At 59.8% G+C, this 56,391-nt stretch carries 55 protein-coding genes and 4 pseudogenes (2 of these 59 only partly in view); 20 read left to right on the top strand and 39 right to left on the bottom strand.

Translation table 11 applies throughout. From position 1 onward, the window contains the following. The 6 genes and pseudogenes from HMPREF1261_RS02855 to HMPREF1261_RS12320 all read right to left on the bottom strand — a co-directional run. A protein-coding gene (locus HMPREF1261_RS02855) for a LysE family translocator (RefSeq protein WP_232207992.1) crosses the window boundary here: on the bottom strand, nucleotides 1–161 show its beginning. Its footprint begins 487 nt before the window's first position; 161 of the gene's 648 nt are visible here — the first part of the coding sequence; its start codon is at nucleotides 159–161; its stop codon lies beyond the left edge, outside the window. A gap of 106 nt (nucleotides 162–267) precedes the next feature. Next, on the bottom strand, nucleotides 268–951 hold the full coding sequence (locus HMPREF1261_RS02850) for a LysE family translocator (protein WP_005276246.1): 684 nt from the start codon (nucleotides 949–951) through the stop codon (nucleotides 268–270). Nucleotides 952–1,023: 72 nt separating this feature from the next. Continuing rightward, nucleotides 1,024–1,218: pseudogene (locus HMPREF1261_RS13255) on the bottom strand (integrase core domain-containing protein); the annotation flags it as partial. A gap of 22 nt (nucleotides 1,219–1,240) precedes the next feature. Then, complete coding sequence (locus HMPREF1261_RS13250) at nucleotides 1,241–1,498, bottom strand: hypothetical protein (protein WP_284643540.1); 258 nt, start codon at nucleotides 1,496–1,498, stop codon at nucleotides 1,241–1,243. 71 nt (nucleotides 1,499–1,569) lie between these two features. Then, nucleotides 1,570–1,731 (bottom strand): hypothetical protein, encoded by a 162-nt coding sequence (locus HMPREF1261_RS13245; RefSeq protein WP_369707756.1) that lies wholly within the window; start codon nucleotides 1,729–1,731, stop codon nucleotides 1,570–1,572. Nucleotides 1,732–1,929: 198 nt separating this feature from the next. Then, nucleotides 1,930–2,262, bottom strand: a complete 333-nt coding sequence (locus HMPREF1261_RS12320; protein ID WP_198012716.1) for a transposase — start codon at nucleotides 2,260–2,262, stop codon at nucleotides 1,930–1,932. Between the two features lie 82 nt (nucleotides 2,263–2,344). Here HMPREF1261_RS12320 and HMPREF1261_RS02845 point away from each other — a divergent pair, with 82 nt between their 5' ends. Further along, nucleotides 2,345–3,082: an NAD-dependent epimerase/dehydratase family protein gene (locus HMPREF1261_RS02845; RefSeq protein WP_232018321.1), complete on the top strand. Its 738-nt coding sequence runs from the start codon at nucleotides 2,345–2,347 to the stop codon at nucleotides 3,080–3,082. Between the two features lie 84 nt (nucleotides 3,083–3,166). After that, on the top strand, nucleotides 3,167–4,405 hold the full coding sequence (locus tag HMPREF1261_RS02840) for an IS256-like element IS3506 family transposase (protein ID WP_023029897.1): 1,239 nt from the start codon (nucleotides 3,167–3,169) through the stop codon (nucleotides 4,403–4,405). A 477-nt stretch (nucleotides 4,406–4,882) separates the two neighbouring features. Here the strand turns inward: HMPREF1261_RS02840 and HMPREF1261_RS02835 are convergent, their stop codons facing one another. From HMPREF1261_RS02835 to betA, 5 genes are all read right to left on the bottom strand, one after another. Next, on the bottom strand, nucleotides 4,883–6,775 hold the full coding sequence (locus HMPREF1261_RS02835; RefSeq protein WP_023029896.1) for a cation-translocating P-type ATPase: 1,893 nt from the start codon (nucleotides 6,773–6,775) through the stop codon (nucleotides 4,883–4,885). Next, on the bottom strand, nucleotides 6,772–7,131 hold the full coding sequence (locus tag HMPREF1261_RS02830; RefSeq protein WP_023016478.1) for a helix-turn-helix transcriptional regulator: 360 nt from the start codon (nucleotides 7,129–7,131) through the stop codon (nucleotides 6,772–6,774). The genes HMPREF1261_RS02835 and HMPREF1261_RS02830 overlap by 4 nt, the downstream gene beginning before the upstream one ends. A gap of 113 nt (nucleotides 7,132–7,244) precedes the next feature. Beyond that, the gene (locus HMPREF1261_RS13240; protein ID WP_023028085.1) at nucleotides 7,245–7,454 is read right to left on the bottom strand and encodes a hypothetical protein; all 210 of its coding nucleotides are present in this window, start codon (nucleotides 7,452–7,454) and stop codon (nucleotides 7,245–7,247) included. Nucleotides 7,455–7,707: 253 nt separating this feature from the next. After that, nucleotides 7,708–7,836, bottom strand: coding sequence for a hypothetical protein (locus HMPREF1261_RS02820; RefSeq protein WP_005280591.1), 129 nt, complete (start codon nucleotides 7,834–7,836; stop codon nucleotides 7,708–7,710). Nucleotides 7,837–8,026: 190 nt separating this feature from the next. Continuing rightward, the gene (gene betA / locus HMPREF1261_RS02815; protein ID WP_023029895.1) at nucleotides 8,027–9,802 is read right to left on the bottom strand and encodes a choline dehydrogenase; all 1,776 of its coding nucleotides are present in this window, start codon (nucleotides 9,800–9,802) and stop codon (nucleotides 8,027–8,029) included. A gap of 333 nt (nucleotides 9,803–10,135) precedes the next feature. Here betA and betT point away from each other — a divergent pair, with 333 nt between their 5' ends. Together betT and HMPREF1261_RS02805 are read left to right on the top strand one after the other, a co-directional pair. Next, entirely contained in the window at nucleotides 10,136–12,376 is a 2,241-nt protein-coding gene (betT, locus tag HMPREF1261_RS02810; RefSeq protein WP_005276214.1) for a choline BCCT transporter BetT, read from the top strand. A 45-nt stretch (nucleotides 12,377–12,421) separates the two neighbouring features. Then, complete coding sequence (locus tag HMPREF1261_RS02805; RefSeq protein WP_023029894.1) at nucleotides 12,422–13,999, top strand: aldehyde dehydrogenase family protein; 1,578 nt, start codon at nucleotides 12,422–12,424, stop codon at nucleotides 13,997–13,999. Between the two features lie 67 nt (nucleotides 14,000–14,066). Here HMPREF1261_RS02805 and HMPREF1261_RS02800 read toward each other — a convergent pair whose 3' ends face one another. The 3 genes from HMPREF1261_RS02800 to HMPREF1261_RS02790 are packed head-to-tail and all read right to left on the bottom strand — an operon-like array spanning nucleotide 14,067 to nucleotide 16,091. Beyond that, nucleotides 14,067–14,786, bottom strand: a complete 720-nt coding sequence (locus HMPREF1261_RS02800) for an SDR family oxidoreductase (protein WP_023016473.1) — start codon at nucleotides 14,784–14,786, stop codon at nucleotides 14,067–14,069. Between the two features lie 36 nt (nucleotides 14,787–14,822). Continuing rightward, nucleotides 14,823–15,362 carry an NADPH-dependent FMN reductase gene (locus HMPREF1261_RS02795; RefSeq protein WP_005280576.1) on the bottom strand — a complete coding sequence of 180 codons (540 nt, stop codon included), beginning with the start codon at nucleotides 15,360–15,362 and terminating at the stop codon, nucleotides 14,823–14,825. A 39-nt stretch (nucleotides 15,363–15,401) separates the two neighbouring features. Next, nucleotides 15,402–16,091 carry an alpha-ketoglutarate-dependent dioxygenase AlkB gene (locus HMPREF1261_RS02790; RefSeq protein ID WP_023016472.1) on the bottom strand — a complete coding sequence of 230 codons (690 nt, stop codon included), beginning with the start codon at nucleotides 16,089–16,091 and terminating at the stop codon, nucleotides 15,402–15,404. A gap of 39 nt (nucleotides 16,092–16,130) precedes the next feature. Here HMPREF1261_RS02790 and HMPREF1261_RS02785 point away from each other — a divergent pair, with 39 nt between their 5' ends. Together HMPREF1261_RS02785 and hrpB are read left to right on the top strand one after the other, a co-directional pair. Continuing rightward, a complete protein-coding gene (locus HMPREF1261_RS02785; protein ID WP_023016471.1) occupies nucleotides 16,131–16,796 on the top strand; it encodes a sugar O-acetyltransferase in 666 nt (221 codons plus the stop codon). Further along, nucleotides 16,797–19,067 carry an ATP-dependent helicase HrpB gene (hrpB, locus tag HMPREF1261_RS02780; RefSeq protein WP_023029893.1) on the top strand — a complete coding sequence of 757 codons (2,271 nt, stop codon included), beginning with the start codon at nucleotides 16,797–16,799 and terminating at the stop codon, nucleotides 19,065–19,067. A 1-nt stretch (nucleotide 19,068) separates the two neighbouring features. Here hrpB and HMPREF1261_RS02775 read toward each other — a convergent pair whose 3' ends face one another. Continuing rightward, nucleotides 19,069–19,839: a TSUP family transporter gene (locus tag HMPREF1261_RS02775; RefSeq protein WP_023029892.1), complete on the bottom strand. Its 771-nt coding sequence runs from the start codon at nucleotides 19,837–19,839 to the stop codon at nucleotides 19,069–19,071. Nucleotides 19,840–19,897: 58 nt separating this feature from the next. Here HMPREF1261_RS02775 and HMPREF1261_RS02770 point away from each other — a divergent pair, with 58 nt between their 5' ends. Further along, complete coding sequence (locus HMPREF1261_RS02770; protein WP_023029891.1) at nucleotides 19,898–21,004, top strand: AbrB family transcriptional regulator; 1,107 nt, start codon at nucleotides 19,898–19,900, stop codon at nucleotides 21,002–21,004. Nucleotides 21,005–21,026: 22 nt separating this feature from the next. Here the strand turns inward: HMPREF1261_RS02770 and HMPREF1261_RS02765 are convergent, their stop codons facing one another. Then, entirely contained in the window at nucleotides 21,027–22,697 is a 1,671-nt protein-coding gene (locus HMPREF1261_RS02765; protein WP_023029890.1) for a DUF885 domain-containing protein, read from the bottom strand. A 71-nt stretch (nucleotides 22,698–22,768) separates the two neighbouring features. Next, the gene (locus HMPREF1261_RS02760) at nucleotides 22,769–23,338 is read right to left on the bottom strand and encodes a TIGR00730 family Rossman fold protein (protein ID WP_034658012.1); all 570 of its coding nucleotides are present in this window, start codon (nucleotides 23,336–23,338) and stop codon (nucleotides 22,769–22,771) included. 108 nt (nucleotides 23,339–23,446) lie between these two features. Here HMPREF1261_RS02760 and HMPREF1261_RS02755 point away from each other — a divergent pair, with 108 nt between their 5' ends. Then, nucleotides 23,447–24,580 (top strand): ROK family transcriptional regulator, encoded by a 1,134-nt coding sequence (locus HMPREF1261_RS02755; protein ID WP_023029888.1) that lies wholly within the window; start codon nucleotides 23,447–23,449, stop codon nucleotides 24,578–24,580. Here the strand turns inward: HMPREF1261_RS02755 and HMPREF1261_RS02750 are convergent. The 7 genes from HMPREF1261_RS02750 to HMPREF1261_RS02720 all read right to left on the bottom strand — a co-directional run bounded on the left by HMPREF1261_RS02750 (nucleotide 24,563) and on the right by HMPREF1261_RS02720 (nucleotide 31,304). Next, nucleotides 24,563–25,159: an HAD-IA family hydrolase gene (locus HMPREF1261_RS02750; RefSeq protein ID WP_005280553.1), complete on the bottom strand. Its 597-nt coding sequence runs from the start codon at nucleotides 25,157–25,159 to the stop codon at nucleotides 24,563–24,565. The two genes, HMPREF1261_RS02755 and HMPREF1261_RS02750, sit on opposite strands and share 18 nt — an antisense overlap. A 12-nt stretch (nucleotides 25,160–25,171) precedes the next feature. Next, a complete protein-coding gene (locus HMPREF1261_RS02745) occupies nucleotides 25,172–25,525 on the bottom strand; it encodes a hypothetical protein (protein ID WP_005280551.1) in 354 nt (117 codons plus the stop codon). A 74-nt stretch (nucleotides 25,526–25,599) separates the two neighbouring features. Then, nucleotides 25,600–26,088, bottom strand: coding sequence for a ferritin (locus HMPREF1261_RS02740; RefSeq protein WP_005276181.1), 489 nt, complete (start codon nucleotides 26,086–26,088; stop codon nucleotides 25,600–25,602). Nucleotides 26,089–26,373: 285 nt separating this feature from the next. Beyond that, nucleotides 26,374–27,855: a SulP family inorganic anion transporter gene (locus HMPREF1261_RS02735; protein ID WP_023029887.1), complete on the bottom strand. Its 1,482-nt coding sequence runs from the start codon at nucleotides 27,853–27,855 to the stop codon at nucleotides 26,374–26,376. A gap of 21 nt (nucleotides 27,856–27,876) precedes the next feature. Continuing rightward, the gene (locus HMPREF1261_RS02730; RefSeq protein WP_005276176.1) at nucleotides 27,877–28,389 is read right to left on the bottom strand and encodes a phosphoribosyltransferase; all 513 of its coding nucleotides are present in this window, start codon (nucleotides 28,387–28,389) and stop codon (nucleotides 27,877–27,879) included. Between the two features lie 72 nt (nucleotides 28,390–28,461). After that, nucleotides 28,462–29,865 carry an AMP nucleosidase gene (gene amn / locus HMPREF1261_RS02725; RefSeq protein ID WP_005276174.1) on the bottom strand — a complete coding sequence of 468 codons (1,404 nt, stop codon included), beginning with the start codon at nucleotides 29,863–29,865 and terminating at the stop codon, nucleotides 28,462–28,464. Nucleotides 29,866–30,104: 239 nt separating this feature from the next. Next, nucleotides 30,105–31,304 (bottom strand): IS30 family transposase, encoded by a 1,200-nt coding sequence (locus HMPREF1261_RS02720; RefSeq protein WP_232207963.1) that lies wholly within the window; start codon nucleotides 31,302–31,304, stop codon nucleotides 30,105–30,107. A 724-nt stretch (nucleotides 31,305–32,028) separates the two neighbouring features. On the opposite strand from HMPREF1261_RS02720, the gene HMPREF1261_RS02715 reads away from it, so the two are divergent. Then, complete coding sequence (locus HMPREF1261_RS02715) at nucleotides 32,029–33,042, top strand: triacylglycerol lipase (protein WP_023029886.1); 1,014 nt, start codon at nucleotides 32,029–32,031, stop codon at nucleotides 33,040–33,042. Here HMPREF1261_RS02715 and HMPREF1261_RS02710 read toward each other — a convergent pair whose 3' ends face one another. The 4 genes from HMPREF1261_RS02710 to bioB all read right to left on the bottom strand — a co-directional run bounded on the left by HMPREF1261_RS02710 (nucleotide 33,043) and on the right by bioB (nucleotide 36,561). Beyond that, nucleotides 33,043–33,966, bottom strand: coding sequence for a Sir2 family NAD-dependent protein deacetylase (locus HMPREF1261_RS02710; RefSeq protein WP_023029885.1), 924 nt, complete (start codon nucleotides 33,964–33,966; stop codon nucleotides 33,043–33,045). A 10-nt stretch (nucleotides 33,967–33,976) separates the two neighbouring features. Beyond that, nucleotides 33,977–35,098, bottom strand: coding sequence for an ATP-binding protein (locus tag HMPREF1261_RS02705; protein WP_023028070.1), 1,122 nt, complete (start codon nucleotides 35,096–35,098; stop codon nucleotides 33,977–33,979). A 219-nt stretch (nucleotides 35,099–35,317) separates the two neighbouring features. Further along, entirely contained in the window at nucleotides 35,318–35,581 is a 264-nt protein-coding gene (locus HMPREF1261_RS02700; protein ID WP_023028069.1) for a hypothetical protein, read from the bottom strand. After that, on the bottom strand, nucleotides 35,581–36,561 hold the full coding sequence (bioB, locus tag HMPREF1261_RS02695; RefSeq protein WP_005276160.1) for a biotin synthase BioB: 981 nt from the start codon (nucleotides 36,559–36,561) through the stop codon (nucleotides 35,581–35,583). Before bioB ends, HMPREF1261_RS02700 begins: the two co-directional genes overlap by 1 nt. 77 nt (nucleotides 36,562–36,638) lie before the next feature. On the opposite strand from bioB, the gene HMPREF1261_RS02690 reads away from it, so the two are divergent. Next, the gene (locus HMPREF1261_RS02690) at nucleotides 36,639–37,946 is read left to right on the top strand and encodes a M20/M25/M40 family metallo-hydrolase (protein ID WP_023029883.1); all 1,308 of its coding nucleotides are present in this window, start codon (nucleotides 36,639–36,641) and stop codon (nucleotides 37,944–37,946) included. 14 nt (nucleotides 37,947–37,960) lie between these two features. On the opposite strand, the gene HMPREF1261_RS02685 is transcribed toward HMPREF1261_RS02690, so the two are convergent. From HMPREF1261_RS02685 to HMPREF1261_RS02675, 3 genes are read right to left on the bottom strand one after another with little or no spacing between them, the layout of a single operon-like run. After that, nucleotides 37,961–38,266: a CHY zinc finger protein gene (locus tag HMPREF1261_RS02685; protein WP_023029882.1), complete on the bottom strand. Its 306-nt coding sequence runs from the start codon at nucleotides 38,264–38,266 to the stop codon at nucleotides 37,961–37,963. Beyond that, nucleotides 38,244–39,074 carry a hypothetical protein gene (locus HMPREF1261_RS02680; protein WP_023029881.1) on the bottom strand — a complete coding sequence of 277 codons (831 nt, stop codon included), beginning with the start codon at nucleotides 39,072–39,074 and terminating at the stop codon, nucleotides 38,244–38,246. The genes HMPREF1261_RS02685 and HMPREF1261_RS02680 overlap by 23 nt, the downstream gene beginning before the upstream one ends. Then, nucleotides 39,074–39,415, bottom strand: coding sequence for a hypothetical protein (locus HMPREF1261_RS02675; RefSeq protein WP_023029880.1), 342 nt, complete (start codon nucleotides 39,413–39,415; stop codon nucleotides 39,074–39,076). The genes HMPREF1261_RS02680 and HMPREF1261_RS02675 overlap by 1 nt, the downstream gene beginning before the upstream one ends. A 229-nt stretch (nucleotides 39,416–39,644) precedes the next feature. Here HMPREF1261_RS02675 and HMPREF1261_RS02670 point away from each other — a divergent pair, with 229 nt between their 5' ends. Continuing rightward, entirely contained in the window at nucleotides 39,645–40,778 is a 1,134-nt protein-coding gene (locus HMPREF1261_RS02670) for an HNH endonuclease signature motif containing protein (protein ID WP_232207973.1), read from the top strand. 28 nt (nucleotides 40,779–40,806) lie between these two features. Further along, nucleotides 40,807–41,388 carry an LURP-one-related/scramblase family protein gene (locus HMPREF1261_RS02665; protein ID WP_034657847.1) on the top strand — a complete coding sequence of 194 codons (582 nt, stop codon included), beginning with the start codon at nucleotides 40,807–40,809 and terminating at the stop codon, nucleotides 41,386–41,388. 289 nt (nucleotides 41,389–41,677) lie between these two features. On the opposite strand, the gene HMPREF1261_RS13235 is transcribed toward HMPREF1261_RS02665, so the two are convergent. From HMPREF1261_RS13235 to HMPREF1261_RS02640, 6 genes and pseudogenes are all read right to left on the bottom strand, one after another. Next, nucleotides 41,678–41,899, bottom strand: coding sequence for an integrase core domain-containing protein (locus tag HMPREF1261_RS13235; RefSeq protein ID WP_369707755.1), 222 nt, complete (start codon nucleotides 41,897–41,899; stop codon nucleotides 41,678–41,680). Further along, complete coding sequence (locus tag HMPREF1261_RS13230) at nucleotides 41,860–42,309, bottom strand: DDE-type integrase/transposase/recombinase (RefSeq protein WP_023029876.1); 450 nt, start codon at nucleotides 42,307–42,309, stop codon at nucleotides 41,860–41,862. The genes HMPREF1261_RS13235 and HMPREF1261_RS13230 overlap by 40 nt, the downstream gene beginning before the upstream one ends. Beyond that, entirely contained in the window at nucleotides 42,221–42,478 is a 258-nt protein-coding gene (locus HMPREF1261_RS13225; RefSeq protein WP_369707754.1) for an IS3 family transposase, read from the bottom strand. The genes HMPREF1261_RS13230 and HMPREF1261_RS13225 overlap by 89 nt, the downstream gene beginning before the upstream one ends. A gap of 285 nt (nucleotides 42,479–42,763) precedes the next feature. After that, nucleotides 42,764–42,962, bottom strand: a pseudogene (locus HMPREF1261_RS13220) (hypothetical protein). 73 nt (nucleotides 42,963–43,035) lie between these two features. Further along, nucleotides 43,036–44,517, bottom strand: coding sequence for a multicopper oxidase family protein (locus HMPREF1261_RS02645; RefSeq protein ID WP_023029875.1), 1,482 nt, complete (start codon nucleotides 44,515–44,517; stop codon nucleotides 43,036–43,038). A 71-nt stretch (nucleotides 44,518–44,588) separates the two neighbouring features. Beyond that, nucleotides 44,589–45,164, bottom strand: coding sequence for a CueP family metal-binding protein (locus HMPREF1261_RS02640; protein WP_023016447.1), 576 nt, complete (start codon nucleotides 45,162–45,164; stop codon nucleotides 44,589–44,591). A 404-nt stretch (nucleotides 45,165–45,568) separates the two neighbouring features. On the opposite strand from HMPREF1261_RS02640, the gene HMPREF1261_RS02635 reads away from it, so the two are divergent. From HMPREF1261_RS02635 to HMPREF1261_RS12685, 7 genes and pseudogenes are all read left to right on the top strand, one after another. Then, on the top strand, nucleotides 45,569–46,291 hold the full coding sequence (locus tag HMPREF1261_RS02635) for a response regulator transcription factor (RefSeq protein WP_023029874.1): 723 nt from the start codon (nucleotides 45,569–45,571) through the stop codon (nucleotides 46,289–46,291). Beyond that, a complete protein-coding gene (locus tag HMPREF1261_RS02630) occupies nucleotides 46,288–47,415 on the top strand; it encodes a cell wall metabolism sensor histidine kinase WalK (RefSeq protein WP_023029873.1) in 1,128 nt (375 codons plus the stop codon). Before HMPREF1261_RS02635 ends, HMPREF1261_RS02630 begins: the two co-directional genes overlap by 4 nt. A gap of 114 nt (nucleotides 47,416–47,529) precedes the next feature. Next, nucleotides 47,530–47,856, top strand: coding sequence for a heavy-metal-associated domain-containing protein (locus HMPREF1261_RS02625; RefSeq protein WP_023029872.1), 327 nt, complete (start codon nucleotides 47,530–47,532; stop codon nucleotides 47,854–47,856). Nucleotides 47,857–47,907: 51 nt separating this feature from the next. Further along, the gene (locus tag HMPREF1261_RS02620) at nucleotides 47,908–50,142 is read left to right on the top strand and encodes a copper-translocating P-type ATPase (RefSeq protein WP_023029871.1); all 2,235 of its coding nucleotides are present in this window, start codon (nucleotides 47,908–47,910) and stop codon (nucleotides 50,140–50,142) included. Between the two features lie 47 nt (nucleotides 50,143–50,189). Further along, nucleotides 50,190–50,804, top strand: coding sequence for a YdhK family protein (locus tag HMPREF1261_RS02615; protein WP_023029870.1), 615 nt, complete (start codon nucleotides 50,190–50,192; stop codon nucleotides 50,802–50,804). Between the two features lie 267 nt (nucleotides 50,805–51,071). Beyond that, a pseudogene (locus HMPREF1261_RS12300) lies at nucleotides 51,072–51,781 on the top strand (IS6 family transposase). A 65-nt stretch (nucleotides 51,782–51,846) separates the two neighbouring features. After that, entirely contained in the window at nucleotides 51,847–51,969 is a 123-nt protein-coding gene (locus tag HMPREF1261_RS12685) for a VOC family protein (protein ID WP_005276107.1), read from the top strand. 548 nt (nucleotides 51,970–52,517) lie between these two features. Here the strand turns inward: HMPREF1261_RS12685 and HMPREF1261_RS02605 are convergent. Further along, nucleotides 52,518–54,284, bottom strand: a complete 1,767-nt coding sequence (locus HMPREF1261_RS02605; protein ID WP_023029869.1) for a hypothetical protein — start codon at nucleotides 54,282–54,284, stop codon at nucleotides 52,518–52,520. Next, nucleotides 54,281–55,168, bottom strand: coding sequence for a hypothetical protein (locus HMPREF1261_RS02600; RefSeq protein ID WP_232207972.1), 888 nt, complete (start codon nucleotides 55,166–55,168; stop codon nucleotides 54,281–54,283). Before HMPREF1261_RS02600 ends, HMPREF1261_RS02605 begins: the two co-directional genes overlap by 4 nt. Nucleotides 55,169–56,128: 960 nt before the next feature. Between HMPREF1261_RS02600 and HMPREF1261_RS02595 the strand changes: the two are divergent. Continuing rightward, nucleotides 56,129–56,391, top strand: a pseudogene (locus HMPREF1261_RS02595) (transposase) (its annotated part continues 70 nt past the right edge of the window); the annotation flags it as partial.

Here is a 56,391-nt window from a genome sequence, read left to right as displayed (position 1 = left end):
AATGCCGAAAGCCCGGCGAGCGACGCGATGGTCCAGAGGGCAAGGCCTGTCGTGCTGCCAATGGCCACCCACACCGCCGCGCGGGTGGACCGCGCACCCAGGCGGATAATCTGCACTACATCCGGCCCCGGCGAAGCCATGGCCGCGAACCATACGCCCATCAGGGTCACAAGGGCACCTATAGCCACCTAACACCTCCACATTCGTATGCATTTTTACTAACGCATTCAACTGTAGGAAGTGTCTCACCTGCAGCGAAACAGGTAACTACTGTGACTTCAGCAGCGCGGTGGCGCCCTCCCCGGCCATCACCACACCGAGCAGGCCAAAGACGAGGCCTGAGACCATATCGATGCCGGCGGAATACCGCGCCGTCCACCGCGCGGCCGCGCGCACGAGCAGCGCAAAGGCGGAAAACCACGCGAAGGACATGGCCGCGAGGATTAACGCCACCGCGATAGTCCACCCCACGGACATATCCGGGCGGATGAATTGGGCGAATACCGCACCGAAAAATACAAGAGCCTTGGGGTTCGACAGGTTAGTCACCAGCCCCAGCTTGAAGGCCCGCCAGTTGGTCATGTCTTCGACGTCGGCATCGCCAGCCGCCCGCGCCTGGTCCGCATAGTCTTCCGTGTCCACCTCGCGGGCGGGTGCGCGCCGCGCGGCTAACCCACTGCGCAGGGACGATACGCCCATGTACAGCAAGAAAAGCCCACCGAGCAATTGCAAGATGCTCAGCACGCCCGGCCGCGCCGTAATTAGCGCCGATAACCCGGCCAGGGAGGCGACAATCCAAAAGACCGTCCCGCTAAATACCCCCACCGCGCACAATAGCCCGGCGCGCGTGGATCGTGGGGCCACGCGGATGACCTGCACGATATCCGGGCCCGGAGACACCAAAGCCGCGAGCCAAATCCCCATCAGGGTAAGAAGTGAGGAAATGGTCATGAACTAGATCCTTGTACCAGATAGAGGTTTCAGTCTGTAAATAATAGTAGTGAAGTGTCCCGAGTTTTGTTCCTAGGCATTTGCCTTGATTTCTATTATTCCCTGTTGCGGGTTTTTCTTCCACAATTCGGTTTCCGCCTCGGCCGGGGTTCGGTATCCCAGGCTTTGGTGGATCCTTGTCTCGTTCCACCATGACACCCACTCGAATGTCGCGATTTCTACCTCGACAACGTCATTCCACCTGCGAGTATGGATGAGCTCGTTCTTGTAAGAGCCGTTACGTTTTCAGCTAGAGCATTGTCGTAGGAGTCACCGACAGTCCCAGTAGAAGCGACAATCCCGTGCTGGGCAAGTCGCTGGTTGTAGACAACGCTGACGTACTATAAGCCGTGATCCGAATGGTGAATAAGACCTGTTGTTTCCCTCGCACACTTGGGTCGCTTGGTTGAGTGCTTGCAGCGGTAATGCCTGAAGTGCGCATCGAGTCCGATAATGCCCATCCGACGATCCGTCGGGAGTAAACGTCAGTGACAAACGCGGTGTACACAAAGCCTTTCTTCGTACGCACGTAGGTAATGTCGGCCACCCACAGCCTGTTTAAGGCCCTGGGCTTTGAACTCACGCTCCACCAAGTCTGGGCGCAGATCCGGCACGTTGAGGTGTACGGGTTGTGATAGGTGATCCGCCTTTGCCTTTGCCAGAAACACCGGCTAGGCGCATCAGCCGGGTAGCGTGTTCACGACCGATATCTATTCCGTCACGGTCAAGTGCATGCCACATTTCCCGCACGCTTAAGACACCGTCATTATCCCGATGAACAGCACCAATGCGTTCAATTAGCACAACCGTCACGAAGGCGACGAGCACTTAAGCCCTCGGGCTTTGGACTGGCGATAACCACGCGAGGTGATAAACCCGCCAGCCCGGTTATTTTTCAACGTCTTGCAGATGAACTCGACAGAGAAATGATTGCGGTATTTATCGATGAACCGGATCATAATCGAGGCTTGGGGCCTGGTCGTGAGGCGAAAAAGCTGACGCAGCCTTCAGCAACTCATTGGTATCTCGAAGCTGGTGATTTTCACGGCGTAGCCTGGCATTTTCGGCAGCCAAATCTTCAGGAACAGGTTCTGGGGTGTTTCCCGCACGACGAGCAGACTTAAGTCCATAGACGAGCCGTGTGCCATGAAACCCCAACTTTGCAGCTACTGCCTGGCACGCGGGGCGCATCGACATGTTTTCCGCCAAGATACGATCCTCTACAAGACGGACCACACGGTCCTTCGCATCTTGGTCAAATTTTCTTGGCATATTCCAGATTTTCCCATCTACTCAAACGGAACAAAACCTGGGACACTTCACGTGTGAGAAGGTTTCGTGCACAACTAGTGACATGAACTTTTTATTGCTCGGTGGTACCGGTTTCCTTGGAGGACACATAGCGACTGCAGCAGTCGAGCGAGGACATGAAGTTACTTGCCTTGCAAGGGGTAACGGGAAGGTTCCCAACGGAACTGACTTTGTGAGTTCGGACCGTGACCGTGACGGTGCGTACGATGAGGTTGCGGGGAAAACGTGGGACACCATTGTGGATCTGACGAGTCAGCCGAAGCATGCGCGGGATGCGGCGGCGAAACTCGAGGCCAAGCATCGTATATTTGTGTCCTCGAGCAGCGTATATGAGGATCAAGGAAGTATTTCTTCTGAGTCTGATTCCGTAGTCGCTCCGCTTGAAATTGACTACATGAAGAACATGGGGCAGTACCCAGCCGCAAAGTCTGCTTGCGAAACGATTTATCGCAGCACAAATCGGTCGGTAATGGTAGTTCGATCCGGTCTGATCGCCGGCTACGGCGACGAAACAGGGCGCAGTGGTTACTATCCGTGGCGCTTCGCGCATCCCACAGGTGAGAACGTGATCGTCCCAGACCCGGCGTTTCCCGTCGCTATGATTGATGTGAAAGACCTTGCAGGCTGGATAGTTGAGTCTGCAGAAGTTGGGACTTTCGGAACCTTTAACGCTACGGGGTTTGCTACTTCCTTGTCCGATGTGTTCAAGATTTCGCGTGAGTTAACCGCATCGGAGGCTACGGAACGGTTACGTCCACTAGTGTGGTGTAACGCTTGCTGATGGTGGGCCCCGGAAAGTAGTGGGCGGCCACCGCCAGTTAACCTTTCGACTCAACTACCACATCTCACCGAAAGGCCTATGACGATGACCGCTGCACCGCATTCTATCGACCCGACAGCCTATCTGGATGATCTGCTCGCCCAAGCATCTCCGGATTTGATGCGCCAGATGCTGCAAGGGTTTATCAACCAGATCCTCTCCGCCCAGGCTGACACCGTCTGCGGCGCCGAATACGGAGTTGTCTCCACCGAGCGGGTCAACCACCGCAACGGGTATCGCCACCGCGACCTTGACACCCGTGTCGGCACGATCGACGTGGCGGTGCCGAAACTGCGCCACGGTGCGTTCTTCCCAGACTGGCTGTTAGAGCGCCGTACGCGTACAGAACGGGCCTTATCGACTGTGATCGCCACGTGCTACCTCAAAGGGGTTTCCACCCGCAGGATGAATGATCTGGTGGCAACACTTGGGATTTCCAGCATGTCGAAATCGCAAGTCTCACGCATGTCAGAAGAACTTGACGACATGGTCGCAGACTTCAAAAATCGCCCACTAGACCCCGGCGGGTACGCCTTTGTGTCGTGCGACGCGCTCACGATCAAAGTCCGTGAAGGCGGCCGGGTGGTCAAATGTTCAGTGCTGCTTGCCACCGGAGTCAACGCCGACGGGTACCGCGAAATGCTCGGCATGCACGTCGCCACCGCGGAATCCAACGCGTCGTGGAAAGGCTTCTTCCAGGACTTAAAAGCCCGCGGACTTACCGGGGTATTCCTTATCACCAGTGATGCCCACGAAGGCATCCAGCACGCCATTTCCGAAGTGCTGCCCAATGCGTCGTGGCAGCGGTGCCGCACCCATTTCGCGAAGAACCTCTACGAAAAGGTCCCGAAAACACAATGGCCGATGGTCTCTGCGATGTTCCAGACGATCTTCCAGCAACCTGACGCCACATCCACCTGGGCACAAGCCCGCGAAGTCGTCGACCTGCTGGAGCCGAAATTCCCTCACGTCGCGGCGTATTTGGAGGAATCACTCGATGAAGTGCTGGCGTTTACCGCAGCTCCGAAACCAGTCTGGACGAAGGTGTGGTCAAACAACCCCACAGAACGGTTAAACCGAGAGATCCGCCGGCGCACCGACGTCGTCGGCATCTTCCCAAACCGTGAATCCATCATCCGGCTTGTCGGTGCGGTCCTAGCCGAGCAACACGACGATTGGATCCAACAAAAACGCTACATGTCACTGACCGCACTCGAACACACCAAACACCTCATGCACCACCCAGAAGAACATCGTGACGACCACCACCAGCTAACCGCCTAACCAAACCCCGAACTTCATATCGAGCCGAAAGCACAAACGGCTACACCACTACACGGGACTTGACTCAACGCTGATGAGGGTGGGGTCTTTTGTCAAACACACTGCCCAGGTAGTCGCGGGCTGTGTCGATGAGACTCGACAGCACTCTGAATAGATGTCCGTGGTATCAAGGCCGCTGAACTATTCAAGTTGCGGGACGAAAAGAGTCTCGCAGTGACGCTTGGTCCCTGAGCAAGTTCGATCCTTCCACGATCTGCACTGGAGACGCCAAGCGCTCGGGGCCCTTGACCGGCTGGGGCACGTGCCGGGTGGTGGCTCGCCCACAGCCCCCGTGCCCACACGCACCGAGAACGGACAGGCCACCGGGTACGATCCCAATTCCACGGAGACGGACCGTGAACTCGAATGACGTTCCTGGCCCAAGGTGTGTCCGCTCGGCGTGTGGTTTAACCCTTATGAGACTTGCCGGTCACAGCCTCAGCGCTTCGCTTGCGCAGCCCGCAGGCCGTTCAAGATCACGATCACTTCGGCGACCTCGTGAACCAACACGACGGCGGCCAGGCCCAGCACGCCGCTGATCGCCAGTGGCATCAACACGATGATGATGGCCAGAGACAGCACGATGTTCTGGTTGATGATCCTGCTTCCTCGGCGGGCGTGCTGCAGCGCCTTCGGGATTAGCCGGAGGTCGTGGCCGGTGAAGGCGACGTCAGCGGACTCGATCGCGGCGTCAGAGCCGGTCGCTCCCATCGCTATGCCCACCGTCGCACCCGCCAGTGCCGGCGCGTCGTTGATGCCGTCGCCGATCATCGCCGTCGGCGTCTTGGAGGAGAATTCGGCGACGATGCTTGCCTTGTCCTCAGGGCGCAGCTCGGCGCGCACGTCGTCGATTCCGGCGATTCCAGCCAGCGCCCGGGCGGTGCGAGAGTTGTCGCCGGTGAGCATGCTTACTTCCACGTCGTTGGCGTGCAGGGCCTGCACGGCTTCGGGCACCTCGGGCCGCAACTCGTCACGGACCCCGATCGCCCCGGCGAGAGCGTCATCGACGGTGACCAGGACGCAGGTCTGGCCCTCGGACTCCATGCGCTCAACGTCTGCTTTCAGTGGCCCGGCGTCGATCCATCGGGGGCTGCCCACCAGCACCCGTCGGCCTTCGACGGTGCCGCCGATGCCATGCCCAGCTTCCTCGCTGATGTCCGAGGCGGTGGGCGCTTCGGGCCCCGCTGCCGCGATCGCCGCAGCGAGGGGGTGTGTCGATTGCTGCTCAACTGCTGCCGCGAAGGAAAGCACCTGCGGCCGATCGAATCCGTCTGCCGGGACCACTCCGGTAACCTCAGGCTGATTGCGGGTAAGGGTTCCGGTTTTGTCCACTGCCAGGTGACGGATGCCGCCGAGTCGCTCGAACGCCGCGCCGGACTTGATAACCACTCCGAACTGGCTGGCCGCGCCGATCGCGGCCACGACCGTCAGCGGCACGGAGATTGCCAGCGCGCACGGCGACGCTGCGACCAGGACTACCAGCGCACGGATGATCCACGTCTCAGGGTCGCCCAGCAGCGAGCCGATAACGCCGACCAGCACCGCCAGGATCATCACCCCGGGCACTAGGGGTTGGGCAATCCGGTCGGCGATCCGGGCGCGGTCGCCCTTTTCCGCCTGCGCTTGCTCGACTAGGTCCACGAGTGTGGTCAGCGAGTTGTCCGTTCCAGCTGCGGTCGTCTCGACCTCCAGCACCCCGGCGGAGTTGATCGCTCCCGCAGGCACTTCGTCGCCGGGCGCAACCTCCTCCGGAATGGATTCTCCGGTGATCGCTGAGGTGTCAAGGCTGGAGCGCCCGGACCGAATGATGCCGTCCGTGGCGATCCGCTCCCCGGGGCGCACGAGCATTAGCTCGCCAACCTCGAGGTCCTTCGCTACGACCTCGGCCGCTGTGCCGTCGCGCAGCACCGTCGCGGTCTGCGGTACCAGCTTCAACAGCGCCCGCAGTCCGCCTTGGGCCCGGTCCATCGCCTTGTCTTCCAGTGCCTCGGCGATCGAGTACAGGAACGCTAGCGCCGCGGCCTCTCCGACGAATCCGAGGATCACCGCACCGACCGCGCTGATCGTCATTAGCAAGCCAATGCCGAGCTTGCGCTTCATGACAAGGTTCCGGATCGCTCCAGGCGCGAACGTGTAAGCGCCCAACAGCAGCCCAACCCAATACAGTACCGTCGCGGGCGTCTCCAAGTCGGACCAGTCCAGCGCCAGTCCTGTTATGAGGGCTACGCCGGAGAAGATCGGCAGCAGTAGCTCAGGGTCCTTCCACCATGGCCGATCGAGCTCGTCGATCTCCGTGGCGGGTTCGTGTTCGCATCCACATGCTGAACTCATACGTCCGCTCCTTTCTCGCCGCAGCCGGGCACCGAGCACTCAGTGTCGATGCAGGGGGCATTCTCGTCGACGGCCAGTGTCGCGTTGACTAGCGCTTCGAGCGCTGCCGCGAGGTGCGGATCGGCGATTTCGTAGCGGGTTTTACGGCCCTCCGGCTCAGCGACGACAATGCCACAATCGCGCAGGCAAGACAGGTGGTTCGAAACGTTCGAGCGGGTCAGATCCAAGCTTTGCGAGAGCACAGCCGGGTAGCTCGGACCGTCTAGTAGGGTTATCAGGATTCGGGAGCGCGTCGGATCAGCCATGGCCCGGCCGAGCCGGTTCATGACGTCGAGGCGCGAAGCAATAGTCAGCATATGCTGAACTATACAGTGTTCGGTGAACTATTTAAAATGGGCTGAACTAACAGTCACGCGAAAGTCCTGCGACCTGCAAGAATTAGTCGATGGGATAGGCGATGACTGGTCCTTCACGGTTCGGCTGCCAACAACGAGGGGGCGACGTGGGCGGCGAAATTCTCCAGAATCTTCACGTGAATGTCCACACCCACCCCTGTGGGGATGGTGATGAACAGGGTGTCGGCGGACATGACGGCGGCGTAGGTGCGGCCAGCGACACTGACACCAGGTTCTCCCTCAAGGGCTAGACACTCACGGACATTGCGTACGGGTCGAACCACACGTAGCGAAGCTTTCTAATAGCCAAATGACTAACTCTTTTCGCTGGTATCCGGGAATGATACTTCCTTGAAGTCGGCGGTGTTGGCTACCCCACGTACGAAGTACTGGAACTGCTGCTTGGAAACCACTTAGGTCTACGAAGCCATAGCCTTCAAGCTACATCGCAGGAAAATTCCATTTCACGGTCGGTATGGGCCTTTTGCAGTTGGTTAATTCGAAATTCGTTCACCATCTCCTTAGCCACCCGCACGATTAACGCGGTGTTTCGCCATCTTCGCGCGCGGCGAGCAGCTCCTTCAGGTGCGTATCGATGTCATCGAGCTTCTTAATAACGGCAACGGCGAAAACGATACTAATGACTACAGCGATAATGCTGAGCATCACTGACCTCCTTTACTCTGGCGCTTCATTCCAGCTTCATTCCATTGGGGCCGATTCCTTGCCCGGCGATTAAATCATGGTTCTGGCCAGGCGGAGGGGTGCGCGGTGGGGAAAGGGGGACGTCGGCAAGCAAAAGCGCCGCGCCCCACAATGGGAAACGCGGCGCTAGAGCAATCCCGCGGGAGGGTGCTTAGTGGTCAGCGCCCTGGATGGAGTGCTTGTGATCGCGGACTGCTTCGCCCTCAGCGTAGAGCGGCATATCCTGCTTAGCCTTGTACCACTCGGCGTGGTTCGGCTCGAGCGGCGTGCGGCCGGCAATAAGGTCCGCAGCCTTCTCGCCCACCATCATAGTTGGGGAGTAGATATTGCCGTTGGGAACCGAGGGGAATACGGAAGCATCGGCAATATACAGGCCATCGATACCCCATACGCCCATGGTCTCTGGGTTCACCACGGCCATGGGATCGGACTCATCGCCCATCTTGGCGGTGCAGGATGGGTGCAGTGCGGTCTCGCCGTCATTGCGGACCCACTCCAGGATTTCCTCATCGCTCTGGACCTCTGGGCCCGGGCTGAACTCGCGGGCGCCAACTTCCTCCATTGCCTTGGTATCCAGCAAGGAGCGGGCGACGCGGACGGCTTCTACCCATTCGCGGCGGTCCTGCTCGGTGCGCAGGTAGTTAAAGAGGATGGAGGGCTTTTGCCGGATATCGGAGCTCTTGATGTGCACGTGGCCCTTGGTATCGGAGAACATCGGGCCGACGTGCCACTGGAAGCCGTGCTTAACGTCGGCCTTTTGGCCGTCATAGCGCACCGCCATGGGCAGGAAGTGGAACATCAAGTTCGGGTAGGCCTCATCCTCGTTGGAGCGCACGAAACCGCCGCCCTCAAAGTGCGAGGTGGCCACTGGGCCCTTCTTCGTCAGCAACCACTGCAGGCCCATGAACGGCCAACGCCACTTATCCAGGTAAGGCTGGGAGGATGCGGTGGACTTGGTGGTCTCGTACTGGATGTAGACCTCGAGGTGGTCCTGCAGGTTTTCGCCGACGCCTGGCAGGTGCTTGACGACGTCGATGCCGTGCTTTTCCAAGATCTCGCGGTCACCCACGCCAGAGACCTCTAGCAGCTGCGGGGTATTGATGGCACCGGCGGACAAGACGATCTTGTCTGCGAAAACGCGGTGGGTGCCACCCTGCCACTCGTATTCCACGCCCACTGCCTTGGTGCCTTCAAAGAGGATCTTGGTGGTAAATGCGCGGGTACGCACCTCAAGGTTGTCGCGGTCCTGGTTGGGGTACAGGTAGGCGCGGGCAGCAGACCAACGCTTGCCGTGCTTGATATTGCGATCGAAGGGGGCAAAGCCTTCCTGACGGTAACCGTTGACGTCATTGGTCAGGTTATAGCCCGCTTCTTGTACCGACTTAAATAGCGCCTGGAACAGCTGCGAGGTAGCAGGACCGCGGGACAGGTAGAGCGGGCCATCGTGGCCGCGGCGCGGATCATCGTCTTCTGCGGCAGCGGTGGTTTCCATGCGGTTGAAATACGGCAAGCAGTGGGCAAAATCCCAGTTATCCATGCCCGGGTTCTGACCCCACTTTTCGTAGTCCATGGGGTTGCCGCGCTGGTAGATCATGCCGTTGATGGAAGAGGAACCGCCAAGCACCTTGCCGCGCGCATGGTAGATGCGGCGACCATTCATCTCCGGTTCCGGATCGGATTCATACATCCAGTCATAGTTCTTTGCCCCGATGGGGAAAGAGAAACCGGAAGGCATGTGGATGAATAGGTCCCACAGGGAATCCGGGCGTCCGGCCTCAAGAACGAGCACGCGGGTGTCTTTGTCCTCGGTCAGGCGAGCCGCGATGACGGAGCCGGCAGAGCCACCGCCGACGACGACCACATCGCTGACCTCATCCGTCGCCCTCTTTGTCGAGCGCTTCTTAGTCAACTTATCCACAATACCCATAAATCCCCTTCCTTCTGTGAGCCATCTCACGCGTAGTTCTCGCCGTCTTTCGGGCGGATCCATTGTATCCTGCGCAAAAAATCTGCGCTTTTTCGCTTTCATTTATGCACAATAGCGCCCCCAGAATACACATCCGGTGGACGTTTTCCCAGATTAATGTATATTTACGGTGTTCGGATATGCATCTAAGTAGATGAAATCCGGGGTCTTTACGCATAGATTGCCCGCATATGATTTATGCCACCAACCTATCTCTCACCCCTCTTTTTCGGGGACTATGGGGCACTCGTGCGAAGGATTCGGTACTTAATCGATCAAGACTAGGAGAAGTAGATGGCTAACCTTGGTCCGCACGACCATGAGGAGTCCCGCACAGGGGACTCCGACACCTCTCTCGCTCGCTCCGCTGGGGATACTCGCTCAGCTGGGGACAAGGGCCGTAAACCGCGCAACCAAGTACGCGCCATCGTCGGCAGCTACAAGGCCGAAACCGGCGATGATGTCGGCGCCGATGAGGTGGCCGCGCCCAAGCCCAATTGGCCGGTCTTTATCATTTCCGGTGTCCTCATCATCGCCATGGCGCTGTACGCGGGCTTCGGGCAGGAGTCCGCGGCGAATACCCTCGCCAGCGTCACCGGATGGATCGGCACGAACCTGGGCTGGTTCTACGTCCTGACCGCCACCATCGCCGTGGTCTTTGTCCTCTACATCGCCTTTTCCAATACCGGCAGCATCCGCATGGGACCGGACCACTCCCGGCCCAAATTCAATACCTTCTCGTGGGTATCCATGCTCTTTGCCGCCGGCATCGGCGTGGACCTCATGTTCTTCGCCGTGGCCGAGCCGGTCACGATGTACATGGATCCGCCGGTGGGCGATGGCGAAACCATGGAGGCCGCCAAAGAGGCCGTGGTCTATGCCATGTTCCACTACGGGCTTACCGGCTGGGCGCTCTATGCGCTGATGGGCATGGCTTTTGGTTACTTCGCCTACCGCCTGAATATGCCGCTGGCTATTCGCTCGGCGCTGTACCCGCTCATCGGCAAGCGCGTGCACGGACCCATTGGTTCGGCCGTGGACATTGCCGCCATGCTGGGCACCGTCTTCGGCGTCACCGCCTCCCTGGGCATCGGCGTGGTGCAGCTGTCCTACGGCTTCCACCTCATCTTTGGCATCGAGCAGGGCCTGGGGCTGCAATCAGCACTCATCATCGTCGCGGTGGTCATCGCAACGCTATCGGCCGTATCCGGTGTGGATAAGGGCATTCGCTTCCTCTCTGAGCTCAACGTGTACCTGGCCATCGCGCTGATGGTTTACGTCGTGGTCTTTGGCAAGACCGCCTACCTCTTCGACGCCATCGTCACCAATATCGGTGACTACGTCTCCAAGTTCCCCTCCTGGACGCTGGAGACCTTCGCCTTTGCTGAGGACCAAGCCAGCGTAGATACCTGGATGCAGTCCTGGACCCTCTTCTTCTGGGCCTGGTGGATTGCCTGGGCGACCTTCGTCGGCCTATTCCTGGCCCGCATTTCCCGCGGCCGCACGCTGCGCCAGTTCATCCTGGGCACGCTGACCTTCCCCTTCCTGTTCATCCTGATGTGGATGTCCTTCTTTGGCAATACCGCCCTGGACATGGTGCGCTCCGGTGATTATCCGGAATTTGCGGAAAACGCCATCAACGTTCCGGAGCAGGGTTTCTATGACATGCTCCAGGAATTCCCTGGCTCCGCCATCGTCATCTTCCTGACCACCTTCATCGGCCTCCTGCTGTATATCACCTCGGCGGACTCCGGTGCGCTGGTCATGTCCAACTTCACCTCCCGCATCACGGATAACCGGCAGGATGGCGCCCGGTGGCTGCGCATTTTCTGGTCCATTACCGTCGGCGCGCTCACCTTGGCGTTGCTGCAGCTCGATGGCATTGCCACCGTGCAGTCCGCAACCGTGGTCATGGGCCTGCCCTTCGCGTTCGTGGTCTACCTCATCATGTTCTCGCTCTGGAAGTCGCTGCGCCTGGAAATCGTCCAGCGCGAGGCCCGGAAAACCGCCTTGCACGGCGCCATCAGCAGCCGCACCGAGCGCGAGCCGAGCGATTCCAACCTGTGGAAGAACCGCCTGGACCGCGCCAACTCCTTCCCCACCAAACAGGACATGGATGACTACCTGCGGGGAACTGCCGCCTACGCCCTCGAGCAGGTGGCCACGCAAATGCGCACCCGCGGCTATGACGCCATCTTGCTTACCAGTGAGCTTCCCGATGCCGAATTGCCCCAGCTCGATCTCGAGGTCCGGCTGCACAACGAGCGCCAATTCCGCTACCAGCTCTTCCCGGTTTCCGCGGAGCGACCGGACTTCTGCGAGGGCGACGGCGAGTACTACCGCCTGGAGGTCTACGACATGACCGGTTCGCTGGGCTATGACGTCTACGGCTACTCCGAAAACCAGATCATCAATAACGTGCTGGACCTGTACGAGCGCCACCTGGCATTCCTCTACATGCAGCAAAGCCAGCCGGGCGATTCCGATGTCTCCGATGGCGCCGAGCCGGAACGCACCTGGCGCGAAGATAGTTAAACTGGCGGGCAATACCGCCGCAATTAGAGAAAGGTTGCTTGCACTTTGAGCACCCAGAACACCTTGTTCGATCCCACGACCACCGAACTGCTCCAGGGCGTGCACTCCGGTGATGCCCCGAAGTCGCTCTTCATCAACGGCCAGTGGGAGGCCGCCCAGGATGGCGAGACCCGCACCATTATCTGCCCTGCCGATGGCTCCACCGTCGGCGTCGTCTCTGAGGCCTCCGAGGCAGATACCCTGCGTGCCATCCAGGTTGCACGTGAAACATTCGATAAGGGCGAGTGGGCCGCAACGCCGTCCGCCGAGCGCGGCAAGATCGTCATCCGCCTGGCGGATTTCATCCGTGAGCACAAGGAGCTTTTCGCCCAAGCCGAATCCGCGGATACCGGCAAGCGCTACGAGGAATCCCTGGGCGATATGGACGATATTGCCAATGCTTTCGAGTACTTTGGCACCTTGGCCCAGCACCAAGCTGGCCGCGTGGTCGACCCGCAAGATCCCAACCTGCGCTCACGCATCGATGCCGAGCCGGTGGGCGTCTGCGGCCTGATTACCCCGTGGAATTACCCGCTGCTGCAGGTGTCCTGGAAGGTAGGCCCGGCTCTTGCTGCCGGCAATACCTTCGTGCTCAAGCAAGCGGAACTGACCCCGCACACCGCGATGCTGCTCATGGCGGCGCTAAAGGAATGCGGCCTGCCGGATGGCGTGGGCAACCTCATCACCGGCGCCGGCGCTAACTGCGGCAATCCGCTCTCCCAGCACCCCGACGTGGATATGGTCTCCTTCACCGGCGGCCTCGTTACCGGCAAGCTGATTGCAAAGAACGCGGCCGAAACCGTCAAGCGCACGGCGCTAGAGCTCGGCGGCAAGAACCCGAACGTTATCTTTGCTGATGCCAACTTCGACGTCGCCGTGGATAATGCGCTCAACGGCGCCTTCTTCCACTCCGGCCAGGTCTGCTCCGCCGGCTCGCGCATCGTGGTGGAAGAGTCCCTGCACGATAAGTTCGTTGCCGCACTGGTCGAGCGCGCCGAGAAGATCAAGATCGGTGGACCCACCGATGACAAGGCCGAGACCGGTCCGCTTATTTCGGCCGACCACCGCGAGAAGGTAGCAGCCTACGTGGACAAGGCCCGCGAACAAGGCGCCAAGATCCTCACCGGAGGCCGCGCCGCCACCAGCGAGGACACCAACGGCCAGCACGGCACCGGCACCACGGATCTGGGCCAGGGCGTGTACTACCTGCCCACGATCATCGATGGCGCTACCCGCGAGATGGACTGCGTCCACGATGAGGCCTTCGGCCCGACCGTGACCATCGAGACCTTCACCACCGAAGAAGAGGCCATCGAGATCGCAAACGATACCGAGTATGGCCTGGCTGGCGCGGTGTACACCTCCGATGCCGGCCGCGCCGAGCGCGTTGCCCGCGCCCTGCGCCACGGCACCATTTGGATCAATGATTTCCACCCGTACCTGCCGCAGGCGGAATGGGGCGGCTACAAGCAGTCTGGCAACGGCCGCGAGCTGGGCCCCACCGGCCTTGCCGAATACCAAGAGCACAAACACGTGTACCAGAACCTGGCCCCTGCCGCATGGGATCAGTTTGGCCTGCAATAAGGCTCAAGCAGGAAGATAAAGCCTAGGCCCCGCCCCGCCGCTGCTCTTTGCAGAGGCCCGCGGGGCCTTAGCTTTGCGTGCGCGGCTTAATGGTCATCGTATCCACGTTGACGTGGGCCGGTTGGGCGGCGACCCAGCGGATGGCCTCCGCAATGTCTTCTGCCACGAGGTTGAGCTGGCCGTCATACACCTTGGCCGCGCGTTTCTCATCGCCCTTGAAGCGCACCAAGGAAAAGTCCGTGGCCACGCGGCCAGGATCAATCTCGGTAACGCGCACATCGTGATTTTCTAGCCGCAGCGCGCGGGAAATCACGCGCACGCCGTGCTTAGCGGTGTTATAGCCGGAACCGCCTTCGTACACGGTCCAGCCAGCAATGGAACCGACGTTAATAATTAGCCCGGAAAGATCTGGCACCCGCTCTAACTTGGGCATGAGCGCCTGAATCATGCGCACGGTGCCGAGCACGTTGGTCTCGTACATCCACTGCCAGTCCTCAATGGAGGTATCGACAAGCGGCTCCAAGCCCTTGGCACCGCCGGCGTTATTGACCAAAAGATCTACGCGGTCGAGGTGGGAGACGAACTTGGAAACAGAAACATCGGAGGTAACGTCCAGCTCATAGGCCTCGCCACTGATCTCAGAGGCAAGCTGCTGCAGGCGGTCTGTGCGGCGCGCGCCCACGACAACGTGCCAGCCGTCCTTGGCCAAAGAACGCGCGGTGGCCTCCCCAATGCCAGAAGAGGCGCCGGTTACTACTGCTACTTTCTTTTCACTCATGCACCCCATGCTACGCAGCGCGCGGTACGGTGCAGGGCCTTTTACTTAAAGTGCGTCCTCGAGCTCAGCAAGCAGGGAGTTTGCGCGCTCGTAGGAGTCATCGCTGGGACGGAATTCGCCATCGTTCCAGTCGGTGAAGATATTAAAGTCCAGCTGGTTGCGCAGCTGTGGCATGGAGAAGTTAGCCACGACATTGCGCCATGCCTCGACCGCGCGCACGCCACCGACGGAGCCATAGCCCACGAAGGCCACCGGCTTGCCCGCCCATTCCGCGCCGAGCGAGTCGTAGGCATTCTTGAACGGACCAGGCACGGAGTGGTTGTACTCCGGGGTCACGAAGACAAAGCCATCGCAGGCATCGACGGCCTTGGACCACTCCTGCACGTTGGCGTCATCGTACTGCTTATTCGCCGCACCCGGAACAACTTCGCTGGTAAGGATGGGAACATTGAACTTCTTGAGCTCCAACAGCTGGTACTCCACACCGTTCTCGCGGCCTTGGGCGAGGTCATTGACCCACTCGCCTACTGCCTGGCCCGCCGCCTTATCGCGGGTAGAGCCGATGATGATGCCAATTCGGGACATAAGAAAAACCTCTTTCCTTCAACCTTTATGTAACCCGCCCTAGCCTACCGCGCTCGCCGAAACTTGTCTGATGGTGATATTGATTCTGCCTTCCTGCAGCCCGCATCCCTCCGGCAGCGTGCCATCATTTACCCGCACGACCCCGTGGTAGGCAAAGCGCTTCGGCCCGCCAAAGACCACCAAATCACCCGAGCACAAAGTCACATCGTCCCAGGGCTTAGTGCGATTTTCGGTATGGCCTATGCGAAAAAGGGCCTCATCCCCAATCGAAAGCGAAATCACGGGCGCGGGCGATCCCTCAGAGTCATCCACGTGCATCCCCATCGCCGAGCCGGGCGGATAATAATTCACCAGCGCCATCTCCGGCACGAAGTTATCCACCCATGGTTCAAGCTCCGGGGCAACCTGGGCCGCCTGCCGCAGCGCCACCGGGGCCAATTCCCGCAAGCTATCCGGCACCGGCGGCACCCGCGTGCCTTCCATATTGTCCACGTACCGGTAGCTGGGATAATGCCAATAGCGACCAAGATGCAGCTGAAATACGCTCATCTGCCCACCCGATTTCAGCCGCGGCTGCACCATCGCCATCGGCGTATGCGCATACGCACGAGCAATCTCCCGCGTCTCTTCTACAAGGACCTTTTGCTTGCCGATGCCCACCCACCCCGGCACGTGCCCCACGCCCGGCGCGACGTACGCATTCGGCCGCGGCAGTGAATCAAAAAGCATTCCTCCACTCTAATCGCCACCGCCGTGGAGGCCTCTACAATGGCTCACATGGATGAACAAAAGCTGCACGACCTGCAACGCTACGGCACTTGGGAGCGAATGACGGGTGGGCAGTGGCACCTGCCGGGCATGGGGGACATCGACAAGGAGCACCAGCGCACCTTTGGGCTGATTGGGCAGTTCAACGATCTGCACAACACCGATAAGGAGCAGGCGCAGGCAATCTTGCGGGAGATCCTGCCGGAGGAATCACACGTGCCGGGGGCGCACGCGCCGCTGAATATGGAATACGGTTGCAATATCGTCTGTGGGGAAGGCGTCTTCATCAACTTTGGCAGCAGCATTTTGGCCCAGGCCAAGGTCACATTCGGTGATCGCGTGTTGATTGGGCCCAATTGCTCGTTCATTACGGTGGGCCACCCCGTCAACGATCACGCGATGCGCGAGGGCGGGTGGGAAATCGCCCACCCCATCACCGTGGGGCGCAATACCTGGTTTGGGGCCAATGCCACCGTCATGCCGGGGGTTACCATTGGTGAAAACTGCGTTATTGGTGCCGGCACGCTGGTGACCAAGGATATCCCGGATAATTCGCTGGTCCTGGGTACGCCCGGCCGCGTGGTACGCACCCTGGACGGCGATGAGGATTCCTGGGAGCGCAAGGATTTGGACGGCCCCGTGGAAGGTTTTGGGGCCGCGCAGTAAATGTTCGATCTCGCCAGCATTGGCGCGGGGCTGCCCGTAGCCAAGACCATCGATTCGCTGCCCCACACCGGAAACGTCGTCATTCAGGCACCGCCCGGCACGGGTAAAACCACGCTCGTGCCACCGGCGCTAGCCAATCATTCCGCAGGGCGCGGCAAGGTCATCGTCACCGCCCCGCGCCGCGTGGCCGTGCGCGCGGCCGCCCAGCGCTTAAGCACCCTCAGCGGCACCCCGGATAAGGTCGGTTTCGCCATCCGCGGCGAATCCCGCGCGGGCAGCGAGGTCGAGTTCGTCACCCCGGGCGTGCTGCTGCGCCGCCTGCTGAAGGATCCGGAGCTCGAGGGCGTGGCCGCCGTGGCCATCGATGAGGTTCACGAACGCCAGCTGGATACGGATCTAGTGCTCGGCATGTGCCTGGAGCTGGCCGAGCTGCGCGAAGACTTCCGCGTCATCGCCATGTCCGCAACGGTAGACGCGCAGCGCTTTTCCCAGCTCATGGGCGCGCCCGTCCACACCACAGAGGCGGTGACCTATCCCCTGGATATCCAGTACGCGCCACAGCCGGGGCGCGCGGCGGGGTCGCGGGAGTTTTACGGGGGCATCGCCAAGCAGGCGGCCCGCCAACACGAATCCACGCTGGTCTTCGTGCCCGGCGTGCGCGAGGTCAACCTAGTGTGCGAAGAGCTGCGGAGCCATAATGTTTTCCCACTGCACGGCAAGCAGACCACCGCGGAGCAAGATGCCGCGCTTTATACCGATGATCAGCGCATTGTGGTGGCGACGTCCATCGCGGAATCCTCGCTGACGGTGCCTGGCGTGCGTGTGGTGGTAGATGCCGGGCTGGCCCGCGTTCCCCGGCGCGATGCACAGCGCGGCATGTCTGGCCTGGTGACGGTCTCCACATCGAGGTCGAGCGCGGACCAGCGCGCGGGCCGTGCCGGCCGTGAGGCGCCGGGTACGGTCATTCGCTGCTATTCCCAGGACGATTACCAGCACTTTTCCCCGCACACTACGCCGGAGATCCTGTCCGCGGATCTCACGCAGGCTGCGCTGTTTTTGGATTGCTGGGGCGCGGGCCCGGATTTCCCGCTGCTCGATCCGCCGCCCGCCCAAGCCCTTGCGGCCGCGCGCGCCACCCTCGAGCGCATTGGCGCGACGCAGGAACTCGCCCTGCTGCCCACCGATCCCCGCCAAGGCGCGGCCCTTATCCGGCACGGCAGCCAGGCGGCGCCCACCATCGCCGCGCTTGCCGATGCCCCCACCAACACCACCGATCTCACCCGCCGCCCCGCACCGCAGAAGGAAATCAGGCGCCTGTCTCGCCTGGTGGAGGATCTCGGACCCGCTGACCCTGGCGAGGTCGTCGCCACCGCCTATCCCGAGCAGGTGGCCAAGCGCGTGGGCGAAGATTACCTGCTGGCCAGCGGCACCCGCGCCCGGCTACTGGATAACTCCGGGCTGGCCGGCTCGCCGTGGCTCGCCATCGCGGAGGTCACCCTCTCCAATGCCGGAAACCCCATCATCCGCACCGCCGCGCGCATCGCAGAATCCGCCGCACTGGATGCCATCGGCGTGACCGAAGAAACCCGCGCCTTCCTGCGTGGGGGCCGCGTGCGCGGGGTCAAAGTCCGGGCGGCCGGAGCAATTGTGCTGTCCGAAACCCCGGTTAAGATCACCGGCGATGCCGCCGCGCAGGCCCTTGCCGCCGGCATCCGCGAAGAAGGCCTCGGCCTATTTACCTTCAGCGAGAAGGCCCAGAGCTTAAAAGATAGGCTCCGCCACCTGCACGCGCACTACGGCGACCCCTGGCCGGAAGTCGATGCCGCCGATCCCGCCGAGTGGCTTGGGCCCGAGCTGCACCAGATTGCCGCGGGAACCCCCACCGCCAAAATAGACATGTACCCCGCCCTGCAGCGCCTGCTCCCCTGGCCCGAAGCCACCCGCCTGGACGAGCTCGCACCTCAGCGCCTGCCCGTGCCCTCCGGCCGCGATGCCAAGATCGATTGGTCGGGCGAGCGCCCCGTGGTCCACATCAAGTTGCAAGAATGCTTCGGCCTGGCCGAATCCCCGGAGTACTGCGGCAACCGCGTGCAATTTCACTTGCTCTCCCCCGCCGGCCGCCCGCTGGCGGTCACCGATGATCTTGCTAGCTTCTGGTCCGGCCCCTACGCCGGGGTGCGCGCCGATATGCGCGGACGCTACCCCAAGCACCCGTGGCCCGAGGATCCGTGGAATGCCATCGCCACCGCGCGGACCAAGAACCGGATGTAGCCTAACCCCATTGCTGCCAGGATAAATAGCAGCTCATGACCACTACCAAGGTAAGCAGGGCGTAGCGGATAAGCTTCGTCCCGCCGCTGAGCACCGTCCGCGCGCCCACCTGGGCGCCAAGAATATTGGCGGCGGCCAACGCGATGCCAAGGGTCCACCACACGTGGCTGCCAAGGATGAAGGTCACCAGCGCACCGAGGTTCGTGGCGGTATTGACCACCTTGGCCATCGCCGCGGATTTTAAGAAGTTCTGGGAGAAGATGAAGGTAAAGGCCATAATCAGGAACATGCCGGTACCCGGGCCAAAGATGCCGTCATCAAAGGAGATGGCCGCCACCGCCACAAGCCCCGCCCAGGTGCGCCATCCGCCGCGGATCCCGGGAGACTCGGTGGTGCCAAAGCTCGGCTTAAAGGTCACGAAGACGCCCACCACCACTAAGAGCACGATGATGAGCGGGCGCATGATCTCACTATTAAGATTCGCCGCCACACTCGCGCCCAGCCCGGCGCACACGAGGGCGATGAGGGCGTAGCGAACGAGCTCCCCTGCGGGCGGGCGCACCTTGCGCGCCAAGGTCACGGCCGCCGATGCCGTGCCGGATACCGCCGCGAGCTTGTTGGTGGCCAGCGCCGTTGCCGGCGCGAGCCCCGGAACCACGGCCAGCAATAGCGGAATTAGCACGAGGCCTCCCCCGCCGATGACCGCGTCGATCCAGCCTGCCCCCGCCGCTCCCACAAGGAGCACCGCCCACTGCGCCACGTCGATATCCATGAGGAGATCATAAGCCCCGCGGCGGGGAGGTCTAGACTCGATCGGAGACGAGCAGAAGATGGGAGAATACGTGGCACAGCGGCACTGGGGAATAAGCGTAGACACCCACACCATCCTGCGGTGGGGCATCGTCGTGCCCGTCTCCGTCCTCTTGGGCTGGCTTTTTAGCATGTGGCACGTGCCGGCCGCGTGGATTTTGGCCGCGATCATCGCCTCTGGCGCCATGGCCCTTATCACCGGTGAAGACCTCAAGGTCAACCGCAAATTTTATGGGCTATCGCGCGGATTCATCGGCATCATGGCCGCGCTGCCGCTGACGGTAGTTTCCTTCGGCCAATTGGTGGGATACCTGCCGGCTGCCATAACCATGTCCTTTGTCACCATCGCGTTGGGAATTTTTTGCGGCGTCATGCTGCACCGCCAGCGGCCACGGGACGTCTCCTCCGAAACCGGTATCCTGTCCATGCTTCCCGGCGGTGCCTCGCTCATGCCCGCGCTTGCCGATGAACTCGGTGCCGACTACCGCTACGTCGCGCTCACCCAATACCTGCGGTTATTGATCGTTTCCGTATCCCTTCCCGCCGTCGTGACCTTCCTCGATACGCCGGCCGGAAGGGGCGGTGACTTAAGGCTCGAGGCGGAAACCACCTGGTGGATCATCGCATTGGTGCTCGTTATCGCGCTGGTCGGCGAAAGCCTTGGTAAATTCCTGCACCTGCCCGCATCTGCCGTCCTCGGACCGCTGATCTTAACGGTGCTGGCCTCGTTCTTCCTGCCGGAGGGCCATACGTTAGAGCCGATCTATGCCTTTAAGGTCATCGCCTTTTTATCCATCGGCTGGGTCTGCGGCGGCGGGCTGTCGCTCCCCGCGCTCAAGGCCTTTGCCAAGCAGCTTCCCGCGACGATTCTTTCCATTGCCGCGGTCCTCGGCCTGTGCGCGGCCACGGCGTGGCCGCTGATGCACTGGCTGAATATCAGCTACTTCGAGGCCTACCTAGCCACCAGCCCCGGCGCGCTAGAAACCGTGCTCGCGCTCTCCGCGGAAGGCGGGGCTGGCCCCGTGGTTATCGCGGTGCAGCTCACCCGCCTCATCGCCGTGCTGGTCATTGCGGGGTACCTGCCGCAGCTCATCAGGGCCGTCAGCAAGTTTTCCACACGGCGCTAGCGTGCGCGGCTAGCCTGCGCGTTTAGTTATTGAGCACGGCCTCGCGCAGCACCGACATGGGCACCGAGCCAAGAGCCAGGGCCTCGGAGTGGAATTCGCGGGCGCTCATGCCCTGCTCTTCGGCGGCGGCGCGGGTTTCTTGCCACAGGCGCTGGCCCAAGGCATAGGACGGGGCCTGGCCCGGCCAACCCAGGTAGCGGTTGACCTCAAAGTTGAGGTTCGCATCATCCATGGCGGTGTTTTCGCGCATGTAGGTCTTCACGTGGGCCTTATCCCATACGCCGGATACGGTGCAGTCCGGTAGCTTCTTGCCCAGGTGCAATCCGATATCCACCACGACGCGGGCCGCGCGCAGGCGCTGGGCATCGAGCAGCCCCATCCGCACACCAGGATCATCCATGTAGCCCAGCTCGGCCATGAGCTGCTCGGCGTACAGGGCCCAACCCTCGCCGTGGCCGGAGTTCCAGGTAACTGCGCGGCGCCACAGGTTCAAATCCTCTTGCACCAGGGCAGAGCCCAGCTGCAGGTGATGGCCCGGCACGCCCTCATGGTGCACGGTAGTCAGCTCCTGCCAGGTGTGGAAGGTGTCCTGCCCCTCCGGCACGGACCACCACATGCGGCCCGGGCGCGAAAAGTCATCGCTGGGCGGGGTGTAGAAGATGCCGCCGGTGCCCGCTGGGTCGATGCAGCACTCGATCTCTTCGACTTCTTCCGGAATGTCGAATTCCTTGCCGTTGAGCTCGGCGATGACCGCATCGGCCTTGCTCTGCATCCACTCCACCAAGGCATCGGTACCGCGCAGGGTATAGCGTTCCTCGTGGTTCAGCTTGCGCATGGCAGAGCGCACCGAGCACTCCGGACCATAAAGCTCGTGCGCGATCTTCTCCTGTTCGCCGCGCAGGTAACGCACCTGGTCAAGGCCCCATTCATAGGCCTCGTCCAAGTCCACGGAATCGCCGACGAAAAGCTTGGAGAAACGCTCGTAACGCTCGCGGCCCACCGCGTCCTTATTAGAGGACTGCGGCTGCAGATCATTAGACAGCCAATCCGAGAACTCGCCAAAGGCCTCCTTCGCCTTCTTTACCTCGGCGGAGTCGGGGTCGAGGCCGAGGCCCTCGAGCATGGAGTCGGCATCGGCAAGCCGCTCGCACTGCACAATGACCTCAGAGATCTGGCGGTGCGGTGCCACCATGCCGTGGGAGGCCGCCTCCTTCAGGGACTCGCGGTAGCCATCGAGGGAACCCTTGACCTTGGACAGGCGGGAGCGAATGGCCTCGCGGTCCTCCTCGGTATCCTGCGGCATAAGCAACAGGGAATCCCGGATGGTCTGCACGGGCGAGGCAATATTATTAAGGCTGCGAATATCCTCGCCGTGATGGTGCAAATCCAGATCTAAGCAGAGACGATCCCGTAAGACGGCGGCGGTGACATAATCCACGTCATCAAAGTCATCCTCATCATCGGATTCATCGGTGGTGTCATCCAAGGCATCTAGATCCGCAACCATATCGCGGGTGCGATCAGCGACCGCCTCAAAATAGTCGGGGGAAAAATCCTGCAATTCGCCTTCAAAACCGTCAATGCCCCACGCGGTTGCATCAGTTGGGGATAGCTCGGCTAGGTCGTGAACGAAGTTATCGCACGAAGCGTCCAGTAGAGAGGGCTGGCGCTTAGCGGTCTGCTCAGAACTCATAAGAGGGAAGTCTAACCCTTTATCTTGTTGATAGGCCACCCAGCCCCACCCAAATGTTGCAAACTTGTTAGCTAATCGTTGTTCCACTTCGTGCCCGGGTAGTGCCACTGGGCAAAACCATCCAGTACGGCCGCGGGATTTTCCTCTATGACCAGTGCTTTTACAAAGCGGGGCAGGATGAAGCCCGCCTCAGCCATGGCGGCATACATGTCATAAAAGGGCTGCCAAAAACCTTCCACATCAACCAAGCCAACGGGCCCGCGAATGCTGCCCAGCTGTTGTTGGGTCAGTACCTCTGTCACTTCCTCCAACGTGCCCACGCCGCCGGGCAAACAGATAAAGGCATCCGCCAGCTGCTCCATCCGGGTTTTCCGCTCGGCCATAGAATCCACGACCTCGAGGCGGGTCAAGCCTGGGTGGGAGATCTCTAAATCCACCAGGGATTGCGGCATGACGCCAGTGACGGTGCCGCCGGCCTTCAAGCAGGAGTTGGCAACCTCACGCATGAGGCCGATATTTCCGCCGCCATAGACCAAGTTCAGCCCGCGACGGGCAAGCTCGCCGCCCAAGTGTTGTGCCGCTGCGCTATAGGCGGGCGAATTGCCCACGGCGGAGCCGCAATAAACCGCTACTGATTTCATGCGCCCCAGCATAGAGAATTTTCGGCCGACCTCCACCTTTAGACCATTCGGTACATACACCTATGAATAGATTAGACAAAGCAGTCTGTGACACATATACTTTCTTTCATGATCAAACCTGGCCCCGTGTTCACCCGCCCCCGTACACCGGCTGCTAAGTGCCTTCACCTGGTGCGCCTGAACCCGATCATTACCCGTAGTGAGCTGGTAGAAGCCACCGGACTCTCCCAGCCCACCATTACCCGCGCTACCACCGCGCTCCTCAACGCAGGACTCATCCAAGAGCGCACCGACCTCACCCAATCCCAGGGCCGGGGCCGCCCTACCGTTCCCCTCGAGGCCGCGGATAATAACTGGGTACTCGGCGGCATAGCCGTCGGCACCTCTGAGACCTACATCGGCCTCTATGACATCAAGGGCCGCACCGTTTCAGAAGAAGAGATTGCTACTCCTGTCGCCCGCCTGACGGAGGAAGACTTTCTTGAACACATCATGGCCGGCATCAACCGCATGATGACGGGCCTAGATCGCCGGCTCGTGGCCTTGGGGATTACCACCTCGGGCACCGTGGATGAAGAGGGCCTAGTCACCGCGGATAACCTGGGTTGGCACGGCGTGGATATCGCGGCGCGCCTACGCTTCCAATTTAGCGTTCCCGTGGTGGTCACTTCTGCCATTTCCGCCATTTTGGGCTCGGAGACCCAGGCTGCCGAGATTGGCACCTACGAGCGCGTGCTCCTGCTCTTCGCGGATGATTCCTTAGGATCTGCGCTCTCCGTCGATGACGAGGTCAATTCCATCATCCCGCTCCCGCAGACCCACTCTGACGTGCTGGGCCACGGCGCTTCCGAACACCTCTTGGCCACCCAGTCCATTCTGGAGGCCGTGCGCCGCCACGGTATCGAGGCCAATACCCTGCACGAGGTCGCGACCATCGCCGAGTCCAATTCAGCCGTGCGCGCCATTTTGGATGAGCGCGCCCGCCAGCTGGGCCAGATTACGGCGGACATGGTCCACGAATACGCACCAAAAACCGTGGTCATTGCCGGCGGGGCCTTTACCGGCGATTCCCGCGCGCCCCAGCTTTTTGCTTCCACCGTGCGCGATTCCGCCTCGGAGGATCTGGAACTGCGCATGATTCCAAGCCACAAAGAAATCGTGCGCGCCGTCGCCCGCACCGTGGCTACCGATCAGCTATTGCGCGAGCCGTTAGAGCTCGGCCGCTCACTCCAGACCGCGTAAAACCTCGCGCGCGGAGTCGATGCCGGTAAACAGGTGGGATTGCAACCCGCAATAGGTAGCGCCCTCGATGTAGTCAATGCGGTCATCGAAAAAGTGCGTGTCCTTAGGCTGCGCCGCGAGCGCGTCCACCGCCACCCGGTAGGCCTCAGGATGCGGCTTGGCCACCCCGATATCGCAGCTCAACGTTACCGCCGCACACTCTGCCAACCACGGGTGCTGCGCGCGCACCTGTTCCGCCAGGGTCGTGGGTATATTGGATAAAATCCCGACGCTAAAGCCCTCCCCGATGAGCCCTTTGACCAGCGCTACCATCTCTGAGTCCGCCTCGAGCAGGTACTGATTCTCGCAGGCCACGGCCCCAGCGCAGTCAATGGGCTCCATACCCGCACGGGCGGCTATCTCGTTCCAGTAGTGGCTATCGCTAAAAATTCCGGCATCGTAATCGGGCCGGAAATAGTTATAGGCCTCCCAGAATGCCTCCGGGTTCGCAGGCGCGAGGAAGCGCTCCAGTTCAACGTGCGCTTCCGGCGTGGCGGGGCGCAGCAGCACGCCGTACAGATCAAACAGCAACTTCGGCATAATGCGTCCAGTTTATGCGCGCCTAGTAGCTTGGGTCTGCACGGCCACAATCCCCACCGCGGTACCGGCGATAAAAATCACCAGCGCCGCCGTTGCCTGCGCCATCGGTAACACGATGAGCACGGCCAACGAGGCCAGAATCAGCATTCCACTCAAGGAATATAAGGAGCGGTTGACCAGCCCGCGCTTGCCGATGACCCCACACGCCAGCATCACCACCCCCGCAAACGGACTCAGCATGAGCGCCGCGGTGGTCAAAAAGATGCCGAGGGTCACGTGGCTTGAGATGACCGCAGCACCGATGATGAGGCTTAATGCCAATACCGCCAGGGTGGCAGAGAGGGTTGCTTTGAGGTGTGCAGACATACGTCAATCCTCCCACAGCAGCCCAGTGCTATGGGAGGATTGATTTAAATCTTGATGTGTTTGTTATTCACAACTTAGGAGTTGCGGTTAGCCAAACGGGAATCGATGCGCAGCAGGCCAGCGCCATCGTTGCCCACCAGCTTGATCTGGTCGATGATCTCAGAAACGGTGTCCTCTTCCTCGATCTGCTCAGCCAGGAACCAGTCAATGAGCTGACGGGAGTCCAGGTCCTGGATGTCAAGGGCAACGCGGGCGATCTCGCGGATCTGCTCGGAGACCTTCTGCTCGTGTGCCAAGGAAGCCTCGAACGCATCCAGCGGGGTGGCAGCCTTGATGGAGCCAACCGGGATATCGTTAAGCTCTACGCGGTAGCCGCGTGCCAAGAGGTGATCCGCAAGCTTCTGTGCGTGGACGCGCTCTTCGCTAGCCTGAGCCATGAACCAGTCGCGCATGCCCGGGAAGGACAGGTTGTCCATCTCGTAGGCCAGCTGGGTGTAGACCATAGCGGCGCCGTGCTCGTTAATGACCTGATTGTTTAGCAGAGTTTGCAGCTTCTCATCCATTGCTAAATCCTTTCTGTAGGAATCAATTAATTGGTTGTAGGCACTACAATACCCAAATAAAATCTCCCGTCTAGCAAGGTATGCTTAATCAAACCCGCACCTCAGGGGCATTTTTCAGGTTGGATCACCTAAGTTAGTTAAGACAAAGCTGCTCCACGGCACGAAGTTAATATCGCCTAATAGTTCGAGGTCATTGCCCTAAACGGTCAATCTCGCCGCGCTAGTCCACTCCACCCAACGCTTCTCAGCCGGTACGCTTACGCACATCACGCTCGCAATGTGATATTAATCACCCAGTTGCCCACTCAGGCGCTCCAGGCGCTGCGCGCTCGCCCCATCGAGGCCCCGAAACTCCACCTCAATGCCGCGATCCGCGTACTTTTTCTGCACCGCATCCAGCGTCGCCACCGTCGAGGCATCCCAGACCTCGGCATCGGAAAGGTCCACCACCACGAAGTCCGTATCAAGCGTGTAATCAAAGGCGTAAACCAAATCATTCGAGGAGGCGAAGAAGAGCTGGCCATGCACCACGTAGGTATATCCATCTACCAACTCAACCTCCACGAGGTGCGCCACCCGGCGGGCAAAGCCAATCGATGCAGCCACCACGCCTAAGACCACTCCTACCGCCAGGTTATGCGTGGCCAGCGTGCCCGCGACCGTCAGCAGCATGACGAGGATTTCAGAAAGCGGCATCAGCTTGAGCGTGCGCGGGCGGATGGAATGCCAATTCACCGTCGTCGCCGCCACGAGGATCATCACCGCGACCAGCGCGGCCATCGGAATGCGGCCTACCGCCTCGCCGAAAAGCAGGCACAGCACGAGGAGGAAGGCGCCGGCGAGGAACGTCGACAAGCGCGTGCGCGCCTGGGATACCTTGACGCCGATCATGGTCTGGCCAATCATTGCGCACACGCCCATGCCGCCAATCGCCGCGGCCAATATATTGCCAATGCCCTGGCCAAAGGATTCGCGGGTCTTATCGGAGTGGGTATCCGTAATGTCATCGACAAGCTTCGCCGTAAGCAGCGATTCCATGAGGCCCACCAGCGCCATCCCAAAGGCGTAGGGCGCAATGATCTGCAGGGTCTCCAGGTTCCACGGAATATCCGGAATGAAAAGGCCCGGCAGCGTCGTGGGCAGCTCGCCCTGGTCCGCCACATCCGGCACCTTCCACCCCGCCGCGACGGCGATGATGCTTACCACCACGATGGTCACCAACGGCGCCGGAATTGCCTGGGTAAACCGCGGCAAAACAATCATGATGGCCAGGCCTATAGCCACCAGCACATAGACCATCCAGGGGACATCAATAAGGTGCGGCAGCTGCGCGGTAAACATCATAATTCCCAGTGCATTGACGAATCCCGTCATCACCGAACGCGGAATAAAGCGCATGAGCTTAGCGATGCCCACCCACGCCAACAACACCTGCATAATACCGGCCGCAAGCACCGCCGCCACCACGTAATCGTGCCCATACTCGTGCGCGAGCGGGGCCACCACCAGGGCAACCGCGCCCGCCGCCGCAGAAATCATGGCGGGCCGCCCGCCGGTAAAGGCGATGGCCATCGCCATAATCACCGAGGAATACAGCCCCACCCGCGGGTCGAGGCCGGCGAGAATGGAAAAGCTTAAAACTTCCGGGATCAAAGCAAGCGCCACCGCCAGTCCGCCGAGCACTTCCTTGCGCAAACGCGCAGGTGAGGAAAATGCAAAGCGGAAACTGGCGATGACGCCGGTAGGTGCAGGCTGCTCGTTAATCACGCCTGCACATACTAGTAGCTACTACGAGCCTTCCTGAAAGGAGCCATCCGCCGTAATGACGGGCAGCACCGACCAGGCAAAGTTGATCCACTTATCCGTCTTCTTCCACGAATAGTCCGGCTCGAAAATGGTCTTCGGCTTGGTGTAGACGACAGCGGAACGCACCTCATCGGCAGTTTCTTCCAAGAAGTTCACCACCAGATCCAAGGTCTTGCCGGAATCGGCCACGTCATCAACGACGAGCACCTTCTTGCCCTTGAGGGAATCCGTATCCAACTGCGGGGACAAGATGATCGGCTCATCCAAGGTCTGGCCAATATCGGTGTAGAACTCCACGTTGATAGCGCCCATGGCCTTGACCCCGATGGCATAACCAATGGCACCGGCCGGGATCAGGCCGCCGCGGGCAACGCCCACGATCAAGTCAGGAAACCAGCCGGATTCCACGATTTGCTCCGAAAGATTCCGGCTCGCTTCGCCGAAGACTTCCCAAGTGAGGTTCTCCCGGTCCGGGTGGATCCAATTCTCAGTCACGATTGCGCGGCTCCTTTTGCGTCATGGGCTTTCTTTGTAGTTTAACTAGCGATACCTACCAAGGGAAAGCAGCTACCGGAAAGGAACCTCTCCCAGCGTCCGCCGCAGCTTGCGAGTGCGCAGGCGCTCCGGATTTTCTGCCAGCTGTTCCACCGCGCGCACCGCGCACATGACGTGGGCTTCCTTGGAGTTGGAATAAAACGCCTGGGCCTGCGCCGGCAGCTTCGGCACGGCGTGCAGCGGCAGATCCGACACGGACAGCAGCGTGCCATAAGGCACGCGGTAGCGGTACCCATTCGCCGCCAAGGCGCACGATTCCATGTCCACCGCCACCGCGGTAGAAGTGCGCAACCACTCCCACAGATCCCGGCTGGTGCGCCACTCCCAATCGCGGTCATCGGTCGATAGCACCGTGCCGGTGCGCATGAGCGAATTATCGCTACCGTAGACCTCATCGACGGCCGCCTCCAGCATGCGCTGGACCTCTGGAATGGCCGGAATCGGTGTGGAAGAAACCACCTGTCGGTCCAAGATGTGGTCGTGGCGCTCGTAGGCATTGCCCAAGATCAGGTCACCGATGCGCATGCGCCCATCCATGCCGGCGCAGTGGCCAATCATGATCCAGGCCTCCGGCCGCAGCACGGCCAAGCAGTCCGTAATGGTCTTGGCATTCGATGGCCCCACGCCGATGTTGATCATCGTGATGCCATCGCCACCTGCGGTAATGAGATCGAACCGGGGCATCTGAAAGCGCGAGGTCAGCGTTAGCCCATCCAGGTCGAGGTCCACCGCATCATTAGGGTGAATGGTCTCCCCATTGGGCAATACCAGCGCCGTATAACGCGAATCCTCCTTGGTCAGCTCGCGCAGGCCGAATTTCACGAATTCCGTGGTATGCATCGCGTAATTGGTAAACAGAATGTATTTCTGCACCGTATCGACCTCGATGCCGGTGTAATGCTCAATGCGCGCACAGGCAATATCGAAGCGCTGCGCCCCGAAGTGAAAGAGCGGCTTTTCCCCGCCGTGAAACGCATCCCACTCGCCATCAATAATCGCATCATTGACCTCATCCAAGGTCGGGCGCGGAATGGGGCCGCGTTCCTGCGGCGCCGCCGGGGCATCTTTGATGTATTCCGGCGGAATGCGCTCATCCGATTGGCCCACGAAGATATCGCACGGATAATTGTTAGTCAGCCGAGTCAGCTGCTCGTGCAAGTACTCTCGGATGATGTGCGGCTTGGAGACGACCGCAGAATACTTGCCGGCCTCGTCCACATAGCCAAAGGGCTCGGAGCGGTCGATCGGCTGCCATTTACGGATCTCCACGGTCACCTTGGGATAAACCACATGGCGATAATCATCGAGGGTGCCGGAGGCAAGAGCCTCGCGCGCCATCTCGCACGAGGTTTCATAATGCTCAATTAAGCGAGTCACCGCTTCATCTACGGAGTGGACATGCTGCAGATCGGTCATAACCGCGAGTTTAGCGGGGACAGCGCAGTACGGCAGCGGAGTCTTTTCCAGCTCTGAATCCGGAACACCCACTTGGTATCGTTAGCTCTATGCCTGCCACTAATATTGGGGTGGAGCTTTTTGCCGCCACCCGTGAATTTCCCGTTGATCTTCCCATTCCCCCGCGTGAGGATGAAGCACCCGCCGCCTGCTTCGACGACTAACCCCTTGGATTCTAGGGGTCGTTGCAACGATGATGGTTACTTTGGTGTGATACTACCGGTTTGTGTCAGGGCGTTGGTCATTACTTCGGCTGGGGTGCGCCAGTTGAGTGCTTTGCGTGGTTTGTGGTTGTGAATGTTGGCGATCATCTCCAGGTCCTCGGCGCTGTAGATGGACAGGTCGCTGTTTTTGGGAAGGTTTCTCCTGAGCCTGCCGTTGGTGTTTTCGTTGCTGCCTCTCTCCCACGGTGATCCTGGATGGCAGAAGTAGATGGGAATGTCAGTGGCCATGGTAAAGGCTTTATGGCCAGCCATTTCACTTCCTTGGTCCCAGGTAATTGATGACCAGAGTGCTTTATCGATTCCAGCGACAGCCTTGTGCAGGGCTGTGAATACTTCTTTGCTGGTGTGCCTGCCTGGCAGGTGGCCAAGGACAACAAATCGGCTGACGCGTTCTACTAACGTGATCACCGCGGATTGGTTATTTTTACCAAGGATGAGGTCGCCTTCCCAGTGGCCTGGCAAAATACGTTCAGTAACCTCTTCTGGCCGGTCGTCGATGAGGATCATGTCGTCAACGAAGCGTTGCTGGGCCGGTGTGGTGGTGCGTGTGTGGCGTTTCTTGCGTTTCTTTCTGCCGGTAGGCAAGTCCAGGCCAAGGTCTTTGAGTCGTCCTTTGGACTGTAGATAAAAGGCGTCATAAATCGTTTCGTGACTAATGCGCATGTCCTTATCCGTGGGGTAGTCGATGGGCAGGCGATTGGAAATCTCCTCCGGTGACCATTGTGCCCGCAATTGTGCGCATACATAGTCCCATAACCTTTTGTTGGCCAGCAGTTTCGGTATTTTCGGTCGCAATCTCCGCGCACAAGCCTTTAACTGGGCGGTTTCTGCACGATACGGGCCTTCAGCGCTGTGGTTTCTGCGTACTTCACGCTGAATTGACGAGGCACTTCGCCCTAAACGGCGCCCGATTTCCCGCAGCGGCACATGCTCACGAAGAAGGTCGGCGATAATTACGCGTTCTTCAAAGCAAATATAGCGATCACTGATGCGTTTATACGGATCCACACCGCCAGGCAAGGCAGGGGCACAAAGCCGTCCAGATTCGATGACGTCATGGCGTTGGCGCAGCGCTTTCATGAGTCTTTTATACGTGGTGGCATCCTCGCCGACAGGTATGAACTCTTTACGTGGCCCTCCGGATTTGATGAGTCCTTTTTCGAAGTCTAAAGACAATCGACGATCAATTCCTATCCCAGCCCCAGCATCACCAACAGGCAAGCTCGCCAACCGAAGGCGTAAGTATTCCACCCTTAACTGTGTTTGGCGGACTTTCCGGGCATACCTCGTTAGCCGGATATGGCACCCAGCTTCTGTAGCAACGGCATACGCAGCGGTGGGATGCATTCCACACGTTTTGGCGGCTTGGTGTACTGAGAGTCCGCCTTGAACTAGTTCTACAAGCTGTAAAGCCTGGCTACCGCGGCGATCAACTCGTTTGGCTTTATGTATGACTGGCACTCCGTGAGCATGGCAAAAATTCAAAGCATGCACGTAATGACAGCCAAGCTCACCAGCAGCCGAGCGAACGCTACGCCCACTGCCAACCATGGCCACCAAGCCACGACGATCCGACTCAGACAACGAATGAAACGGGCCCACAACTCCAGGCACAACAACACCCTCCTAAGGGAAAGTGTTGCAACGACCCTCTGAACTCAAGCCCTCCCGAGGCATAAACGAAGGCCCGCCGACTGCGCATCGGCGGGCCCTCTCCCCATGACTAATCTCTGGCACTTAGCGGCAAGGAGTGGAGCGCCCTACGCCGTAAGCACCGCCCGTGATTAGGCAAGCCTAAGTTTACAAAGATTATGGCGTGAGGTCAAGGGCTTTCTCCATAAATTTCTTCAACTTTTCTAAAGAGGCCATTTACCTGCATTAACGCGTATGATTGGAAGGCATGGCTGTCGAATCTCTTGCAGAGTTGAAAAGCATTATTTCTGAACAACTCCTCAAATTCGGGCGCGTGAACGAGGAAGATGCACCCGAAGAAAAAGATTCGCCACGCCTTGGCATCGCCTCCCCGGCCGCGGCCAGTGCTTTGCAGGATGACGTCGCCGACGAGATCGTTGACCGCCTCAAGGCCGAAAAGGACAAGTCCAGTCCCGGCGATTCCGCCCTCGATGCCGATGCCGCAAGGACCCTGCCCCTCGGCGCACGCACGAAGCCGCGCGGCGTTTTCGAAGACGATTGGGGCGCCCGCCCAAGCGACGAGCGCCCCTGGCCGGTCATCCTGATCCACGGCACCTGCGATACCAAGGGCGTCTGGCAAATTATGGGCAATATCTTGCGCCAAGACGGCTGGGCGGTCTTTGCCCCTGACTACGGTCACCGCGCCACGCAGACCATCCCGGAATCGTCGCAGCAGCTCGGCGCGTATATCGATACCGTGCTCGCCGTCACCGGAGCAGAAAAGGTCATCTTGGTAGGCCACTCCCAGGGCGGACTGCTCGCGCGGTACTGGATGCGCATGGACGGCGGCGCCGAAAAGGTCGTCCACCTCATGAGCATCAGCGCGCCTAATCATGGGACGACCCACGGGGGCATCGCCAGTCGCCTCATTCGCACCCAACGCCAAGAGGCGGTGATCCGCTCCATTATCGATGGCTGGTTTGGCCCCGCCGGCATGGACCAGGTGGTGGGCAGCGAGGTGCTTCGCAATGTCAACCGCGATGGCGACCTCGAATCCGGCGTGAGCTACACCTGCATTGCCACGCGTTCCGATGCCGTCGTCGTCCCGCCCGAAACCTGCTTCCTCGACCCAGAGGGCGCGCCCGAAGGTGCGGTGCGCAATATCTATATCCAAGATTTTGACCGCCATGCCGTGGTCATGCACGAAGATATGCCCATGGATAGGCGCGTGCACGCCATCGTGCGCACGCTGCTCAGGATGGTAGAGCACACGCCGCGTTGATTAAATCTCCAACTCATCGAGCAGGGCATCAAAAGCCGGGCCCACCTGCGTGCGCCACAGCGTATCCACCTTCTTATCCCCGCGGCCTGGCCCGCCATTGATAACGGCCACGCGCTTGCCCTGCTTCTTCGCCTCAAGCACAAAGCGATAACCGCTCATCACCGCCAGCGAAGAACCGGCGACCAGCAGCGAATTAGCCTCATTCAATAGCGCAAAGGCGGCATCCCGCCGCGTGGCTGGCACGGGCTCGCCAAAATACACCACGTCCGGCTTGAGCAGCTCCGATCCGCAGCGCTCGCAGCCCGCCATCCGGAACGCCGCAACGTCTTTCTCATCCAGCGTCACGTCACCATCTGGGTTAACTTGGTCCCTTTCCACGACTAAGCGCTCTAGGTACCCCGGGTTCGCGGCCGCTAGGCGCGCATCGAAGTGCCCACGATCCTCATAGTGACCACACAGCAGACACACCACGGTTTCCATATCACCGTGCAGCGTCACCAACCTCTCCGTACCCGCCCTTTTATGCAGGCCATCCACGTTTTGGGTGACCACACCATTAACCAGCCCGGCGCGCTCCAACTCCACGAGCGCATAATGCGTGCGATTCGGCACCGCAGAATCCATCACGCGCCAGCCCACAAAACTACGCGCCCAATACCTATGGCTAGCGGCCGGATCATGGCGAAATTCCTGATACGTCATCGGCCGGTGCCTGCTCAGCGAGCCCCGCGGCCCACGATAATCCGGAACCCCCGATTCCGTCGATACCCCCGCCCCCGTCAGCACCATCACCGGCCCGTCGCGCAGCTGCTTGGCGATGTCCCCCAAAGCCTGCCCCGCCTCCGTATGCGGCGCCGTCTCCTCCACGACACGCGCAATCGATCGCAGCGCGGACTGATGAGCATGGGCTACAGCGGGATCCATACCCACCAATCTAATCAAGCGCCTTCAAGTACTGCTCAACGGGGACTACCTGCGCACCATTCGCTTCGAAGGAATGCTGGCCGCGGTATAGCACTGTGCGGTTTGCGGGTTTGATCTCCAGCTCTTCACCTACAGTCGCGAGATGACGCGTGTATTTGGAATGATAGGTCTGCGATGCCTTGATTTCATAAGCCTTAGGATCGCCGCCCGTAAAATCCAATAGGTCGATTTCTCTTTTAGAACTATCCCGATAGAACCGTAGATCCGGCTTGCGACCAGAGTGAATATGCGTTTTCATGGTTTCTGCTACCACCATATTTTCACACACTGCACCTGACTGTGGATGCACAGAAAGTTCTTCTGGTGAAGAAATACCAAGAAGGTGGCACAACAGGCCAGTATCATAGAAATACAACTTCGCGGTCTTAGTAAGCACCTTCCGGGGATTGGAATGGTGGCTGGGTAAAGAAAATATGATGAAACTAGACTCCAGAATTGAGACCCAATTTTTTACCGTCTGGAAAGAAACATCAATCTCATTTGCGATTGCGGAATAGTTGATTAAGTTTCCAGCTTGCAGCGCACAGACCTTAATGAATCGCCAAAAGCTATCACTATTCCGAACATTGAGTAACCCACTCACATCCCGTTGGAGATAAGTCTGCACGTAGTTTTCAAAATAGATTTCCGGAGGAATTTGAGCCTGGTACAAGCGCGGATATCCACCACGAACCATAAATTCATCAACGGTCAGATCAGCTGATATAGAGCGAGCTTCCATGAGGCCGAAGGGCAACAAATGACTGATCCCAACGCGGCCCGCCAGCGATTGCGTTATGGATTCCATAAGCAAGAAATTTTGCGATCCGGATAAGATATATTGCCCAGGGCTTCCCACTTCATCCGAGCGAAGTTGGACAACGGAAAACAGGTCCGGTGCATATTGAGCCTCATCTATAATCAACGGTCCACGTTGGCTCGAAAGGAAACCCACAGGATCTTCTTGTGCCACCCTTCGAATACTTGGATCCTCAAGATTGAGGTATGACAAGTCCGGAAACATTTCTCTCAGAAGAGTCGACTTCCCAGACTGCCGCGGCCCCGTCACGCTGACAACTGGAAACCATTTCATTAACTGCGTTATAGATCCACTGAGCTGCCGAGGAACAAACATATATTTACCAAATTTCGCAAGTAGGACGCACCAAATTTCTAAAGTAGAGAGTACCAAATCTCTAAAGTAGGACGCACCAAATTTCGCAAGTAGGATTACCTACCCGCAGTTCACGGCTGTTTTTCAATAGAAAAAGAGCCGCCTGCCATGCGGCAGCGGCTCCTTATCTTGGTAGTGCTAGCTCTCTGGTAGCTGCTCTACGTATAACCACTCGGAATCTAGCTCCCCGTGGCGCGAGCACTTGGTGTGCCAGCCATCGGGGCGCACCTGGGCCACCATGCGGCGGCCGCAGATCTGGCAGTAGCGCGGCACGTCGAGGCCGGCGGCTGCGGCGGGGTGCAGCGCGAAGACCTCTTCGATCGGCTTGCCGGTATTGGGGTGGAAAATTGGCTCGTCCCCGGCCAAGACGGCGGTTGCCAACTCAGAGTTCGGCTCGGACACTACAGAGCCTTGATCGGGAGATCGATGCGGCCCAGCATGTCCACATCCTTTTCGATTTCCTGACCCAAGGTGGTCAAATAGTTGCCGGCAATGATGGCGTTGATGCCGCCGAGCAAACCGCGCTCGGTGCCGTCATCGCCAAGCGAAAGCTCGCGGCCGCCAGCGAAGCGGAGGGTGGTGGAGGGCATCGCCAAGCGGAATGCAGCAACGGCGCGCAGGCCCTCACCCAGCGGAACCAGCGGACGGTCAGCGAATGGGGTGCCCGGGCGAGGGTCGAGGAAGTTCATCGGAACCTCGCACGGATCGATCTCTGCCAGCTGGGCTGCGAACTCAGCGCGCTGCTCCAGGGACTCGCCCATGCCGATGATGCCGCCACAGCAGACTTCCATGCCTACCTCGCGCACGTAGTCCAGGGTCTTCTTGCGCTCTTCCCAGGTGTGGGTGGTGACCACGTTGGGGAAGTAGGAGCGGGAGGTCTCCAGGTTGTGGTTGTAGCGCTGTGCGCCCATGTCCTTCAGGCGCTGTGCCTGCTCGCGGGTCAGGGTACCCAGGGAGCAGGAAATCTCGATGTCAACGGCATCATTGATGGCGGCGATGGCCTCGCCCACCTGATCCAGGAGGCGGTCATCCGGGGACTTCACCGCAGCAACGATGCAGAATTCGGTAGCGCCGGTCTTAGCGGTCTTCTGTGCCGCCTCCACCAGCTCAGGAATGTTCAGGCGCACTGCGCGCACTGGGGACTCAAAAAGGCCGGACTGGGAACAGAAGTGGCAATCCTCTGGGCAACCACCGGTCTTGATGGAGATAATGCCTTCCACCGATACGTCCGGGCCGCACCACTTCAGGCGGGTCTGGTGGGCGATATCAGCAATTTCTTCCAGCTGGGAATCTGGAACCTGCAGTACTTGTAGTAGTTCTTCCTGGTTAAGGCCTTTGCCTTGCTCCAGAGCTTTCTCACGGGCGATGTCGATGATGCTCATGCAGTGAACCATACTTGAACGCCGTTCAACTTTGGCCAAAATCACAAAATTTTTTTCGCGGGATTACCCTAAGGGGCATGACGCTTTACGATGACACCCTCGAACTCCTCCAAGAACTCATCCGCAATGCTTGCGTAAACGACCTCACCCCGGATTCCGGCTTTGAGGTGCGCAATGCCGATACGTTAGAGAACTTTTTTGCCGGTGAAGACGTCTCCATCGAGCGCTTTGAATCCCACCCGGGACGCGTGTCCATCGTGGTGACCGTCCCCGGCGATCCCGCCAAGGAGCCCCTCACCCTTATGGGGCATACCGATGTCGTCCCCGTCGACGAACCCAAGTGGACTAAGCCGCCCTTCGAGGCACTCATTGAAGACGGCAAGCTCTACGGCCGCGGTTCCGTAGACATGCTCTTTATTACCGCCACCATGGCCGCCGTCACCCGCGAGGTAGCGCGCGCCGGCAACCCCGGCGGAACGCTCGCCTTCGTGGGCATGGCCGATGAAGAGGCCCGCGGTGGCCTGGGCGTGCGGTGGATGGCAGAAAACCACCCCGATGCCTTCTCTTGGAAGAACTGCCTCTCCGAGACCGGCGGTAGCCACCTGCCCGGCGCGGTGGGCTTCAACGTGGGCGAAAAGGGTGCTGGCCAGCGCCGCCTCCACGTCACCGGCGATGCCGGGCACGGCTCGACTCCCTACGGCAAAGACTTTGCCATCGTAAAGATCGGCGAGGTCGCCCGCCGCATCGCCGAGGCCGAGCCACCCACAGCCTCCAACGAGATCTGGGAGGGCTTCGTCCGCACCTTCAAGTTCGATCCTGAGACCGAAAAAGAGCTTATCGATGGCACCGGTGACTACACCAAGTTCGGCAACCTCGATGCCTACGCCCACGCCTTTAGCCACACCACCATCGCCGAGACCGTCCTGCGCGCAGGCGGAGCCATCAACGTGCTTCCTTCCCACGCCTACCTCGAGATGGATATCCGCCCCTTCCCTGGGCAAACCCAGGAAGACTTGGACGATTTCCTCCGCAGCGCACTGGGCGATCTCGCCAATGAGGTAGAAATCGAGCACCTCATTACCGAAAACGCCACCCAGTCCTCCACCGATACCGAGCTCTGGCACACCATTGAGGCCACCGCCAAAGAGTTCTTCCCCAATAAAGACGTCGTCCCCGTCCACGCCACCGGTGGCTCCGACCTCCGCTTCGCCCGCCGCAAGGGCGGTAACGCCTACGGCTTTGCGATGCACGCCGAGGGCCGCGATATGGCCAGCGCCAACTCGCAATTACACAGCCACGACGAGCACCTCTACCTCGAGGACCTCGATCTCACCGTGCGCGCCTACCACAGCTTGGCCAACCGCTTTTTGGGTCTGACCCAGTAGCACTCCCCTCGCTTTTACGCGGTGACCTGAAAATAGATCCCGGCATGCGCACTGCAGCCGGGATTAAACATATGCCCACACTCCGGGCATGCCTCGACAGCAGAATACAGCCGGTAATCCATCTCGAGGCCGCAGGAACCGCAGAGGGCAGCGGGGGTATCAACAAGCATGGGCCCAAACTCATGATCCGTCAGCTCCGCATGACACAGCGCGCACGCGAAGTACTCGCCGCAGGTCGCGCACTTATTGGCCACCACGTCGAGCGGGGAATGCCAATGCTTGCACCGGCCCTCCGCATCAATCGCGCCGCGAATCTTCATGGTTCTGCCACTCCTTCTTCTTCGCCTCCGATTTCTTTGCATTGCGCACCGCCATCACCCCAAAGGCAATGGCAATAACTATAGGCATCCACACCCTGCTGTAATCCATCAGGAAAACCACCCACTCCGGCGGTTCAAAGTGCACCGCAAACTGCGGCGCGGGCAAGGTAATCTGCGGTGGCTCCGGCAGGTTCGGCAAATTTGGCAGCGGAAGGTAAATCTCCGGAAAATCTACATCTGGCAGCTCCCAATCCGGCAGCAAGCGCGAGAGGATGCGGCTAATAATAGGAGCCAAAACAATCATCGCGATGGCCCACCCAGACTTCCCCAGCCCACCGAGCAGTGGATACAGCACGCGCTTGAAGGGGCTTTCTTCCATTGCCCGGCGCCGCTTTTCACCCAAGGAGCCCGGCGGCGGATCAAAGGCCACGGCCTCCTCCCCATCGCGGTAGTAGACATCCTGTATCTCCCCAAAGGGCGTGGCTTGGATATCTACATAAGGCTTAGTCCGCGGCGCACTATTCTCACTGAATGAGAGATCGTTTTCCAGATTCTTCTGCAATGAATAACGGCCGCCACGCGGCTTGTCGTGCCGGCTGCGAACCTCGCCGTTGACCACCATCTGCATGCGGGGTGCAGGATTCTTGCGCCAGAGCTGGAGGCGGTGGATAAAGGGGGCATCGCCAAGCACCGGCGTAAATTCCTTCGGCTCCTTGGGCCATTCGCCCTGCTCAGCGAACTCGGCATCGTAGCCGCGCTCAACCTCGAGCAGGCCAGCCTCAGGGTGATCCAACCGCCAGATTTCCATCAGCGCTTCCTCAACTTGGCGCCCAATTTGCTAGCACCCAACGCCAAAAGGACCACTACCGGCAGGTAAATCCATGTCCCCTCGTTGAAGTACATCTCCATGGCCGCGAAATAGGCGATGCCCGCAACCCAGAAGATGGTCCATGAGTAGCGGAATGTGGCGGCATCGATAAAAGCAATAAGCACGGTAAGCCCACCCATGATGCCGAGCAATACCGTGCCGGAAACCGCCTGGTAAATCGCCGGCGGGAGCACCAGGAAGTTAGCGATCATCGCCAAGGGCGCCCACCACTGCCACCACGCGCGGCCGGGTTCTTCCTGCGTTTCCTGCTCCTCACTCATACCTTCCTCAAGCTAGCACATAAATTTGCTTTTTAAGCTGGTTATCCTGACGGAAGAATATGCACTCCTACCTGCAAAAACGCCTTAAAACAGGCGAATGTCCGTAGGGTGTTCTATAGTGTTTTTCGTACACACGTTCACACCACAAATTTAGGTTTCAAGTGCCATGGAAGATCCCTACTTTTCCACGACCAACACCAAAAACCCCACTACACGCTTAGCTTTTGAAATGCGGAAGACTGAATACGAGTTCTGGACTGAACAGATCCCCGATCTCGATTCTGATTTCGAATTAGTCACCCAATCCCTCTACCGCACCACCGGAGTTAATGAAGGGCGAATCGGCCATATCCTGATGGCCCTGTACCGCCTGGAAGAGCTCCCACAGCTAAAAGAGCTGCAACACGAGCTCTATCACTTAGATTTAGACCGCCTCATTGCCATCAATAAATCCCTTAACCGCCTGGGCAACCCGACCCCGGAGGTAGTCGCGCGCATCGATGAGCAGCTCACCGCCTACCTCACTCCTACCCAGGCCAACCAGGCCATGCGGACGCAAGCGCAGATTAAAAGGAAGATAAATGAGCTCATCAACCTTGAAGATGACACCCTCGCGGTCAAAAAGGGCCCGACGCAGCCGCGCTATACCTTGGAAAATTGGGGAAGCAATACCGCGGCGATGACGCTAAGCGCGGATCCCTCGGTGATGGCATGCGTCGATAAGTGCATCAAGGAAACTGCACTCAAGCTGGATTGCTCGCTTGCCGATGCCGCCATTTCCCTCCTCACCGGCAATACCGAAGCACCCCAGGTCATCCTGAATGCCTACAAGGCAACCGATGTTCCTAACTCCCCCGCGTTCATTGAATCCGTTGGGTGGCTCGACCCAGCGCGCTCCAACGCGATGCCGTATTCCAAGATTCGGGAAATGAACTCGGATAAAGAGGTAAAGGGATATGTCACCCCGCCGGATATGGCAGCATACCTCGAAGGATTCGACGGCACCTGCCGCTACCCTGGGTGCAACCGTCCTGCCACGGTGTGCCAGAAGGATCACCGCATCAACCACGCGGATGGCGGACCGACCACTCCAGCAAACCTGGCGTGCCTGTGCCAACATCACCACAACATAAAGACCGATGGCCGGGCCTTCTACGTCATGGATCCGCACACCCGGGACATTATTTGGCTCTTCGAAGACGGCACCTGGACCGTCACCGAGCCTTCCGGCCCACTGGCGGAAAAGAATAAGAATTGGGTGCAAACTTTTGCACAAACCATGACCGCCCACCGCACGCGAGCCTACGAAGAGGCCCACGAAGCACAGGAAGAAGCAAAAACCACCCCTAGGGAGGAGGATTAAAAACGCCGGCTGCCATACATTGGCAGGCATGATGCAAAACTTATTTACGCTCGACGAGCTGGTTATTTCCCAAACTAAGTCCCTCCTCAAAGATCGATTCATGATTTCTGATGTCAACGGGACCCCAGTGGGCACCATTGTGCAATCCACCAGCCTTAAGGAGATGGTGTTTAAACCCTCCCGCAGCTTGGAGGTCGCGCTCACGGATGCCGAAGGCAACCCCCAACAAACAGTCATGACGATCTCGGATCCGGCGAATTTTTTGAGGGATACCTACGAAGTACACCTACCGAGAATTGAACAGCCCATGGCCGTTATCACCAAGCGCTTCTCCATGTTCAAAACCAAGATGGAATTAACAATGGAGGGCTTTGCCGACGTCGAAGTGCACGGCGATTTCTGGGATTGGAACCTCACCATCACCTCCCAGGATCGCCAGCTTGCCGATGTCTCCAATAAGTGGACCGGCATGGGCAACTACTTCATGGGTAAAAACACGTATCTCCTGCGGATCGCGCCAGACCTCAACGAGCAGCAGCACGCCGCCATCATCGGCGCCGTAATGAGCATGGACATGCTGCGTACGAAGAAAAAGAAAAACAGTAACTAGGTGCGCACATGGGCATCATTGCAAACGGTGTTTCAGGACTGGTCCCACTGTGAGCACGGAGGTTCCAATCCCGGATACGGCCAGTGCCGCGGCCGGGCCTATGGCGCTCACGACAGGCGCCCCGATGATGTACCCGATAAGCATTGCAGAGCTATTTATCGATCCCATCGTAGAAAGGGCTTTGGGCTTCACCCCATCAGGTACGGTTCCCACCACGATGATTCGCAGTGCGGCCACTTGAATGGCATTGCATACTCCGCCAAGGAATGAAGTGCCCCGAGTTTTGTTCCTAGGCATTTGCCTTGATTTCTATTATTGCCTGTGGCGGGTTCTGCTTCCACAATTCGGTTTCCACCTCGGCTGGGGTTCGGTATCCCAAGCTTTGGTGGAGCCTTACCTCGTTCCACCATGACACCCACTCGAACGTCGCAATTTCTACCTCGACAACGTCATCCCACCTGCGGGTATGGACTAGCTCGTTCTTGTAGGAACCATTAACGTTTTCAGCCAGTGCATTGTCATATAAGTCACCACACTTCCGGTGGAAGCAGTGATCCCGTGTTGGGCAAGTCGCTGGTTGTAGACCACGCTGACATACTGCGATCCGTGATCCGAATGGTGAATGAGACCTGTTGTTTCCTCAGCACACACGATTGCCTGGTTGAGAGCTTGCAGCGGCAGTGCTTCGGTGCGCATCGAGTCTGATAACGCCCACCCAACGATCCGTCGGGAGTAAACGTCGGTGACAAACGCGGCATACACAAAGCCTTTCTTCGTGCGCACGTAGGTAATGTCGGCCACCCACAGCTTATTCGGGCCCCGGGCTTTAAATTCACGCTCGACCAAATCCGGGCGCAGATCCGGCACGTTGAGGTGTACGCGTTGTGATTGGTGATCCGCCTGTGCCTGTGCCAGAAACACCAGCCAGGCGCATCAGCCGAGCGGTTTGTTCACGACCGATATCGATTCCGTCACGGTGAAGCGCATGCCACATTTTCCGCACGCCGTAAACACCGTAATTATCCCGATGAACAGCACTAATGCGTTCAACCAACGCAGCATCGCGAAGTCGACGAGCACTTAAGCCCACGGGCCTTGGACTGGCGATAACCACGCGAGGTGATAAACCCACCAGCCCGGTTATTCTTCAACGCCAGCGCAGATGAACTCGACAGAGAAATAATTCCGGTTTTCATCGATGAACCGGATCATTTCTTAACGTTTCGGGTCGAGTCATGAGGCGAAAAAAGCCAAGGCAGCCTTCAACAACTCATTAGTATCGCGTAGCTCTTGATTTTCACGACGTAGCCTCGCGTTTTCGGCGGCCAAATCTTCAGGCACAGGTTCTGGGATGCTCCCGGCACGGCGAGCAGGCTTAAGTCCATTGACGAGCCGTGTGCCATGAAACCCCCAGCTTTGGAGCTACTGCCTGGCACGCGGCCTGCATCGACATATTTTCCGCCAAGATGCGATCTTCCACGAGACGGACCACACGGTCCTTTGCATCCTGGTCAAATTTTCTCGGCATGTTCCAGATTTTCCCATCTACTCAAACGGAACAAAACCTGGGACACTTCACACCAACGCCGTGTCCACTACTCGGGGGACACCCCCGCCCACCTCGGCACTCCACCCCTGCTGTGGGGGTTACTCGTAGCGAAGCGAGCTGAACATCCCGGTTTCCATGTGATAGGCGTTATGGCAGTGAAATGCCCACTCACCGGGGTTGTCAGCGATCAGGTCGGCGATCACGGTTTCACCGTGGCGGAGAAGGACGGTGTCCTTGCGTAGCCCGCCGCTGCCGGGCAGCGCCCACGTGTGGCCGTGGATGTGCATGGGATGGGGCATCATGGTCCTGTTGCGCATGACCATCCGCAGGCGCTGGCCCTCCTGCACGGTCGCGGAGGAGGATTGGCCGTCGGTGAGAATGCTCCATTCATACGGCATCATCTGCCCGCCCAGGTCGATGCTGACTTCTCGGTCTGGTGTGTCCTCGGGCAGGAGTGCACGGTCTGCTGGCTTCAGGGAGGACAGAAGCAGTCCGGTGGACGACAACTCGGGGAAGTCGACATCGGGGTGGGGGGCCTGGCCGCCGGCGGTACGGATGACGGCGAAGGCACGGTCGTCCTTACCCACCGCCAAAGCCGTGAGCGGGAAGATACCGTCGTCGAGGATGACCTCGACGTCGACACGCTCGCCCATCGACAGGTAGATCGATTCGGTCTCCCTGGGTTGGACAGGGAAGCCGTCGGTGTGGGTCACGGTCATGCGGTGGCCACCGAGGGCCACCTTGAAGATGGTGTCACCGCCGGAGTTGATAAACCGCAGGCGGGCCTTGTCGCCCGGGCGAGCCTCGAAGGTCCGGTGAGCACGGGGGATACGTCCGTTGATGAGGTAGTGCGGATACATCACATCGCCGGCATCCCCGCCCAGTACCCGGTCCGGGGTGCCGTGCATCATCTGGCCGTGACCTCCCATCCCCTTCTTCCCGTTATGGTCGCCTGAACCCATTCCGGTGAGCTTGTCGAGCTCATCGTCGGGAGTGCCCTGAATGCCATCGACCCAGTCGTCGAGCACGATGGTCCACTCGACGTCCTGGTCCTCAGCGTCTTGCGGGTCACGGACGATCAGTGGGGCGTGGAGGCCGCGATCAAGCTGCAGGCCGGAGTGGGAATGGTAGAAGTAGGTGCCACTGTGGGGGACTTCAAAAACATAGGAGAAAGACTCGCCAGGTTCAATGGGGTCCTGGGTCATGCCGGGCACACCATCGGCTGCGTTGTGGAGTGCGATACCATGCCAGTGGATGGAGGTGCTCTCAGGAAGTTCATTGGTGATATCGACCTGGAGGACGTCGCCGGCGGTGGCCTCAATGGCCGCATCCCCGGTGTCAGAGACGTATCCCCACGTCTTGGCTTCGATGCCGCCGATATCCAGAGAGAGGGGCCGGGCGGTCAGTGTCCGGCGCACCGTCGGCTCACCGAGCGCAGTGGGGGTGGGAGTGGGGCGAAGAGAGGAACCTGGTGCCGAGGCAGCGGGTCCAGGGTCGCTGGTGCAGGCGGCCACGGCCCCGGTGCCGGCGAGGACGAGCCCGCCGAGCAGAAACTGTCGTCGGGAAAATCCATTCATCATGATTTAACCTTCCTTGGTGTTAGATTTCAGTGACACGGGAGACAGGCGCAGGTGAGGACCCTGCTGAGCCATCACGTCAGGTGCAGGTCTGTGACACAGGTGGCACCATCGTCGGCGGTGGAAAACTCCGCGGTGCCGGTACGCCCCTGGTAGCTGACCTCAATCAGGCCGGTGGCATCATCGGGAAGCCAGAAGCCAATAAACCCGTTGTCGAAGGTGGTTGTCGCCTCGTCCACCAGCACCTCACCGGTCGCCTCATCGGTGATCGTGATCTGGATATCCTCATTGTCGAGTTCCCCCAGGCAGGTCGTGAGGCTGTGGTAGAAGCAGTCGTGGGTGGAGGTGAGATAGGGCGCGATCGAGACATACGTCTGATTGTCGGGAAGATCGACCACGACTTCCTGGTCATCGCTCGAGAGCAGCAGTTCATCGGCACGCACTGAAGCGATCAGATCCGTGGGACGCTCAGTGACCTTCTGCCGGTCGAGGTGATCAATGATCTCCACCGCGTCCATGGCGGCCAGGCCATGGGTAGTCAGGAATGTATCCCGGGACACCGTCCCGTCGGCGGTGGGTTCCGGGTCGGCGGCCGAACACCCCGTGAGGGCGAGGGCAAGGGCGGCGGCTGCGATCGCTGCTCGTTTCACGTCAATCTCCTTGGATCGTGGTAAGACCGTGAGAAGACACCGCCTCAAGGTCGATGTCATACCTTTATCTAGCACGGGTGCCTGACGGACTAGAAATCAAAAGCCCTGCTCACAGCCTTATAACAGGGCGAAAAGGGGGTGGATTCGGTGGGCTGGGTCACCACCGGGACACCACCCCACAGCCGTGGGCGATGTCCTTCTACCCGCCCCGGGTATGCGGTGCAGGCAGTGAAATCCCTGGTGGCGCCTGCTGAACCGACCAGGGGAGGCGATGCCGCCGGCCCGGGGTGGGGCACAAGGGTGACGGCAGTCGAAGGGTGATGTTTGAAGATTTGATGAAGATTGCCCCGCCGGGCACTGAGCGAGGGTGGTATTCCCCCCTGACCGGAGCAATACTGGGGCCTATGGCTGACCGCACACCGACCACCGCCACGCCCCCGGGGCGGGTGCTGGTCGTCGATGATGAACAACCCCTGGCTCAGATGGTGGCCTCCTACCTCATCAGGGCCGGCTTCGATACCCGCCAGGCTCACACCGGCACCCAGGCCGTGGACGAGGCTCGTCGCTTTTCCCCTGATGTTGTGGTGCTGGATCTGGGGCTGCCCGAACTCGACGGCCTGGAGGTGTGCCGACGGATCCGCACCTTCTCGGACTGCTACATCCTCATGCTCACCGCACGGGGCAGCGAGGACGATAAGATCAGCGGTTTGACCCTGGGGGCGGATGACTACATCACTAAACCTTTTAGCATCCGGGAACTGGTGACCCGGGTGCATGCGGTGCTGCGCCGCCCGCGCACCAGCACCACCCCACCGCAGGTGACTACCCCCTTGATCGTTGGTGACCTCATCCTTGACCCCGTCGCCCATGAGGTACGGGTGGGGAAGACGACCGTGGAGCTCACCCGCACGGAGTTCGAGCTGCTGGTTGCCCTGGGCCTGCGCCCTGGCCAGGTGCTGACCCGCCACGACCTGGTCACCGAGGTCTGGGACACCACCTGGGTCGGTGATGAACGCATCGTCGATGTCCACATCGGCAACTTGCGTCGCAAGCTCGGCACCGACACCCAGGGCCGGGGGTTTATCGACACCGTGCGTGGCGTGGGCTACCGGGTGGGGCAGCCATGAATCACGGACCCGGCCTGACCTTCCGCTTCCTGGCCGCCCAGGTGTTGGTCGTGGTGATAAGCCTGCTGGTGGCCGCGGCCGTGGCCACGATGGTGGGCCCGACCCTGTTCCATGATCATATGTTGATGACCGGCCGGGAGGACCCCTCGCTGGAGCTGTTCCATGCCGAGCAGGCCTACCGGGGCGCTAACCTGATCACCCTGGCCGTCGCCCTGCCCACCGCCTTGATCAGCGCCCTGCTGGCCAGCCTGTGGTTATCGCGTCGTCTGCGCACCCCCCTGCAGGATCTCACCCGCGCCGCTACCAGCCTGACGGCCGGCAACTCCCGTATCCGCGTGCCTGCCGGAAAAGCAGGCCCCGAGGTCACCACCCTGGCGCATGCCTTCAACACCATGGCCGACCGGCTGGAACACACCGAACAGGTCCGTCGCCAGATGCTCTCTGATCTGGCCCACGAAATGGGCACCCCCTTATCGGTGCTCACGGTCTACCTCGATGGTCTCCAGGACGGGGTCGTGGACTGGAATAATGCCACCCACACGATCATGGCTGACCAACTCACCCGCCTGACCCGGTTGATGGAAGACATCGACGATGTCTCCCGGGCCCAGGAACACCGGATCGATTTGGACCTGGCGGAGGAAGGGCTCGGGGATCTGCTCCATACCGCCGCTGCTGCCGCGGGGGAAGCTTATGCTGACAAAGGCGTCGATTTACAGATCGAGACCATTACACACACCGCCCGGGCGCTCGTGGACCGGCAACGCTTCGGCCAGGTGATGAGCAATCTCCTTTCGAACGCGCTACGACACACCCCGGCCGGCGGGCAGGTCCGGATCAGCGTCCACCGACAGGGGGCGTCCACCGCACTCATCCACGTCGCCGATGACGGCGAGGGCATCCCGCCTGACCAGCTCAGATACATCTTCGAACGCTTCTACCGGGGGGATGCCGCCCGCAGCCGGGACGACGGCGGGGCCGGTATCGGTCTGACCATCTCCAAGGCATTGATCGAGGCCCACGGCGGCACTCTCACCGCCACCTCCCCCGGACCCGGTCGCGGAGCGGTGTTTGCCCTCCGCCTCCCGCTGTCCCCTCCCGACAGTGAGGAGGCTGCTCGGTGACCACACCCTGCCCCGCATGAGAGCCGCGCCCTCCACCCATTGAAAATATACCCCTGGGGGGTATATGCTAGAGAGTGGCATCGCCGCATCCCACCGACTCGTAGGAGCTTTCCCATGATCACCTCCCCGCCCCGCCTCTTGCCGATGGCCTCCCACGGCTGCAGCTGTTGCGGACCTGCCTCACGTGCCGACACCGCCTCCATCCCTGCCGCCAGCGACTCGTCAGCAGGAGGGTCCTCCCCTAGCTACCAGGTCACCGGCCTGACCTGCGGGCACTGCGCGAAAAGCGTGACCCAGGCCCTTCAGGCCCTCCCCCAGGTCGACGACGTCCAGATTGATCTCGCTACTGGTGGAGTTTCCACCGTCACGGTCACCGGTGTCGTACCTCCGGAGATCGTTCGCCGGGCCATCGAGGAGGCTGGCTACACCGTCTTATCCTGATCAGTTTTACCCATCATCTCGACCCCGACCGGGTTGAGCGAAAGGAACGTCATGAGCACTCCCCACCATTCCGGTGATCACCATGGTGATCACCCCGCTCCGGAAACAGACCACACCCACCACCCAGATCATGCCAGCCACGAACACCACGCAGATGCCGACACCCACGGCCAGGCAATGCCCCACGATCACCCGCATTCCGCCCCGGACGAAGACCACCACGTTCATGGTCACGGCGAACACGCCGGACACAGCACCGCAATGTTTCGGGACCGCTTCTGGTGGTCGCTGATTCTGTCCATTCCCGTCGTTATTTTCAGCCCCATGGTCGCCCACCTGCTTGGCTACCACCTCCCGGCATTCCCCGGATCCACCTGGATCCCCCCGGTGCTGGGCACGATCATCTTCGTCTACGGCGGAACGCCTTTCCTCAAGGGCGCATGGAAAGAACTGAAATCCCGCCAACCCGGGATGATGCTCCTGATCGCCATGGCCATCACCGTGGCGTTTGTCGCCTCCTGGGTCACCACTCTGGGGCTGGGTGGTTTTGACCTGGACTTCTGGTGGGAGCTGGCCCTGCTGGTGACCATCATGCTGCTGGGCCACTGGCTGGAGATGTCCGCTCTCGGAGCCGCGTCCTCCGCGCTTGACGCACTGGCTGCCCTGCTGCCGGATGAAGCCGAGAAAGTCATCGACGGGACCACCCGCACCGTGGCCATCTCCGAGCTGGTCGTCGACGACGTCGTTCTGGTGAGGGCCGGTGCCCGGGTGCCGGCCGACGGAACCATCCTCGACGGAGCCGCCGAATTCGATGAGGCGATGATCACCGGCGAATCCCGTCCCGTCTTCCGCGACACCGGTGACAAGGTGGTCGCCGGTACTGTGGCCACCGACAACACCGTCCGCATCCGGGTGGAGGCTACCGGCGGGGACACCGCCCTGGCTGGGATCCAACGCATGGTTGCCGACGCCCAGGAGTCCTCCTCCCGGGCCCAGGCCCTGGCGGATCGGGCGGCGGCGTTGTTGTTCTGGTTCGCGCTGATCTCCGCTCTGATCACCGCGGTGGTGTGGACCATCATCGGCAGCCCGGACGATGCCGTCGTGCGCACGGTTACGGTGCTGGTCATCGCCTGTCCGCACGCCCTGGGCCTGGCGATTCCGCTGGTCATTGCGATCTCCAGCGAGCGGGCCGCGAAATCCGGGGTGCTCATCAAGGACCGGATGGCGCTCGAGCGGATGCGCACCATCGACGTGGTGCTCTTCGACAAAACCGGCACCCTGACCGAGGGTGCGCACGCGGTCACCGGTGTCGCGGCAGCTGTCGGCGTCACCGAGGACGAGCTACTGGCCCTAGCCGCCGCTGCGGAGGCCGACAGCGAGCACCCCGTGGCCCGCGCCATCGTGGCAGCCGCGGCCGCCCATCCCGAGGCCTCCCGTCGGCAAATCCGTGCAACTGGTTTCAACGCCGCCTCCGGCCGGGGAGTCCGGGCCACTGTCGATGGCGCTGAGATCCTCGTGGGCGGGCCGAACATGCTGCGCGAGTTCAACCTCACCACCCCGGCCGAGCTCACCGACACCACCAGTGCCTGGACCGGGCGTGGGGCCGGTGTGCTCCATATTGTCCGCGACGGTCAGATCATCGGTGCGGTGGCCGTCGAGGACAAGATCCGCCCCGAATCCCGCGCCGCTGTGAGAGCCCTGCAGGAACGCGGGGTGAAGGTCGCGATGATCACCGGCGACGCGCAACAGGTGGCCCAGGCGGTTGGTCAGGACCTAGGCATTGATGAGGTCTTCGCCGAGGTCCTGCCCCAGGACAAAGACACCAAGGTCACGCAGCTGCAGGACCGGGGTTTGAGCGTGGCCATGGTCGGTGACGGTGTCAATGACGCCCCCGCTCTGACCCGCGCGGACGTCGGTATCGCCATTGGTGCCGGCACGGATGTGGCCATGGAATCTGCCGGGGTGGTCCTAGCCAGTGATGACCCGCGGGCAGTGCTGTCGATGATTGAGCTGTCCCAGACCAGCTACCGCAAGATGATCCAGAACCTGATCTGGGCCTCTGGCTACAACATCCTCGCCGTGCCGCTGGCTGCCGGAGTGCTCGCCTCGATCGGGTTCGTGCTGTCCCCGGCCGTGGGCGCGATCTTGATGTCTGCCTCGACCATCGTGGTGGCCCTGAACGCCCAGCTGTTGCGCCGCATTGATCTGGAGCCGGCTCACCTGGCTCCGACCGACGGGAAGGAGGAACACAGTAGGTCGATATCCCCCGTAACCGTTACTGACTGACCTTGTCTCTCGACCCCTAACTCACACCACCTTTGAAAGGAACGCTCATGAAACGCAGCATTACCCTCGCCGCCTTGGTACTGACCTCCACCCTGGCGCTGACCGCCTGCAGTGACGCCACCGACAACTCCGACGATGCCGACACCACCAGCACCACGACGGCAACCGCAGAGACCAACGAGACCCACCAGGAAGACACCACCACTGCCGACGAAGAGCACGGCGGGCACGACCACCCTGCCGACGGCGGGGCACCGCCGGCAGGCATTGAAGAGGCCGAGGATCCCACGTACCCGGTGGGCACCGAGGTCATCCTCACCGCTGACCACATGCCCGGCATGGACGGGGCCACCGCCACCATTTCCGGGGCGTTTGACACCACGACCTATTCGGTCAGCTACACCCCCGCCGAGGGTAGGGCCCCGGTTACCGACCACCGCTGGGTCGTCCATGAGGAGCTCGTCGATCCGGGTCAGGCCCCCCTGCCCGACGGGGCGAGCGTTGTCCTGGATGCCGAGCACATGTCCGGCATGAAGGGTGCTGAGGCCACCATCGATTACTCCACCGAGGAGACGGTCTACATGGTTGATCTCACCGTCGACGGGATGACGATGACCAACCACAAGTGGGTCACCGAGAGCGAGATCCAACCCGCCGAATAGTCCACCCACCCTGAACCGCGAGACCAGACAAGGCACCCGCTCCAGAGTCGGTCATCAATCGCTGCCGACCATGCCGCAGCACACCAGCCACACACGGAACCTGCACGCCCACAGGGCCCACGCTGAGGTAGACCTTCTGTGTCACTGCTTCTCTTAGTCAGGGAAATATGCCCTGGAATGACCCTGGTGACAGGAGTTCATTCCAGGGCTTTGGGTGCTGTTGCAAAGTTGGGGCAGTAGGAAGGGCGACGTGAACTAATCACAGCCATGGGTATTTTCTCGGGTCGTCATTTCCCCCGTGACATTATTCTGTGGGCAGTGGGTGGTACTGCCGCTACGGGGTGAGCTACCGCGCTCTGGAGGAAATGATGACCGAGCGGGGCGTGCCGGTTGATCACACCACGATCTACCGCTGGGTCTAGAAATACGCCCCTGAGCTGGACAAGCAAACACGGTGGTACCGGCAGGTACCTGACTGGCAAGCTAGTTCCTGGCGGGTGGATGAGACCTATATCCGGGTCGGCGGCAGGTGGTGCTAGCTCTATCGGGCGATCACCGCCGGTGGCCAGACCTTGGAGTTTTACCTCTCTTCGAATCGGAACGTGGCCGCAGCGAAGTGTTTCCTGGCCAAGGCCGTCAGATCCAATGCGTCAGCCGGGTATCCCAGAGTGATCAACGCCGATAAAGCACCCTCCCTAGCCAGGGCAATCGCCGAGTTGAAGTCAGAGGGAATCTGCCCGCCAACATTGGAACACCGGCAGGTGAAATACCTCAACAACATCCTGGAAGGCGACCATGGTCGGCTGAAGCGGATTCTCGGGCCGAAAGGCGCGTTTAAGAACCGGATATCTGCATATCGGACGTTGAAAGGGATGGAGGCGATGCACTCATTGCGGAAAGGGCTAGGCGCGATGTTTGCCTACGGGCAACCGAACCCGGACGCGGTGATCGTCAACCGGGTCTTCGAGACGGCCTAACAACGCCCACACGCAGCGGCCGTCAGGGAATGAGAAACTGAGTCTTCGCTGCTCTCCGCCCAACTTTGCAACAGCACCAATCAAAAGGAGTCCAAATTGTGCAGCCACCCGACGATGACGTCTTCGGCCGCACCTTCGTAGTTGCCGACCCTGATGGAAACCTGTTCCGCGTCAGCCCAGTCGTTTAATTCTTAAATTGGGATTCAACAACTAGGAAATCCTCCAACAGCCCAAGGAAAACATCTCAGTTGGAGGATTCCAATTGCCCCGAAGCGGGAGCTAAAGCCAGAACGTCAGATCAAAATAACAAGCAAAATGACTTGTTGACACCATCGAAAACAAGAGTTCGACAGAAGAGAGCGGGAGTTAGGATGTAAATTCCCACACTTGCAATCCTCAACCGCCAAAGTTCAGAAAAACAAAGAAACCGAAGGTCACGAACCCTTTCGAGTTTGTTACCTCCGGTTTCGCAGTTTGTTCAACTGCTCATTGTGTGCTGTTCACATCCCATGGTCACACGGTAATTCTTGTGTACAGCTCCCGAGCAGCACTTATGTAATCTCCCGAGAATAAATTCCGCCTCAACTAGGCCAAAAAGTCGATGAAAGACCGTGCTATAAGTGGCCTCAGCAAGCAAACTTTTTTACTTTTGCCCTCCCGTTGACGGCAGAAGAAACTCGCCCTGCCGAAGCAGGACGAGTGTTAGTACATGCGTGCTAAATAGTTTCCAGACCTTTTAGGTTCGAGGTGGAGCCTTTACCGGGGTACAACCAAGGTCTTCTTCAATCATGCGCAGGCGCTTTTTCATCGAATCCTCCGATGGCCGCCGCCTAGCGTATGAATCCTGAATAGCCCGATTTGTTGCAGCTATCCACAGAGCAATGGTGATATAGAGCATTGGCTCTCGCCGAACGCCGCGCCTCAGGTTATCCATACCTGTGACGTAGTGGGATTTCATAATGGAAAACCGTTGTTCAGTAATGGCACGTGCGGATTCGTAGTAGGCGGTGTGCTCCCACGAGCCTGGCACTAGCCCCCACTGGGCCCGTTTCCACTGCTCAGGCGTGTAGGTTTGAGTAATACTCGAGCTTGAGCAGCACCGGTACCGTGTGGCATCCCAGGACGGTGCAACAGTAGGGGCTCCATTTTCGGCAGAAACCATGGAAGCCGGCTTAAGCGGGCATTTCACCCTGCCTTGGACGGCGGGACAAACCAGATCGATTTTCACCGGAAGATCACCTTCAACTTCTTGTTTACTGGGTCTACCGCGGGTCGCCCGTTTACGATACGGACGCGAATTCGTGCCCATCAGCAGTGGAAATAGGGCTTCCATCTGTGCATCATGCTGTTCGAAACCGTCCGGTTCGTCGAGAAGATCCACAGTACGGCGGGTGATTTTCCCGTCACCTGCCAGGTGACGGGCCATGGGGCAGTAGAAATCGCCTGCGATCTGGACTGGGCCGCTCGACATGTCAGTCGTTCCTGGCGCATCTGAGGCCATGATGGTGCGCCACGAGATTGGATACCGCACAATAGGCGCGTACCCCGCATCGAGTACAACATCAGAAAACTGACGTTTGACGTTGTAGCCCATGTCCACGGTGAGAAAAGGGATCCGACCGCGTTTCGTGCGCTGGTCAAAGCCATTTTCTTGGTGGAAGCGAAGAGCACGCTCCAAGCTCATCACCGACCCGGAGCTTGGTTTGTCGATTGATATGGCGGTGATCACCGACGGTATGCCATAGACCGCCTGGGGTGGCCCGACCCGACTGACTGCAGTCACACCGAGGCCTACACCGCCTTTGGTGATGCGTCGGCTTCCGGCCTCGGCATGCAGGGAGTGGTCCTCGCGATCGCGGATGTAGAAGGCGCCGGAGTATGCTGCACCGCGTTGCTTATCGTCGCGGCTGCCCAGCCCTTGGGATTGACCAGCCAAATCGATGATCGTCTCATCCGCAACCACGTCGCCCTTGTATCCCGACGGGGACGGGTCATCGATAGACCCAGCTACGATGGCATTAACAACTTGGTGGAGGCGCTCACTGGCGACCACTGAGGCCTGCTGCTGCTCCTCGGTCCGCGCAGCCATCGTTTGACGATGAGCTCCGTTTTTGTCTCGGCGGGCACGGATATCCGGTAGAGAATCCAGCGGTTCCAGATATCTGGTCAGCCACATGGCGAATGCGCGGTAGGTTCCTTCCCCACTATATCCGTGCAGGTCAAGACCCAGTCGCTGCTGAGTGTCGCTATCCAGATCCCAGAGGGTACGCCAGATCTCTGCCATGGACGGCGCACGTTGAGTACCAATCAGCGCTAGTCCTATCGTTAAGACGGCAAAGATGGAGTAGCGTGGGCCAGTTGCCGTGCGCCCACCGATTCCTTTTGCCTGCCGTCGATAAAAATCGATGAACGTATGTGCTCCAGATTTGTCGATCACTTGTGCGCATTCCTCCAGGTAGGTGCGCGAAAAGGTCAACTTTTGTTCCTGTAGTGCGATCGTCATACCTCTGCAGCCTCCTTGGTCCGCAGCAGCGCATGCGCGATATCCGCGGACGAATAGTCCGGCAGCGATTCATCCAGGTCGTGCAGAATCCGTAAATCCGCGATGCCAGCGAGCTTAAGCAGCATTGCTGCGGGTATAGCCGGATCTGTGGCCAAATCGACCACCCAACGATTTCGCAATGCGGCCGCATTAAAACGCGGAAAACCCTGCTCATCCAACCTATCTGCAACATGACAAATTGCGTTGCGTGGCATGGTCTGCCCCACACAGGGAAAGACGAACCCACCGCCAGCCTCTTGGGCGCGGGTGAGCAGACGGTGCCCACGAATAGGGCACACGACCGGCACCACCCGACTAACCACGCCCTTTTTGCGTACCGCAACAACGACGACGGTTCTTTCCTGAAGTTCTAGCGCAGTGATATCGGTTCCGCGGAGACGTCGGATTTCTCCTGCCGACAAACCCGCTCCGGTGGTGAGATCCAAAATCACGAGCAGCTGCTGGCGCAAAGAGCCGCTCAGCGAGGGCACGATGGCGTACAGCTCATCTGCCAGTGGCTCGGAAGCTGGCGCGACAGCCTTCCGACGCGGACCGCGTGAGCGGTGCGGCTCTGGAAATTGGTTCGGATACAGTGCCCTACCTGCGGCGTACAGTATAGTGCGATAGGTGCGCTGTGCTCGACGATTGAAAACGTCATCTCTAAAAAGCCATCGATCGACAGCCTCCCTGACCAAGGCTCGCTCCTCATCGACCACACCATATACCAGCCCCTCGTCGTACAGATACCGCGCTAACACGCGGCACGCTTTCGCATCGGCGACCTCATCAAGCTCGCGCGTATGGGCCTGGACCAGCGCGGCCCTCTCGATTGCCTGCGAACGCAACGGGCCTACAGGACGCCGGATCCCCACATCCCGAAGTCGGGCATACCGATCTGCATCAGGGACGGTCCGGCGGGTCAAGCGTCGCACACGCTCAGGTGCTATATCTCCGGCCACCACCGTCAACGTCGCCGTACCACCAGCTCGACCACTCTTGGTTGGTTCGGAGCTTGGTGCTGCTGCTAAGGCCTTAAAACGCCCCATGATCGCACCCCGATTCCACGACGACGGGAGCACTGGAAAATTCGCGATTGCAAAACGCATTTAGGCATGACAAGATTGAGCCATCTCCTTCACATAGGTAGAACGTGTTGAATGGATATACTCACGAAAATTTCGACAAAAATTTTCGTGACCGCAGGGCACGATCTTGCAGGATCGGGCCCTGAATTTGTTTTCGGATTTGTCCGATAAGCAGTCTTAGGTCACAGATGCACCCCCTGCACCCTGACTATCATCACCACGGAAGCGACCTGCTTCGGAAAGCCACTGCGTCATCACATGCGACATGGAGCACCCGCGCTTCGCTGACTCAGTAGAAAGCTTCGCCACGAATGGCGCAGGCAAGCGTAATTCGACGCGCACAATCGCGTCGTCGGGCACTACCCGATGGGCCTTACGGCCAAAATGCGCTGACGGAATTTCCATCAACCCTCCTTCACACAGCTACCGACTCGCGACACGGGTGTGCCACGAGAACACAGACAAACGCCTGCGCCAGCCAGAAAAAATCCTGGTCAGTAGTGACATTAAAGTCACTTCAAATCAGTAACCCTGTGTGGGTTGTGTACCTTCACGTCAAAGCGTGGCCCGTCATGGGCTTTTATAGATTACCGGCTCCAACCGGTACAAAACAAATCATTCAATTACCTGCGCATTTGTCTGAGTTTCCACCACCGATCAACTTCACCCGCGTCATCTTGAGGCAGGTTTGCCATACCGCATGTAGAGTTCTGTGGGCAGAAGCTTCCTCACGTGGCCGACTACCTAGAGGAATCACTCGATGAGCTGTTAGCTTTTACTACCGCACCGAAACCGGTATGGACCAAGACCTGGTCCAATAACCCCACCGAACGGCTCAACCGAGAAATCCGACGTCGCACCGACGTCGTCGGGATCTTCCCACACCGTGAAGCCGTCATCCGGCCGGTCGGGGCCGTCCTTGCGAAACAACACGATGAGTGGATCCAGCAAAAACGCTACATATCGCTAACAAGCCTGACCCA

This window comes from Corynebacterium sp. KPL1818, assembly GCF_000478135.1.
Lineage (GTDB): Bacteria > Actinomycetota > Actinomycetes > Mycobacteriales > Mycobacteriaceae > Corynebacterium > Corynebacterium accolens.
The sequence above is the reverse complement of the archived record's forward strand: the minus strand, read 5'-3'. Positions and strand labels throughout refer to the sequence as shown.

Bases quoted from the DNA above. Each gene is read 5' to 3' on its own strand.
- HMPREF1261_RS02665 (WP_034657847.1), top strand. From the start codon at position 40,807: ATGATGCAAAACTTATTTACGCTCGACGAGCTGGTTATTTCCCAAACT.
- HMPREF1261_RS02840 (WP_023029897.1), top strand. From the start codon at position 3,167: ATGACCGCTGCACCGCATTCTATCGACCCGACAGCCTATCTGGATGAT.
- HMPREF1261_RS02715 (WP_023029886.1), top strand. From the start codon at position 32,029: ATGGCTGTCGAATCTCTTGCAGAGTTGAAAAGCATTATTTCTGAACAA.
- HMPREF1261_RS02785 (WP_023016471.1), top strand. From the start codon at position 16,131: ATGGCTCACATGGATGAACAAAAGCTGCACGACCTGCAACGCTACGGC.
- HMPREF1261_RS02850 (WP_005276246.1), bottom strand. From the start codon at position 951: ATGACCATTTCCTCACTTCTTACCCTGATGGGGATTTGGCTCGCGGCT.
- HMPREF1261_RS02680 (WP_023029881.1), bottom strand. From the start codon at position 39,074: ATGGAAATCTGGCGGTTGGATCACCCTGAGGCTGGCCTGCTCGAGGTT.
- HMPREF1261_RS02775 (WP_023029892.1), bottom strand. From the start codon at position 19,839: ATGGATATCGACGTGGCGCAGTGGGCGGTGCTCCTTGTGGGAGCGGCG.
- HMPREF1261_RS02690 (WP_023029883.1), top strand. From the start codon at position 36,639: ATGACGCTTTACGATGACACCCTCGAACTCCTCCAAGAACTCATCCGC.
- HMPREF1261_RS02605 (WP_023029869.1), bottom strand. From the start codon at position 54,284: ATGACGATCGCACTACAGGAACAAAAGTTGACCTTTTCGCGCACCTAC.
- HMPREF1261_RS02820 (WP_005280591.1), bottom strand. From the start codon at position 7,836: ATGCTCAGCATTATCGCTGTAGTCATTAGTATCGTTTTCGCCGTTGCC.
- HMPREF1261_RS02625 (WP_023029872.1), top strand. From the start codon at position 47,530: ATGATCACCTCCCCGCCCCGCCTCTTGCCGATGGCCTCCCACGGCTGC.
- HMPREF1261_RS02685 (WP_023029882.1), bottom strand. From the start codon at position 38,266: ATGAAGATTCGCGGCGCGATTGATGCGGAGGGCCGGTGCAAGCATTGG.
- HMPREF1261_RS02835 (WP_023029896.1), bottom strand. From the start codon at position 6,775: ATGAGTTCAGCATGTGGATGCGAACACGAACCCGCCACGGAGATCGAC.
- HMPREF1261_RS02795 (WP_005280576.1), bottom strand. From the start codon at position 15,362: ATGTCCCGAATTGGCATCATCATCGGCTCTACCCGCGATAAGGCGGCG.
- HMPREF1261_RS02710 (WP_023029885.1), bottom strand. From the start codon at position 33,966: ATGGATCCCGCTGTAGCCCATGCTCATCAGTCCGCGCTGCGATCGATT.
- HMPREF1261_RS02765 (WP_023029890.1), bottom strand. From the start codon at position 22,697: ATGAGTTCTGAGCAGACCGCTAAGCGCCAGCCCTCTCTACTGGACGCT.
- HMPREF1261_RS02620 (WP_023029871.1), top strand. From the start codon at position 47,908: ATGAGCACTCCCCACCATTCCGGTGATCACCATGGTGATCACCCCGCT.
- betA (WP_023029895.1), bottom strand. From the start codon at position 9,802: ATGGGTATTGTGGATAAGTTGACTAAGAAGCGCTCGACAAAGAGGGCG.
- HMPREF1261_RS02745 (WP_005280551.1), bottom strand. From the start codon at position 25,525: ATGTCTGCACACCTCAAAGCAACCCTCTCTGCCACCCTGGCGGTATTG.
- HMPREF1261_RS02705 (WP_023028070.1), bottom strand. From the start codon at position 35,098: ATGAAATGGTTTCCAGTTGTCAGCGTGACGGGGCCGCGGCAGTCTGGG.
- hrpB (WP_023029893.1), top strand. From the start codon at position 16,797: ATGTTCGATCTCGCCAGCATTGGCGCGGGGCTGCCCGTAGCCAAGACC.
- HMPREF1261_RS12320 (WP_198012716.1), bottom strand. From the start codon at position 2,262: ATGCCAAGAAAATTTGACCAAGATGCGAAGGACCGTGTGGTCCGTCTT.
- HMPREF1261_RS02615 (WP_023029870.1), top strand. From the start codon at position 50,190: ATGAAACGCAGCATTACCCTCGCCGCCTTGGTACTGACCTCCACCCTG.
- betT (WP_005276214.1), top strand. From the start codon at position 10,136: ATGGCTAACCTTGGTCCGCACGACCATGAGGAGTCCCGCACAGGGGAC.
- amn (WP_005276174.1), bottom strand. From the start codon at position 29,865: ATGACCGATCTGCAGCATGTCCACTCCGTAGATGAAGCGGTGACTCGC.
- HMPREF1261_RS02845 (WP_232018321.1), top strand. From the start codon at position 2,345: ATGAACTTTTTATTGCTCGGTGGTACCGGTTTCCTTGGAGGACACATA.
- HMPREF1261_RS02670 (WP_232207973.1), top strand. From the start codon at position 39,645: ATGCGGAAGACTGAATACGAGTTCTGGACTGAACAGATCCCCGATCTC.
- HMPREF1261_RS02755 (WP_023029888.1), top strand. From the start codon at position 23,447: ATGATCAAACCTGGCCCCGTGTTCACCCGCCCCCGTACACCGGCTGCT.
- HMPREF1261_RS02760 (WP_034658012.1), bottom strand. From the start codon at position 23,338: ATGAAATCAGTAGCGGTTTATTGCGGCTCCGCCGTGGGCAATTCGCCC.
- HMPREF1261_RS13245 (WP_369707756.1), bottom strand. From the start codon at position 1,731: ATGTGGCATGCACTTGACCGTGACGGAATAGATATCGGTCGTGAACAC.
- HMPREF1261_RS02630 (WP_023029873.1), top strand. From the start codon at position 46,288: ATGAATCACGGACCCGGCCTGACCTTCCGCTTCCTGGCCGCCCAGGTG.
- HMPREF1261_RS02740 (WP_005276181.1), bottom strand. From the start codon at position 26,088: ATGGATGAGAAGCTGCAAACTCTGCTAAACAATCAGGTCATTAACGAG.
- HMPREF1261_RS02750 (WP_005280553.1), bottom strand. From the start codon at position 25,159: ATGCCGAAGTTGCTGTTTGATCTGTACGGCGTGCTGCTGCGCCCCGCC.
- HMPREF1261_RS02675 (WP_023029880.1), bottom strand. From the start codon at position 39,415: ATGAGTGAGGAGCAGGAAACGCAGGAAGAACCCGGCCGCGCGTGGTGG.
- HMPREF1261_RS02790 (WP_023016472.1), bottom strand. From the start codon at position 16,091: ATGCTTTTTGATTCACTGCCGCGGCCGAATGCGTACGTCGCGCCGGGC.
- HMPREF1261_RS02770 (WP_023029891.1), top strand. From the start codon at position 19,898: ATGGGAGAATACGTGGCACAGCGGCACTGGGGAATAAGCGTAGACACC.
- HMPREF1261_RS02800 (WP_023016473.1), bottom strand. From the start codon at position 14,786: ATGGGGTGCATGAGTGAAAAGAAAGTAGCAGTAGTAACCGGCGCCTCT.
- HMPREF1261_RS02830 (WP_023016478.1), bottom strand. From the start codon at position 7,131: ATGCTGACTATTGCTTCGCGCCTCGACGTCATGAACCGGCTCGGCCGG.
- HMPREF1261_RS02635 (WP_023029874.1), top strand. From the start codon at position 45,569: ATGGCTGACCGCACACCGACCACCGCCACGCCCCCGGGGCGGGTGCTG.
- HMPREF1261_RS02645 (WP_023029875.1), bottom strand. From the start codon at position 44,517: ATGATGAATGGATTTTCCCGACGACAGTTTCTGCTCGGCGGGCTCGTC.
- bioB (WP_005276160.1), bottom strand. From the start codon at position 36,561: ATGAGCATCATCGACATCGCCCGTGAGAAAGCTCTGGAGCAAGGCAAA.